Raw genomic sequence first — 50,450 nt, forward strand, 5'->3', positions numbered from 1 at the left:
CCAGCGAGCTGGGGGCTACCCGCGAAGCCACTTACCGTTATGACGGCCTAGGAAGACGCATCAGCAAAACCGTGCGCCACACCAACGGCACCACCGCCACCACCCACTACGGCTGGGACGGTGATCGTATCGTGCGCGAAGAAACGGACAATCAGCGCACCACCGTGGTCTACGAGCCGGGCAGTTTTGTGCCCATGATGCGCATCGACGACACCCAGCAAGGCCAAGTCCTCAGCGCCTACATCACCGACGCTCTCGGCACACCCATGCAGCTGGTCACCCCCAACGGCCAACCCCGCTGGCTGGCCGAACCCGACGACTGGGCCGCGGTCAAAAACCAGCGCGCCGTGCGCAACGTCACCCAGCCGATCCGGTTCCAGGGGCAATGGCACGATGAAGAGAGCGGGCTTTACTACAACCGCCACCGTTATTACGACCCGCAGCAGGGTAGGTACATCAATCAGGATCCGATTGGGTTAAGGGGTGGCACGAATTTATATGGCTATGTGACCAACCCAACGGGGATGGTGGATCCGCTGGGGCTAGTCGGTGAATGCAATTTAGAGGGCCCCGCTGATGAAGGTTTCATCGCAAAAATTTGGCGAAATTCAACAGCATGGCACTTTGAAGGCAGACATTGTAGAAATACGGATTTACCTTCTTTTAAATCGGCAAATTCTCGGAACTCAGATTGGATACTTTTGCCTGAATCCCAATCTATTTTCCATGATAATGGTATAGGAAAGCCTGAGCTCAAATTCATCCACCCTGATGGAAGAGAGGCGGTTTTTGATGGAGACACCCACGAATTAATTACTGATCCTCGTTATATGGGGACATATAACTACGTAAATCCCTCAAAGACTCCCGAAGAATGGACTGATTTCAGGGGCTGGGGAGATTGGGCTATTAAGGGCGTAGGGCATGGTGTATTAGACGTCTTGCCTTATATTCCTGGCCGTAATAATGTGCGTGGGCCAAACTAACATATAACCGGAATTTCAAAAATGAATCTAAGAGAGCGTTTCATCGCCAGCATCATTGCAATCCTTTCACCACTAATCTCCGGGTGTGAAACTGCTGAGATTGCTCGATTTTATCATCAGCCTTCTGATACTTTTTATGAAAATATGAATTTTGACATACCAGCCCTAGATAAATTCAAAGACAATAGGATTCTTTTCACTATTTCCGTAAAACAAGCTACATATGAAAATTATTATGTCTGGCTTGGATTATATGCAACATCTTCGCGAAGCACTCCCATAAAAATCATTCATGCAACGCTAATAGGTAATGAATGGAAAAAAGATTATTTTATTAATACAGAAATAGATCTTACTGAAAGAAGCGGGGATGAGGAGCTACTAACTGGCGAGGCTTTGATAGAAGTAAATGGAGATTTTTTTAATCTCTTCAAGAACTCTCCAAATATAACGCTAGAAGTAGCATATTCTATAGATGGAGAGGAGAAAACAATGCAGTTTTTTATTGAGCGTCGAATTGAAAAATATACAGTCTATCCAACATAAATTTGAAGTATCTTGTGACCTTGGTTTTTTACGTAAAGTTGGCTCGCAAGCAACTGTCGATGCACGCGACGCATACCATCGCTCTGAAGCTACTGACTAACTTCTCATAGCGTGTGGTGATTCGGCGTAACTCTTTCAGCCAACCAAAGCAGCTCTCTACCGCATTGCGTTGCCAATATTTATGTTTATCAAACCGCCGTGGTAATCGACGATATCCAACAAGGTAAGTTAGTCAGCACCTATATCACCGAAGCCTTGGCCCCCCCCATGCAATTGGTCACCCCCCCGCTGGCTGGCCGAACCCGACGACTGGGCAGCGGTCAACAACCAACACTCTGTGCGCGACGTCACCCAACAGATAAGGTGCCAATGGCAAGACGAAGAAAGCGGCCTCGACTAAAACCGCCACCACTATTATGACCTGCAGAAAGGCAGGTACGTCAGCCAGGATCCGATTGGCCTTAACGGCGGCACTAATTTTTAGGGCTATGTGAAGAATCCGACCGGCATGGTGGATCCGCTAGGGTTGTTAGTTTGCGGTGGATTGTGTATTGCCGGAGTAGCTCTTGGTGGAACTGCCGTAGTTAATTGGACAAGAAATTATTGGAATGAGCCTGTTTCAGATATTACTGATGTGCAGGATTGGACGGAGTTAACACCGGAAGAATCAATCTATCACCGCATGGGTGAAGGCAATGATGGCAATCGAAAATTTGTTTCCCCAAATGGCCGTAGTGAAGCAGTTTTTGATTGTAATGACGACCTTGTGACTGATCCAGCCAATGCGGGAACTTATAACTTTTTTGAGCCCCGTTTTATGGGCGGTATTCCACATAGTGTTACAGATGTACTACCATACTATATATTTGTAACTTCACCGTCAGGCATGTTTAATCCACAGCGTTTCACAACCACGTACAATCATTTAACACAGGAAAAATAGTCAATGGTAAGATTCAAAATAGTGATACTTCTTTTGATAACGATTTTTACTTGTTCAGGGTGTGGTATTAAAACACATAAAAACTATGGATTTACAGAGCCTGAGCTTCGTCTAAACACTGGTGCTATTCATGCAAAGTTGCGCGGCACAATGGAAAATATTGACAATAAAGCCAGCATACATCATGCCCCATATGAAATGTTGCTTTGGTTTTCTTCTTCAATCGAACAAAACAGTAGCTGTTTAGTAAATATAGATTCGATAACTTTAAAAAACTCTGAAACAGGTGAGTCTGTATTGGTTTCTGAAAACTCTGAGGCTGTATTTAGGGAAAGATCGAACGGTGTGTATACGGCAAGCTTTAATTATGAGAATTTAAATCTTCAACACACTGATCATGAATTAGAATTCATATACTCTTTTAGCAAGGATTGTGGATTGGGTCAGACATTGGTTCCCATTAGCATGTTTTTCAAAAAGCAGTATAGTGAAAGAAATATTTCTTTTTGGGATACGGTAATGGGCATTTGATGGAAGCTTCGTCCTTCGGCCATGTTTCGACGAGCATTAACGATACAACGTATATCTATGGCCCAGACGACATGTCTTCATTGCCAACTAGTGAGTATCTTTCGAAGAATGGCTTTCGCCTCGGAAGAGGAATACATCTAGATCTGGCCGAAGAAGAAGAGGCACCGTTGGAAAATTGTATGAGTAATCACAATTCGTCATACAGCACATTAACAAACAATTGTGATACCCCCGTTCAAGACTGCTTAAAGCAACTTAGTTATGATCTAGGCAGGAACATACTTCCGGTCTCTCTTGGTTTCTCCCCGCTAGACTCTGAATTGTTTTCGGGATCTGAGTTTTATCATCCAACGTGAGCAGCTGAGGAAAGCAACTCTATATGGCCTTTCGAGGAAAGCACCGCTCCATGGGCAAAATAATTCTGTATGTTATTGTTGGGGGGTTGGCGGCTTTATACGCTATGAATTTTTTTAGTAGCACGTCAAAATTTATTTTGATAGCTGAAGCACCCACAGCGGTTTATGAGGATTTCCCAGCTAGCGGCCTTCCCAGCGCACAGGTCATTGGCGTAATGAGCAAGGGAGAAGTCGCGCGAATATTCCATGCTGAATATTCAAAAGACTTTATGTACTACAAGGTTCAACTTCCCAATGGCGTGGAAGGTTATGTCCTCTGGACGGTAGATGTCACAGTCCAGCCTGCTAAGAAAAATTGAACCATTCTCTAAAACGCCACATTGGGTGAATAAATACAACACCCACCAACAGAGCTATCAATAAGACGCCCTGAGCCGGATGAGCTTCCACAGCCTGCAAGGCAATCAGGCCTCCAAGGTCGTCGCCTACAGCTACGACGCCGCCGGGCGCCTCATCGGCAGCCAGCACGGTGACCACGCCCATCGCTACTCAGTTGAAGGGTGATCTCCACCTAATAAATCAGCGCACCACAGCAAACCGCCATTTTTCTATGCCCTGTGCTCCTGATCAACTTCAGGCGGTGTCCAAATAGGCACATCCTGTCGTTGCGGCTCGGGCCAATCCTGCTGCATAGCGCTATTGAGCGCTTCTTCCAGCTTCATGAACAGCTCACCGTAGCGGGGGCTGAAGCTAATGCCCTCTTCAATCTCTTTCCAGGCGTCAAACAGCTCGTCTTCATGGGCATCTTCGTTCTGAACAAAGGCCCAGGTCATCTGCTTAGCTCGCATGGGGTGTACGCCCATGGCTGTTAGTGCGTGCCCGCCCAGTTCCAGCGCTGAATGATAGGTTTCACTGATAACGTCGTCGGCCCCTGCGTCACGTAGCTGATAGCCATGCCCACGGTCGAATGCACGGGCCAGCACCCACACTTGGGGGTAGGCATGCTTCACATGCTTAACCATCTGCACGGCACGCTCACGATCGTCTAACGCGATAACTAGTAACCTAGCGTGCTCAATCCCTGCGGTCTCAAGCAAGTCGGAGCGGCTGGCGTCACCAAAGTAGCTTTTGATATTAATTTTACGCAGGTTCTCGATCTGCTCAATCTCCAGATCCAGCGCCACGATGGGGATATTATTGGCGCGCAGCAAGCGGCAGATTATTTGTCCAAACCGCCCTACGCCCGCAACGATAACCGGTGCCTGCTCCTCGATTGTATCGGCCTCTCGGTCGTCATTTTTGGCCATTTGGTATCGCGGAAGTACTAAGCGGTCGTAGGCAATAAATAGCAACGGCGTTAAGAACATCGATAGCGCCACCACCAGTGAGAGAATCTGGGAGATATCAGTAGGAATCACGTTGTTTTGAACGCTATAGGTCAGCAGCACAAAGCCAAACTCACCGGCTTGGGCAAGGCTTAAAGTGAATAACCAGCCGTTACTACCATGCACCCGAAATAACAGCGCCAAGCCCAGCAAAATCAGACCTTTAACAACGATAACCGCCAAACCTAGCGATAGCACCGCGCCCCACTCCGCCGCCAGCACCGAGAAGTTGATGCCCGCTCCTACGGTAATAAAGAACAGTCCCAGTAATAGCCCTTTGAAGGGCTCAATATTGGCTTCCAGCTCGTGCTTAAATTCACTGTTGGCGAGCACCACCCCCGCCAGGAAGGCACCCAGGGCGGGGGATAAATTGACCACACTCATCAGGGCGGCGATGCCAATCACCAGCATCAGCGCAGTAGCGGTAAATACTTCACGCAGGCCAGAGCCAATCACATAGCGAAACAGCAGCGGCATTAAGTAGTAGCCGCCGGCAATGACACTCACGATGGCACCCACGACCACTAAGGCGTGCGCCCAGCCCGGCAAGTGCGCTACCAGGCTTAAGCTGGCATGACCGTCATCACCGCCCGCCCCCATCAACTCAGGCAGCGCCAGAAGCGGGATCAGCGCCAGCATGGGGATCACCGCAATATCCTGAAACAACAGCACCGAGAAAGCGCTGCGCCCGCCCTCCGTTTTGGCGAGCCCCTTTTCATTCAGTGTTTGCAGCACAATCGCCGTGGAAGAGAGCGCAAAAATCAGTCCCACCGCCAAGGCGGTTTGCCACACGAGTCCCAGCCACCAGGCAATAGCGGTGCCAGCTGCGGCGGTTAGCACGACCTGAAGCCCACCCAGGCCGATCAGCCGAACCCGCATTGCCCACAGCCCTTTGGGGTCAAGCTCCATACCTACCAAAAACAGCATCATCACCACGCCAAACTCGGCAAAGTGCTGAATGGTAGTAGTTTCCTTCCCCACCAGCCCCAGAATTGGCCCAATCACTACCCCGGCGACCAAGTAACCCAGCACCGACCCCAGGCCAAAACGCTTGGCAAGAGGTACGGCGATCACCGCGGCAACAAGATAAATAAAGGCTTGAATGAAATAACTGGTCATCGGGGCTCCTTAAATTGACAAGCGCTACTTGACTTCCCAGAGCAATCAGGTAGCGTACTAGTACGTTAGTACATCACTAATTACTCGGTAGCGAACTATGCCTTCAAACGGTCACTATCAGGCTGAGCTAATCGACCACCTACTCTCCATTGATTCACCTGAAGCAATGGATCGAGCGCTGGCGAGCCTGCTAACGCCTGCAGAGTACCAAGAAATCAGTAAACGCCTACAAATTTTTAAGCTGCTGCGTGAAGGCGTGCCCCACCGCAAAATTGCCGAAACCCTGGGTGTGGGCATCGCTACGGTTTCACGGGGCTCCCGCGCGCTTACCACGTTACCCTCTTCAAGCCCTTCTTCACGGAATGATGCATCATGACCACTGCCAATACACATGCCTCACCAGGCCCGCAGCCTTTTACGCTGCCGCGCAAACCTCACTATGTGACCTTGGCGGCGGACTGCGACTTCTTTGCCCTGTTTCAGAAAATCGAGCGTCGGTTTGATACCTGCTACATGCTTGAGTCTCTGGGTGAAGATAGCCATATGGCGCGCCACTCGATTATCGGCTTCGACCCCGAGTACACGCTCTACGCCAACGGCAACACACTGACCATTGAAGAACGTGGCGGCAATGCCAACCACTACACTAGCGACAACCCCTACGAACTGCTGCGCAGCCTGATCCCGCAGAATATTATTTCCCGCAAGTACGCCGGAGGGTTAAGCGGTTACCTTGGTTACGATGCCATGCAGTATTTCGAGCCATCGCTTACGTTAAAAGCCAACGATGATTTCGACACCTTCCGCTTCGGACTTTACAAAGATGGCCTGATCCTCGACAAGATGACCGGGGAAGTCACCTACTTCTATTACGACAATAGCCGCTACGAATTTCTACAGACGTTAATTGATGCAGACGATGAGCCGGCAGGCCCGCTGAAAATCACCGCCTTAGGCGACACCATGAGTCAGGCAGAACACGCCGAGGCGGTGGCCAAGGTGAAACGGGATATTATCGACGGCAAAGTGTTCCAGTGCGAAGTCGGCTTTAAAAAACGCTTTAGTATTAAAGGCGACGCTCTGGCGCTGTATGACCAGCTGCGCACCATCAACCCGTCGCCGCAAATGTACTACGTCAAATTCGGCGAGCAGAAGCTGATCGGCGCAAGCCCAGAGCTTTTGTTCCGGCTGCGCCAGGGCGAGATGGAAACCTTTCCGCTGGCGGGTACCACCACCCGAGGTCAAACGCCCCAAGAAGATACCCAGCTCGCCCGCGCGCTGCTTAACGATCCCAAAGAGATCGCCGAGCACAATATGATAGTGGATCTACACCGCAACGATATTGGCCGGGTAGCGCAGTTTGGCACGGTCAAAGTGCGCAGCTTGATGGATATCAAGCGCTTTAGCCACGTGCAGCATATCTCCAGCGAGATCGTCGGCATTATCGCCGAAGGCGAAGATATGTTTACCGCGCTGGCCAGCAACTTCCCCGCGGGCACCCTCACCGGCGCACCCAAAATCGAGGCGATGAAAATCATCGATGATTTGGAAACCGATGGGCGCGGCCCCTACGGCGGCGCCGTGGGTCAGTTCTCGTTTAACGGCGACTGCACCTTTGCGATTCCGATTCGCACCGTGTTTGTGAACGGCGAGCGTGCCTACGTGCAAACCTGCGGTGGCAATGTGTTTGATAGCAATGCCGCCGATGAGTATGAGGAGATCCGCCGCAAGTTTGCCGGTACTCGCAAAGCCCTTACCCCCTTTATGGAGACGGACATGGAGAGCCCAGCATGAAGGTACTTATCATCGATAATTACGACTCCTTCACCTATAACCTCTACCAGTTTATTGGTGAGATTCTAACCACAGAGAAGAATCGCGGCGGGCTGGCCAATTTTGAGATTATCGTTAAGCGCAACAATCAGATCGATTACGGCGCCATCGAAGCCATGGCCCCGGATCGTATTATCATCTCCCCCGGCCCCGGCTCGCCGGATGACCCGCGCTACTTTGGTGTATGCGCTGAAGTGATCGAGAAACTGGGCAAGACCACCCCGCTGCTGGGAGTATGCCTGGGCATGCAGGGCATCGTGCACGTGTTTGGCGGCAAGGTAGTCAAAGCACCGCTGCCGATGCATGGCAAGATCAGCCCGATCAACCACAATAACGCATCGGTGTTTAACGGCGTACCCGACCAGCTTGAGGTAATGCGCTACCACTCGCTAATTGCCGATGCGACCACCCTGCCCGAGTGCCTGGAGGTGACCGCCACCGTGGGCGCACTGGCAGCCGATAGCTTTGAGCAGCGCAGCCGTTGGCTGGCACTGGGTGAATTCGACCTGATGGGGGTTAAACATCGGGAGTACCCGATTCACGGCATCCAGTTTCACCCAGAATCGTTTGCCACCGAAGGCGGCAAAGAGCTGATCGCTAATTTTCTTTTCGCGCACGGCAATCACGCCAGAGCGTAGGCACCAAGTATAGGGTGGCTAAACGGGTGGCTAAATGAGACTCAATGAAACCGTTAGCCACCCTAGACAGGCCAGATTTACGACAACCGTCAGCCAGAACGTAACTTGAAAGGCGGTTTTCTGGGTTTTATGCCTCAGTTGCTGTTGGGCCAGTAGCGCACCCGGCCAGCCACCCACTACCCCAAGCAGATGTAGCGACTTTTCACTCACCCGACGGCGGTTTTTAATAGCCGCCTTTTTGTCGATAGCGTAAGTGATATAAGCGATAACGCTCACTACAGCGTAAAAGGCGACGATTGGGATCACAGTGAAGACTCTTGAATGATGGGGAGTTACTTGCGCCGCTGGGAAGGCTTTCCGACCGCCGCTGGCTTACCGCGGCCTTTACCAACGGGCCTACCTTTAGCTCCAGGCTTGCTTTTAGCACCAAGCTTGCCGGGGGCTTTGCTGCCCTTGGAGTGCGGCTTGCCTAACGTACTGCCTTTCGGGCCGGTACCTGTTTTTCCACTGACTTTTCCGCTGGCGGCTTTTTTACCCTTGACGGGTGGTTTAGCCCCGGCGGCTTTGGCACCAGCCGCCTTCGCGCCTGCTTTGGCCGGGCGCCCTTTTGCGGAAGGCGGTTTTGCCTTTCCTGCGCCTGAGCTGTAGTTGGGCCTTTCCGGTTTAGCTTTACTTTTCTTTTCTGGTGCCGCCTCTGAGCGTTCGGTCAGCGCGATAATGGTATCGATCTCTTTGGCAGTGAGATCGCGCCAGTCGCCCAGGGCTAAGCCTTTTAGCGGCACATTCATAATGCGCGTGCGAATAAGCTGGGTAACCTCGTAGCCGAAGTATTCACACATACGACGAATTTGCCGATTGAGCCCCTGCACCAAGGTAATAGTGAACACAAAGGTGGACTCTTTTTGTACCTTGCAGCGCTTGGTCACCTTGCCAAGAATCGGCACGCCACTCTGCATGCCGTCAATGAACTCGTCGGTGATCGGTTTGTTCACCGTCACCTGGTACTCTTTTTCGTGGTTGTTATTGGTGCGCAGAATCTTATTAACCAGATCGCCGTTATTGGTTAAAAAAATCAGCCCCTGGGAGTCTTTATCGAGCCGCCCAATGGGAAAAATACGCACGCCATGCTTCACAAACTCAACGATATTATCCTTTTCGCTGGACTCGGTGGTGCTGACAATGCCCACCGGTTTGTTCAGCGCGATCAGCACCAGATCCTCCTCTTCCTGAGGCTCGATCTCCTGACCGTTTACTTTAACCAAGTCACCCGCCACCACTTGATCACCGGTGGTCGCGCGGCGACCGTTTATCCACACGTTGCCCTGCTCCACAAAGCGGTCGGCTTCACGGCGAGAGCACATCCCGCTCTCGCTAATATATTTATTGATACGGGTAGATTTTCGAAACGACATAAAACGCCATGTGGCTATAAGAGGATAAGCAAACAGTTAAAAAGAGGAGCCGGGCTCCTTTAAGAAGGCCAACTCCTCGTCGGTAGAGCCCCGCCCCAACAGTGCGTTGCGGTGCGGGTAGCGCCCAAAACGATCAATAATCGCCTTGTGGCGCACTTCAAAGTCGTAGTTATTCTCTAACCCCGGCTGGTCAAACAGCTGCATCGCCAGCTCATGAATGGCCGCGGATTCGCTATGCATATAGGGCATATACAAAAACGCACGCTGCTCGCTGGTTAGTTCTGCGTCTGCCCCAGCGGCTACCGCCTCTTGAGCTAGCGCCAGCGCTAAGGGATCAGTGGCAAAGGCGCGAGCGTCATCGCGATAGATATTGCGCGAGAACTGATCCAGCACAATGATCTCCGCAAGCCGCCCTTGCGGCGTTTGACGCCATGCGTAACATTCACACCGCGCGGTTTGGGCATGCAGCGCGCCAAACCGCTGCGAGATTGTACGATCCAACTCAGTGTCTTTTTTAAACCACTGAGCAGGCGTCAACTCCTCAAACCAAAAGTCGAGTACCGCTTGAGCATCTGAGGACATTGACGCCTCCCTGTTGTAGTAGAACGTTGTAGTAAAACGTTACGGTTAAAAATCACGGTAAAAAATCGTGTTAAAACAGCCTAGCCGGTGTTGCGCAGACCTGCCGCTATGCCCGCCATAGTGACCATCAACGCCCGGGAAAGATCGGCGCTGATCGCCCCATCGGCGTCGCGATTACGCTGCAGCAACTCCGCCTGCAAACCGTGCAGCGGATCGATGTAGGGGTTGCGAACATCGATCGCCTGGCGAATCAGCGGCGTGTTTTCCAATAGCTTCTCTTGCTGAAGAATATCCAGCACTGCTTCTTCCAACGACGCGAAGCGCTGGCGTAACTTTTTACCCAACGCCTTCAGCGAGGGCTCGTCGACCAAGCGGTGCTCGTAGTAAGCGGCAATGGCGACATCGGCTTTGGCCAGCAGCATCTCCAGCATGTCCAGATAGGTGCCAAAGAAAGGCCACTCGTTGCGCATCTCCTGTAGCACATCGCGTCCACCGGGCTGCTCTAAGCGCCGCGCAAAGGCTTCGCCGCTACCCAGCCACGCGGGTAGCATCAGGCGAATCTGTGTCCAGGCGAAAATCCATGGAATGGCGCGCAGGGTTTCGACCCCACCATCCTGACGCCGCTTGGTGGGGCGTGAGCCCAACGGCAGCCTACCCAAGGCGCCTTCCGGTGTGACCGCGCGGAAATAGGGCACGAAGTCTGGGTCTTCACGCACGACGCCCACATAGGCACCATGCGCTACCTTGGCGAGCTGATCCATCTCTTCACGCCAGTGCGGTTCCGGTGCACGCGGTGGCAACAGCGTGGCTTCCAGCACTGCACAGGCATATATCTCCATGGAGCGCAGGGCAATATCAGGCTGACCAAACTTGAAGCGAATCATCTCGCCCTGCTCAGTCACCCGCAGACTGCCGTTTACCGAGCCTGGAGGCTGGGAGAGTATCGCCGCATGGGCCGGGCCGCCACCACGACCAACGGTGCCGCCACGGCCGTGGAACAGGGTTAAATCGACGCCGTGCCGGTTACACACATTCACCAGCGACTCTTGAGCGCGGTACTGCGCCCAGGCAGCAGCCAACTGACCGGCATCTTTTGCCGAATCAGAGTAGCCAATCATGACCTCCTGACGGTCATCGATCAGCGAACGGTAGCCCGGTATCGCCAGCAGTTGATCCACCACATCACCTGCGTGATCCAGGTCGTTAAGGGTTTCAAACAGCGGTGCAATAGGTAGCGTTACCTGCCCCCCGACCTCTTTCATCAGCAGTGCTACGGTGAGCACGTCCGAGGGTTCAGCGGCCATGGAAATGATGTAAGTTCCCAGCGCTTCGGAGTGCTCCTGGGCGATAACTTTGAAGGTATCCAGCACTTCGCGGGACTCGGCGGAGCACTCCCAGCGGCGCGGAATCAGCGGGCGACGTGAGGCCAGCTCCTCAAGCAGAAATTCCTGACGTTTGGCTTCGTCCCACTCCTGGTAGTGACCCAGGCCAAGGGAGCTTGTTAGCTCTTCAATGACCTGGGCATGGCGACTGGCTTCCTGACGTAGGTCAAGCTTGGTCAGCGTAACGCCAAACACCGCTACTCGGCGCAGCGTATCCAGCAGCGCGCCGTTAGCGATGGTGTCGAGGCCCACATCACACAGCGAGCGGTAACAGGCGAGCAGCGGTGAGTAGAGCTGATCGCGGGTTTCAATAATCGGCCCGCCATCATAGTTATTTCCCTCCAGCTCGGCCTTGGCCCAATCGCGGGTTGATTCCATCTTCGCCAGCAGGCGTTTCAACACTTCGCGGTACGGCTCGGCTACATCACCCGCCTCGGCTTTGAGCGCGCTATTGGCCTTCCACATGGAGAGTTCGGTTTTGAGCTGTTCAAGATCGCGCAAATAGAGGTCGGCGGCCATCCAGCGGCCAAGCAGCAACACTTCACGGGTCACTCGGGCGGTCACGTTGGGATTGCCGTCGCGGTCGCCGCCCATCCAGGAGGCGTAGCGTATCGGCGCGGCGTCCAGGGGCAGGCGCTCACCGGCGGTATCCAGCAGCAGGTTATCCAAATCTCTATGGAAATCTGGCACTGCCTGCCACAGGGAGTTTTCAATTACCGCAAAGCCCCACTTGGCTTCATCCACCGGGGTGGGCCGCTCGTGGCGAATCTCGTCGGTGTGCCACGCCTGGCTAATCAGCTCCTCCAGGCGGCCCTGGGCACGGGTTCCACGCTCTGGGTAATCTTCGGAGCTCTCAATGGCGGTTAAGCACTCATCGATGGCATCATATTTTTGAATCAAGGTTCGGCGGATAACTTCGGTGGGGTGCGCGGTGAGTACCAGCTCAACGCGCATATTGGCGAGGGTCTCGACCAGTTTACGCGGTGAGTTGCCCGCCTGCTCGGCACGCGCAAGCAGTTCCCCGAGCACCGGCTGGGAGCCGGGCTTGTAGTCCTCTACCCGGCGAAAGCGCGCCCGATAGTGCTGTTCGGCAATGTTCGCGAGGTTTAAGAACTGGTTAAACGCCCGGGTGACCGGCAGCAGATCCTGCTCGGGAAGCTCACGCAGGTACTCGATCAGTTCGCGCTGCTGCAGTGAATCGCCCTGGCGCCCGCGCTTGGCGTGGGCGCGAATGGTTTCAATTTTATCGACAAATGCTTGGCCCAAATCGTCGGCAATGGTTCGCCCCAGGCTGTCGCCCAGAATACGCACATTATCGCGCAGAGATTCGTGTAGGTCGTGACTCATTGGCATGGCCTCCTTGCAGGGGTCGCGTCATTATTAGATCAGGAATGGGTAGATTGTTTTTCTTCTGCTTTGGCTGCCTGCCAGTGGGCTTCCATCTCGTCTAGGGAAGCCTCTATTAATGGCCGCTGGGCAGCGCTAAGCTCGCGCTCGACAAAACGAAAGCGGCGCTCGAACTTGGCATTGGTAGCGCGCAGGCACTGCTCTGGATCGGCATTCAGCGTGCGGGCAAGATTGGTCACTGCAAACAGCAAATCGCCGACTTCTTCCTGGGCGTGCTGTTGATCACCGGCGGCGAGCGCCTCTTCTACTTCCGCCAGCTCTTCACGAATTTTAGCCACCACGCCGCGCGCATCGGGCCAGTCGAAGCCTACTCGCGCGGCGCGCTTGGACAGCTTGGCAGCGCGGCTAAGGGCGGGCAGCGTGCGCGGCACATCGTCTAGCACAGAGGGCCGCTCAACGGCTCTCTCGGCACGCTCCTCGGCCTTCAATGACTCCCAGCGGCTGTTGACCTGCTGAGTTTGCACCTCTTCGGCACTCACTCCTGGCGGGCGGCGGGAGGCCAGCGTGCCCTCCGGAAACACGTGCGGATGGCGGCGCAGCATTTTGGCGGTCAGCGTATCGACGATATCGGCAAAGTCGAAGCGCTGCTCTTCCGCGCCAAATTGAGCGTAGTAGACCACTTGAAAGAGCAGATCGCCCAGCTCGCCGGGCAGTTCGTCAAAAGCGCGTCGCTCGATGGCATCGGCGACCTCGTAGGCCTCTTCCAGGGTATGGGGCACAATGCTCTCCCAATCCTGCTGGAGATCCCAGGGGCAGCCCTGTTCCCGGTCGCGCAGCACCTGCATCAGGGTCAGCAGATCATCGATACCATGGCGCATTATGCCCCTCCCTTGCGAATTTGTTGTTCCGGGTCGGCGTTGCGCAAACGGCGCACTTCGGTAACGTTGGGTAACTGCTGAATGCGCGAGAACAACCGCCCCAGGGATTCAAGGCCATCGACTTCCAGGGTAATACGCAGCCGGGCAATGCCTTCATCGGTGTCCGTTAGCGTGTTCACGGCAAGCACGTTGACTTTTTCATTACCGAGCAGGCCCGTGACATCGCGCAGCAGCCCGGAGCGATCCCAGGCCTGAATCTCGATGGTCACCGGGTAGCGGGTCTGGGCGCGTTCGCCCCACTCCACTTCGATAATGCGCTGGGGTTCGTCCAGCCGCAATTGCAGAATATTACTGCAGTCCTGGCGGTGAACGGTGACGCCGCGCCCCTGGGTAATAAAGCCGATAATCGGTTCGCCAGGCACCGGACGGCAGCAGTTGGCCATACTGGTTTTAAGGTTGCCGACGCCGAGCACCGTGATATCGCTTTTGGTGGCTTTGCTGGATTGGCGCTTAGGTTTGGCGAGCAGGCGATCGAGCTGCTCTTGGTCGTCGGTTTCACCAAACAGTTGCTGAGCCTGGTGCAGCACCTGACCGATACGCAGGTCACCAGCGCCGATGGCCGCGTACATGTCCTCGGCGTTTTGGTAGTTGACCGCCTTGGCCAGCTTGGGCAGATCGAGACCTTCCACATCCAGGCGGCGCATTTCACGGTCAAACAGCACGCGCCCCTCGTCCAGGTTTTGATCCCGTGCCTGATGTTTGAACCACGCCTGAATTTTGGCCCGCGCCCGGGAAGTGCGCACATAGCCCAAACTGGGGTTTAGCCAGTCGCGGCTTGGGCCACCTTTAGTGGCGGTAAGAATTTCTATCTGCTGGCCGGTTTTTAACTTGTAGGTGAGCGGCACAATGCGCCCATTAATCTTGGCGCCTCGGCAGCGGTGGCCAATTTCGGTATGCACCCGGTAGGCGAAATCGATCGGTGTGGCAATCCGCGGCAGGTCAATCACGTGACCGTCGGGAGTGAAAACGTAAATGCGGTCAGGGGCCACATCGCTGGAGAGCCCTTCGCGCAAATCGCCAAAGCCGCCCACCTCGTCCTGCCACTCCAGTACCTGACGCAGCCAGGCAATTTTCTCTTCGTAGCTACGGCTTTTGGCGTTGGTATCGTGGCCTTTGTAACGCCAGTGGGCGCAAACGCCCAGCTCCGCTTCGTCGTGCATGGCGAAGGTGCGAATCTGGATTTCGAGCACCTTGTTTTCCGGCCCCATCACGGCGGTATGCAGCGACTGATAGCCGTTCTTTTTGGGGTTGGCGATATAGTCGTCAAACTCGTTGGGCACGTGGTGCCAGCGCGAGTGAATAATCCCCAGCACGGTGTAGCAGTCCGCCACTTCCGGCACCAGAATACGCACCGCACGCACGTCATGAACTTGCGAAAAATCGATCCGCTTACGCTTCATTTTGCGCCAGATCGAGTAGATATGCTTAGCTCGCCCATCCACGTCGTAGCGGTGGATGTGCTGAGCTTCCATCAAGCCTTTGATGGTTTCGACCACATCGTGAATATAGCGGTCGCGGTCAAGGCGTTTCTCCGCCAACAGCTTGGCAATCGCCTTGTACTCATCTTCGTGCAGGTAGCGAAACGATAGATCTTCCAGTTCCCACTTAAGCTGACCGATGCCCAGGCGGTGGGCCAGCGGCGCATAAATATCGGCGACTTCACGAGCCACCAGTAAACTTTTTTCCCGGGGAGCGTCTTTTACCTGGCGTAGTGCGCAGGTGCGTTCGGCAATCTTAATGAGTGCCACGCGCACATCACCGACCATATTGACCAGCATCTTACGCAGGTTTTCCTGCTGATTGTGTTGGCCCATGCCATGGTCAGGCGCCAACGGGTAGCTAATAGCGGCCATTTGCAGCACGCCATCAATCAGACTGGCCACTTCTTCGCCAAAGCGTTTTGTCACGGACTCAAGGCTCAGCAGCCCTTCCCGCACTGCACGGTAGAGAACGGCGGCCTCAAGCGTGGCTTGGTCTAGCTTTAACTCACCAAGGATATCGGCCATTTCCAGGCCCATGCGAAAACTAGAGCCTGGCGATAGCCATACGCGATGGGTGCGCGGGGCTTCAAGCTCCAGTTGTTCGGCGAGTTCACAGGCGCCGACTAGACGCTCAGGCTCAGGTAGGCGCACATCCTCCTGCAGGCGCGTTAACCACTGCTGTATATCCACCTTTCCGCCCGCGGTTAGCGGCTGGTCTTCACGCACTTTCACCATGACAATTACTCATCCTTTCAGGGAGACGGTCTCTGCACGACCGCCACCGTGGCTTGATGCGATGGGGAAACGTCTAGTCCCCGTATTCGAACAGCATCAGCGTTTCCATATGCGCAGTGTGAAGGAACATATCCGCCACTGCTACTTGCTTGACCCGGTAACCCGCATGCACAAGATGTGCCGCATCCCGAGCAAGCGTCGCCGGATCACAGGAAATATAGACCACCCTGGGCACCGGGTGATGCGCCAGCGCCTGACAAATAACTTCGGCGCCGCTTCGCGGCGGATCGAGCACAAGCGCATCGCTACCGCCATGAACGGTCAACAGTTCCTTAACGCTGGCAGCGCTGTTTAAATCAGCCTGCTGACCGCTGACCATCAGTTGGTTACGCTTCGCGTTAATCGCAATACGCGCCACCATGGCGGGGTTACCTTCCACCGCATAAACCTCAGCACCCGCTGCCGCTATAGGTAGGCTGAAATTACCGATACCAGCGAACAGATCGAGTAATTTTTGCCCTGGTTTAGGCGCTAACCACTGGATGACCTGGGCGACCATTTGCTGGTTAACCGGGGCGTTGACCTGTAAAAAATCGCCCGGTGCAAAACTTAAGCTAAGCGGTGGTTGGCCGGTAACGGTTAGCGACTCTTCAAGCGCCGGCGCTGCGCCATGCCAGTGCAGTGTGGGTGTTTCACGCCCCAACCAAGTGCCCAGCGCCACTCCCTGCTGCTGCGCAAAGGCTTGCCAGCGTTCGGCGTCCCCGGTGTGCTCTTTTAACTGACGTACTAACACGACCTGCGTGGTCGCCGTCGCCAATAACTCAATGTGCCCTACCTGGCGCGGCGCCTCTAACGTACCCAGCAGCTCACGCAGAGGTGTTAATAGGCGCTGTAAGGGATCGACCAACACCGGGCAGCGTTCAATATCCACCAGGCGATGGCTATGGGCGGCACGAAAGCCCAGGCGCGTAGTGCCTTGGCTGTCGACTTTGACCCCCAGCCGTGCGCGGCGCCGATAGCCCTGATCGCTGCCTTGAATCGAGCCGATCTCACTTAGCGTTATACCCTGGCGAGAAAACAGATCGCGCACTACTTCTCGTTTATGGTCACGCTGGGCGTCGACACTTAGGTGCTGCAGATCACAACCGCCACAGTGGCCAAAATGCGGACAAGGCGGCTTGACGCGCAGCTCGGAGGTGGTCAGCAGCGATTTGATATGCGCTTCGTCAAAACGTTTGCGGGTGGTATGAATTGCCACGTCCACTTTTTCACCTGGCAGCGCCTGATCAACAAACACGGTTTTACCGTTGGCTGAATGGGCCACGCCACGCCCATCATGAGCCAAACGCTCAATGACCAGCGGCGATGCGTCCTCTACAGCGGTATACGGAGCCTTGCCGCCCGGCGAACGCGCTAGCCCAGAATGACCTGAAGCGGGCCTGGGCGGCCGCCGTTTTCCCAACATGGCCATGGTTATACTCCTGGGGCAAATAGGCCAGTGGAGAGATAACGATCACCACGGTCGCAGACGATAAACACAATCACCGCATTTTCGGTTTGCTCCGCGATACGTAGCGCGCCCGCGAGACTGCCACCCGATGAGACCCCGGCCAGAATGCCCTCTTCACGGGCCAGACGGCGCATATGCTCTTCGGCCTCTTGTTGGCCAATATCAAGGGTGACATCCACCCGCAGCGCTTCAAAAATAGCCGGCAGGTACGCTTGTGGCCAGCGACGAATGCCGGGAATACTGGCGCCATCGGCGGGCTGCAAACCGACAATCTGAATAGCCGGGTTTTGCTCTTTCAAATAGCGCGACACCCCCATAATGGTGCCCGTGGTGCCCATCGAGCTGACGAAATGCGTCACCTCGCCCCCGGTTTGCTCCCATACTTCGGGACCGGTGGTACGATAGTGGGCCAGCGGGTTATCAGTGTTGGCGAACTGGTTTAGCGGCTTGCCTTCGCCCCTGGCGATCATGCCATCCGCAATATCCCGAGCCTCTTCCATACCGCCCGCTTTGCTGGCGGAAATTAATTTAGCGCCATAGGCCGCCATTGCCTGCTTACGCTCCTCAGAGGCGTTTTCCGGCATAACCAGCACCATCTGGTAGCCCTTAATCGCGGCCGCCATGGCTAGCGCAATACCGGTATTACCTGAGGTCGCCTCAATCAGCGTATCACCGGGGGCTATATCACCTCGGGCTTCTGCTTCATTGATCATTGAGAGCGCGGGGCGGTCTTTAACCGACCCAGCGGGATTATTGCCTTCAAGCTTGGCCAACAGGGTATTGTTACGCCCCGCGCTAATGCGCTTAAGGCGTACCAGGGGCGTGTTGCCAACCACATCTTCTATTGTGGGATAGCCCTTAAGATCGTTCATGAATGTTCCTTATCGTCACCGTTATGCTGCATTATATCGGTGCTGCCTTAGGCTGGACAGGCAACCTCATTGAATCAGCGAGCTTCTTTTCATGTCTTTGAATACCCGACTGCTGTTTGCGTTACTCGGTTTCCCGCTCCTGGTGTACGCCATGATGGCCGTACTGCTGGTTATACAGAGTGATACGCAAGCTCGCGAGGCACACCAAACGCGGTTAGAAAGCGTCGGCGAGCTGCTCGCCCCGAACCTTGCTGCGGCGGTCGCAACGGGTGATGAGCAACGTCTGGAAGCCCTGTCGCGTCAACTCATCGCTATGAAAGGACTGCGAGCGGTTGCGCTATTTGATGCCCAGGGCGACCGTCTATTATTACTCGGGCAATCCAACCTACCACCGCTAAACGCCCCAGATGATCAGCAATTGATTAAGCAGCAGGATGCATGGCGACTGCGCTTGCCACTGAACCCTCCTCAAACAAGTGTCAGCCAAGCTGGGGACAGCCGCGTTGGCTGGCTAGATATCGAAATGGATACCCGTACGCTAACCCTTGGTCGCTATAAGTTGATTGCCAGCCTTAGCTTGGGTGGCATGCTGCTTGGCCTGCTGCTGTTTTTAGTCGCTTTTGCGATCAGTCGCTATACCACCCGCCCGCTGGAAGAAGCCAACCAAGCCCTTTATCGGCTATCCCGCGGCGACTATCGGCTACATCTGGCGCCCTCTAATGCCACAGAACTCCATCACCTGAGTAGCTATATTAACGCCCTAGCCGAGCACTTTCAGCAAGCCCAGCGGGATATGCAAACGCAAATCGAGCAGGCCACCAGCGAGCTGCAAGAATCCATGGAAACCATTGAAGAGCAGAATATCAAGCTCGATTTGGCCCACCGCAGCGCGCTGCGGGCTAATGCCGTGAAGTCTGAATTTCTGGCCAATATGAGCCATGAGATCCGCACACCGCTAAACGGGATTATCGGTTTTTGCCGGTTACTGGGACGCTCATCACTGGATACGCGCCAGCGGGAGTGGCTGCAGCACGTACACCGCGCTTGCGACAACCTGCTTATGCTGGTTAACGACGTGCTCGACTTCTCCAAACTTGAAGCGAATCGCCTCACCCTGGAAGAGACAGATATCGACATTGTCGCACTGGTCGACGAAGTGGTCGGGCTACACGCCCCTGAAGCCCAGCGCAAGCAACTGCACTTGGTAGCCATGGTATATGACGATGTGCCTACCCCGCTAACCGGTGATCCGCTGCGTATTCATCAGGTATTGAATAACTTGATAGGCAATGCGCTTAAATTCACCCAGCACGGCGAGGTGATCGTGCGTGTCATGTTGGATAATTTAGAAGGCCAGCATGTGGTGCTTAATCTGAGCGTCAGTGACACGGGCATTGGCCTCAGCGACGCCCACCAGGAGGCCCTCTTCAGCGCCTTTTCCCAAGCAGAACCAAGCCACTCACGGCAATTTGGTGGCAGCGGCCTTGGGCTTACTATCTGCCGCCAGTTGATTGAACGCATGGGCGGCGAGATTGGCGTGGAAAGCTCGCTGGGCAAAGGAACCACTTTCTTCTTTACACTGCCTATGCTGGCTCATAAAGCGGCCGAGCGACCTCCAGAAATTAGCTTGGCCAACCCGACCATTCGCTTATATGAAACTCATGCTCCAACCCGCCATGTACTGGAGCACTTGCTAGAGCGCTGGGAAGCACAACCCATCGCCTTTGATGTCTCGGAGCCAGCGAAATTGCTGATATTGGGGCTTGAGCACAGCGACTTTAGCCCCGAATGGCACGCGCACTGGCAAGCAGTGATTGATCAAACCCCCTGCCCCACATTGATTTTAGCCAATGGCAATAGTTTTGATCTGCCGCCACTGCACTTAACCCATGGCGGCGAGACACTCTACAAACCTTTTTCCCGCGCGCAGTTGGTAACGACGCTCAAGCAGCTACTGCTATCTACGCACATGCCGAATAAGAGCGAACAGGAACTCCCCGCGTTACCAGCGGCGTCTCAGCCACTCAAACTACTGATTGTCGATGACAATGCACCCAATCGTGAGCTGCTCAAAAACATACTTGAAGACCCTGCCCTCCATGTTTCTACGGTGGAAAGCGGCCACCAAGCGCTAGAATTCGCCCGTGCCAGTAACGTCGACATGGTGTTAATGGATATTCGTATGCCGGGGATGGATGGCGTACAAACCACCCAAGCATTGCGCCGGTTGAGTAGTACCTGGGCCCGCTGCCCCATTATTGCCGTTACCGCCCACGTGCTCAGCAATGAACGCCAGCAGTGGCTCGCGGAAGGTCTGGATGACGTGCTGGTAAAACCCATTGACGAAACACAGCTAGCGCAGTTGCTCAACCGCTTTTTGGGGGTGACTCATCGGCTGACCGCCAGCATTGCAGAGCCGCCCTATCCACAGCACGACATTAACGCCACCCAGAGGACACGGGTTAGCCATGCGGCACCGGCCACGCTACCCATCATTGATCTGGAGATTGGCGCACGTTTAGCGGGGGGTAAGGAGCATCTGGCACGAGAACAGCTAAAACGTCTGATCGACAGCTTGGATGAGAGTGAACAGCATATGCGCGCCGCTTTTGGTCAACAGCATTTGCCCACGCTGCTCGATTGGGTACATGGTCTCAATGGCGCTAGCCGCTACTGCGGTGCGCCCGAGTTGGCCTTACTGGTAGAGACCCTGGAAACTCGCCTACGCACCAGCGGTTTAGACCATGTTGAGGGGCTATTGGAAGACCTTTACCGGGCAATGGCCCGGCTGCGAGCACTGCGCCCGCAGCTGGTTAGGCATTGATTGAACAGGCTTCAAGACGCTGCCCATTAGATACTTGGAATAAATGACATGACCCCAGCATTGGCTGATCTGGCGGCGAGCTGTTAACGCTCTAACACCACAAAAGCTACCGCATACTCGGCTTCATCGCTCAGGGTAACGTGGCTAGCGGTGACACCCGCCGCTTGCAATAGCCGCTCGGCTTCGCCATTAAGCAGGAGATAGGGCTTACCCAAGGCATCGTTCAACACCTGAATGTCCCCCCACTGCAGTCCTTGGCGCAGGCCTAAACCCAGCGCTTTTACAAATGCCTCTTTGGCAGCAAAACGCTTAGCCAGAAACGCCGCAGGTTGGGCTTTGTGTAGCCAAAGCGCCTGCTCATCGGGGCCTAAAATCCGCTCAGCAAAGCGTGGCCCGTGCCGTTTCATGGCCCGTGTAAAACGCTCCACACGGGCAATATCCGAGCCAATTCCCACAATCATCGCCTTAAAAACCTCTGAATAGACAACCTCTGATCAGTGCCCGCAGCAGCCATTATGAACATGCTCAGAGTGGTTTTCATGCTCATGATCGTGAGCATCGAGAGCCGCCATTAAGCCCGCCTCTTGGCCAGCGATGATCAAGCGCTTCATCTCCTGAACGGCCTCTTTGAGGCCCACAAACAGCGCACGGGCAATAATGGCATGGCCGATATTGAGCTCGTTAACGCCCGGCAGAGCCGCAATCGCTTCAACGTTATGGTAATGCAAGCCGTGACCGGCATTGACCACTAAACCCAGCGAGATAGCGTGAGTCGCTGCAGTCGTTAAGCGATGATACTCTGCATTCGCTGCATCGCTGCCGGGACGCGCTTCTGCGTAAGCGCCCGTGTGCAGTTCAATCGTCGGTGCACCGGCGCGCTGAGCAGCCTCAATCTGCTCCACGTCAGGGTCGATAAACAGGGATACATCGCAACCCGCCGCACTTAGCCGTTGGCAAGCGCTGGCAATGGCATCAAAGCCGCCGACAACGTCAAGACCGCCTTCGGTGGTCAGCTCTTCGCGCTTCTCAGGCACTAAACAGACATGGGCGGGGCGCACTTCTTCGGCCAGCGCCAGCATCTCTTCAGTAACAGCCATTTCCAGGTTCATGCGCGTATTAAGCATTTCGGCCAGAATGCGTACATCGCGGGGCTGAATATGACGCCGGTCTTCACGCAAATGCACCGTAATGCCATCGGCACCCGCCTCTTCCGCAACTAATGCCGCCTGCACGGGGTCAGGATAGCGAGTACCTCGGGCTTGGCGAAGTGTCGCAATGTGATCGATATTGACGCCTAACAGTATCCGTGGGGGGTGCATAGTGCCTCCAGCGCAACAATAAGGTAAGAGTTTGTGAACAGGGAATTCAAAAAATCAGGGACGATAGCGACGCCGAGCTAAATCGAGCATCAGTTCTCGCGAACGCAAAACGGTGGTGCCAAGATGGGGTGCCAGCGCCGCTCGCATTACCGCCTTTAATGCATTGGCAAGGCCTTCATGTTGCCAATCACCCTGCTCAATGTAACGTAACGTCCTGCCGTCGAGGCCACGCTCAGCAGGTATGAATGCCCGGCTGGCGGTGTCAAAACGGTAGCGGAGCTGAGGATCCAAAACGCTACCTTCTGGTGTCGCAAACTGCGGCGTGGCCTCGAGCGCCTCTAACAGCGCCCACTCATAGCGGCGGAGCGCTAATGCGCGCTCCGCTGGCGCTGGCAGTGCTTCTAGTAGCGCGGTATAAAACGCGAAAACGTCAGGCGCCGGCAGTTCTAACGGCAGCAGCCGGGTGGCGATCTCATTGGCGTAAAGCCCGCACAGCAACCCCTCCCCGGCCAACAGCGCCGTCTGGCCGCGAGACTCCATCAACGTTAGCCGCTTTAAATCGCGGCTGCCCTGCCAGGTCACGAACAGCGGCGTAAACGGCTGCAGGCGTTGGCGCGATTTAGAACCGGGCCTTTGCCCGCCATGGGCCACAGCACGCACTCTGCCGTGATCAAGCGTTAATAGATCCACCAGCGCACTGGTTTCACGATATGGCCGACGGTGGAGTAAAAAAGCCGGCTCTGGCGACATCGCTACCTTCAATCGAGGTCGTAACCCAAGCTTTTCAAGGCGCGCTCGTCATCCGACCAGCCGCGTTTTACTTTCACCCATAAATTGAGCATCACTTTGGTACCCAGGGCGCGCTCCATATCCAGGCGCGCTTCACGACCAATGCTCTTGAGACGATCGCCGTTTTCACCAATTAAAATGACTTTTTGGCCTTGGCGCTCAACGAGAATAAGCGCGCTGATATGCGTTACACGCTCTGTCTCGCGGAACTCTTCAATTTCAACGGTCATCTGGTAAGGCAGCTCATCGCCCAGCTGGCGCATCACTTTTTCACGCACCAGCTCAGCGGCCATAAAGCGCAGGCTTTTATCGGTAATCTGGTCTTCAGGGAAGAAGTGGACACTTTCAGGCAGGTGTTTGGCCACTTCCTCTTCCAGAGTATCGACCTGAGTGCCATGCTTGGCTGAAATCGGCACGATAGCGGCGAAGTCGCGGCGAGCACCGACATCCGCCAGCCAAGGCAGCAAATCGCCCTTTTCGCCCAGACGATCGACTTTATTAACCGCCAAAATCACCGGCGCTTTTACGTGCTCCAGGCGCTTCAACACCGCCTGGTCTTCTTCCGTCCAGCGGGTGCGGTCGATAATAAATACTACGCAGTCCACATCACGCAGGGCCTGGGTAGCCGCCTGGTTCATAAAGCGGTTGATCGCTTTATTACGATCCTTGGACATGATGTGCATGCCCGGCGTATCAACATAGATGAACTGCGTCTCATCAACCGTTTTAATACCCATGACCTGGTGGCGCGTGGTTTGTGGTCGCCGTGAGGTAATCGATATTTTCTGCCCCAGAATACGGTTCATGAGGGTCGATTTGCCCACGTTGGGTCGGCCGACGATGGCAACGAATCCGCAGGTTTGGCTCATGATTTATCTCCAGGGCTTTTTTCGAGGTACGACAGCGCTTCTTCTGCCGCCTGCTGTTCAGCATGACGGCGGCTTGGGCCTTTACCAGTGGTATGCTCAGCCAACAGGTCAATGTAGCACTCCACGGTAAAGGTCTGGGCATGCGCCTCGCCCTTTACGCAGACAACTTCATAGCGCGGCAACGCGGCTTGACGCGACTGCAAAAACTCCTGCAACCGTGTTTTGGGATCTTTTTGGGTATCTTGTAAAGAGATATTACCCAGCCTTTCCGCGTACCAGTCCAACACCCGGTTGCGCACCACATCCATCCCAGCATCCAGATAGATAGCGCCAATAATGGCTTCGACCGCATCCGCCAAGATCGATTCACGACGATGCCCGCCACTTTTCATCTCGCCGGAACCTAGCCGCAAGCATTCACCGAACTCCATTTCTCGGGCCAGTTCCGCCAGGGTTTGTCCTTTCACCAGTCGCGCGCGCAGGCGCGAAAGCTGTCCTTCACGGGCCTGAGGAAAGCGCTGAAACAGCGCCTCGGCGATGACAAAGTTGACGATGGAGTCACCTAGAAACTCCAGGCGCTCATTGTTACGACCACCGAAGCTGCGGTGGGTCAAGGCCAATTCCAGTAGCGTATCGTCGCCAAAGGTATGACCGATTCGTCGGCAAAAAGCGTTCAAGGAATTACTCACAGCTCTCCTACGTCATTGACGTTAACTAAAGTGACATAACTGACTAAATTCAGCACACGCAGCGTCTTCATTCAATGCGCCGCACGCTGGTAAAACTTGGCAACCCGCCATCCCAGTGCATCCACACCGCAAAGGCGCGGCCCACAATGTTCTCTTCCGGCACGAAGCCCCAATAGCGGCTGTCGTTGGAGTGGTCACGGTTGTCCCCCATCATGAAATAGTGCCCTTCAGGAACCTCCACTTCACGCATTTGCGGGCCAGGGTCTCGCGGGTTGTTATAAATAAAGTGCTCGGTGTCGCCAAGGCGCTCTTCTAACAATAGCTGCTGGGGCGAACCATCGGGCCCATCCTCGATCAGCTCTTTGGCCACCGGTTCGCCGTTAACGTAAAGCTGCTTTCCCTCATAGCGGATATGATCCCCTGGCATACCGACCACCCGCTTGATGAAGTTCACCGAAGGCTCGTCGGGGAAACGAAACACCATCACATCGCCACGCTCAGGATCATCGACTTCGAGAAAGCGGGTGTTGACTACCGGTAAGCGTAAGCCGTAGGCAAATTTGTTGACCAGAATAAAGTCGCCCACTTCAAGCGTAGGCCGCATTGAGCCAGAGGGGATCTGAAAAGGCTCAATGATAAAACTACGCACCACCAGCACCACCAGCAGCACCGGGAAAAATGAACGGGCGTAGTCAACCGGCCACGGCTCTTTAAGTAGCTTTTCGCTGGTAACTGGATCCAGCCCTTCCTGGGTATTGGCCTCTGCGGCGGCGAAGCGTTGGCGGCGCTTGGGCTTTAATAGCCACACGTCCAACAGGTAAATAACGCCCGAAAGCGCAACGGCAAGTACCAGCAGTAATGAAAAATCCATGAGTGGTGTTCTTTCCTAGTCGTTAACCTTGAGCACAGCAAGGAAGGCATCCTGGGGAATTTCCACACGCCCCACCTGTTTCATGCGTTTCTTACCCGCTTTCTGTTTCTCGAGCAGTTTCTTCTTACGGCTGACATCGCCGCCGTAACACTTGGCCGTCACGTTTTTGCGCAGCGCTTTCACGGTGGAACGTGCCACCACTTGACCACCAATAGCCGCCTGAATCGCCACATCAAACATCTGCCGTGGAATCAGCTCTTTCATTTTTTCCACTAACAAACGACCACGATGGTGGGCGTGATCACGGTGGATAATCACCGCTAGCGCGTCAACTTTGTCGCCATTAATAAGTACGTCAAGACGCACCAACTTGGCCATTTCAAAACGCTCGAAGTTGTACTCTAGCGAAGCGTACCCCTTGGAGATCGATTTCAGGCGGTCAAAGAAGTCCATGACCACCTCAGACATGGGCAATTCATAGGCCAACTGGATTTGGTTACCCAGAAACTGCATATCCAGTTGCGTGCCTCGGCGCTGCTCACACTCGGTGATCACGTTACCCACATACTCCTGGGGAACCAGAATGCTGGCGCGCACCACTGGCTCACGCATTTCATCCACGTCAGCCATATCGGGAAGCTTTGAGGGGTTGGAGACGTAGGTGATGTCGCCATTTTTCATCACTAGTTCATAGACAACCGTGGGAGCGGTAGTGAGCAGATCGATATTATACTCACGCTCCAGACGCTCCTGGACGATTTCCATGTGCAGCGTGCCCAGAAACCCCACCCGGAAGCCAAAGCCAAGGGCATCAGAATTTTCCGGTTCATAGGCAAGTGAGGCATCGTTAAGCGCCAGCTTCTCTAGCGCATCACGAAAGTCTTCATAATCATCCGCACTGACCGGGAACATACCGGCATACACCTGCGGTTTTACTTTTTGGAAGCCAGGCAGACGCGCGACATCTGGCGTCTTGGTGTGGGTAATGGTATCGCCCACCGGTGCGCCGTGGATTTCTTTGATACCCGCGACAATAAAGCCGACTTCCCCGGCACGCAGAATCCCGGTCTGCTTGCGCTGGGGGGTGAAGATCCCTACTTCCGTGGTACCCCAGTCGCGGCCCGTCGATTTAATACGGATCTTATCGCCTTTGCGCAGCGTGCCATCAAACAGACGAACCAGCGAAACTACCCCAAGGTAGTTATCAAACCAGGAGTCGATAATGAGCGCTTGCAGCGGCGCTTCCGGGTCGCCCTTGGGCGGCGGAATATCGCGCACCAAGCGCTCTAGCAAGGCATCAATGCCCAAGCCACTTTTGGCCGAGACCTGGCAGGCGTCGGTGGCATCCAGGCCGATAATCTCTTCAATCTCCTGGGAAACCTTGTCGCAATCCGCCTGAGGCAAATCGATTTTGTTGAGTACCGGCAGAACTTCTAGTCCCTGTTCGATAGCGGTATAACAGTTGGCCACCGATTGCGCCTCTACCCCTTGTGCGGCATCGACAACCAGCAACGCCCCTTCACAGGCGTAGAGCGAACGCGACACTTCATAAGAGAAGTCAACATGCCCAGGCGTATCGATAAAGTTCAACTGGTAAACCTGGCCATCGGCGGCGGTGTAATCCAGCGTGACCGACTGCGCCTTAATCGTGATGCCTCTCTCGCGCTCGATATCCATGGAGTCGAGCACTTGCTCTTTTAGCTCACGCTCGGTTAATCCTTCGCAGGTCTGAATCAAACGATCAGAGAGCGTCGATTTACCGTGGTCGATGTGGGCGATAATAGAGAAATTGCGTATGTGCTTAAGCTTTCCGTTGGGAACGTCTTGGGACATCGAGTCTGTTCTGCCTTAGTGGTACGCAAGCGGCCGCATAAACAGGCCGCTTCGAGAGTTCAAAGCTCGAAAACAGCTGCCGTTTAAAAATAAGGGCCATTTCCGACAAAAAGATATCCGCTATTGTAGCGATATGCGCAGGCTAGGAACAGCGGTCCGGCGAGAACCGCCGGACCAGGAGTGAAAATAGGCGGGTTATTCCAGACGCAGCGCTACAAACAGGGAACGTCCGTCGCGGAACAGACGGACTGGAATAGCGCGATCAGTCGGCAACGCCTCGACAATCTCTACCAGCTCAGCTGAGGAGGAAACGCTGCGGTGATCAATACTCACTAACACATCGCCTGGGCGAATGCCGGCCTCAGCAGCCACGCTGCCAGACTCAACCTGACGAACGATCACACCGCCGGGAACATTCAGTTGCTCGCGCATGGTGTCATCAATTTCAGCGACCATTACGCCAAGACGCGCTTGGTTATTGCTGCCTGCCTGTGCCGACTGCTGCTCAGTGTCTGGCCAACTACCTAACTCGACAGACTCGGTCAGTTCTTCACCGTCACGCATCAAGGTGAGTTCCACCTCGGTGCCTGGTGCGCCTTTACCGATCAGTCGCGGCAGCGAGCTTGAGCGCTCAACCTCTTCACCATTGACCTTAAGAATGACATCGCCCGCCTGGAGTCCACCCTGGGCCGCTGGGCCTTCTGGATCAAGATCGGCAATCAAGGCGCCAATCGCATTCTCCATACCGAACGACTCGGCCAGATCATCAGACACAGGCTGAATCATGACGCCCAACCAACCACGGTCTACCCGACCGCCTTCACGCAGTTGCTCGGCCACATCCATGGCAACGTTAATGGGAATGGCAAACGAGACGCCCATAAAGCCGCCGCTACGGGTAAATATTTGCGAGTTGATTCCCACAACTTCGCCGTCTAAGTTGAACAGCGGGCCACCGGAGTTGCCGGGATTGATTGCCACATCGGTTTGAATAAAGGGCACATATGCATCCCGCGGCAAGGTGCGATTAATCGCACTGACGATACCCGCAGTGACCGAGTGGTCGAAACCGAAAGGAGAGCCAATCGCGGCAACCCACTCACCTACTTTTAGCTCGTCAGAGTCACCTAGATTGAGCGTAGGCAGATCATTGGCATCAATTTTGAGTACTGCCACGTCGGTTTGTGGGTCGCTACCAACCACTTCTGCTCTCAATTCGCGGCGATCATTGAGCCGCACAAGGATCTCATCGGCATCTTGCACCACGTGCGCGTTGGTCATTACATAACCATCTTCACTGATGACGAACCCCGAGCCTAGAGACTGTCGCTCTTCTGTACGTCCCTGACCATTACTGGGGGGCGCTGGAAAGCTATCCCCAAAGAAATGGCGGAAAATCTCGGGGATTTCCTGACCACCGAACCCGCCAAAATCGGGCGCGCTGCTGCGCTGAACCGTTCGACTGGTTGAGATGTTCACCACCCCTGGGGCAGCGTCTTCAACTAATGCGGTGAAATCAGGCAAATTCTGAGCGCTGGCGGCTTGGCCAAACGTCAGCAATGCCACCACACAAACCCAAAGCGTGGAAGGGAGAATCAAGCGCTTCATGCAAGAGCTCCTACTTAATGTGATAGTAAGCGAAGGTATATAAACAACTCACGGCGAGACACCGGAGAACTCATTAACAAACTAATTGACCAAGCGTGGGCGAAAGCGTTCCCCACGCCCGCGCATTAGACATTTAATACTTAGCGCACCGGCCATCAAAGCAATAAAAAAGCCCAGGGGCGCCAGCCAAATCGTAGTACTAACGAGCGCGACCAGTCCGGATAGCAACAGCGCAAGCAGTAGCGGCAACCCATAAACACAAAAAGCCAGCAACGTGACAGAGGCACGCGGCAGGCTGATAATGACTTGGCTTCCTAACGGATAGTTGCGCTCGGCGTTATCTGTTTTGGAGGGAACCGCTACGGCAATGCGTTGGCTGCGCTGGCGCGCCAGCAATCCGACCCCGCACCCTCTCCCTTGAGCACACTGCTCGCAGTTCTGCTGGGCGGCAATTTCTACGATTACTCCCTGAGAGGTGTAATCGACAACCGTGCCAGTACGAAGCAGAGAAGTGCCAAGTAAAGAGCCACAGGGCGCGGAGGTCGTCATTTTATCTACTCACCTCATCGACGCTTTCTTGAGATTGGTTTTCTAGCAGGTCGAAAGTGATTGAGCGAACAATACGCTGCAGCGTTGCTACGGGCAGCTCACCAATGGCCACCAACTGCCAGCGCCCTTCAGCGGTGATGGTGTGCTCAATGGCGACGGCCGAGACACCCAACTGCTGCACACCTTCCTGCAAGGCAATGGTTGCTTCAGATGCAAGAGGCTCCACAAAGATACTCACGGTGGCCAAACCATCACTGTAAACACGCTGATGCACATCGTCGCCGGCAAAAGTAACCGGTTGCGCAACAAAGCCGTCGGGTAACCAAGTGGTATGCCAAGGCGTGTTGAGGATAACGGTGGGCGAGCCCACTCGTACGCGGCCGGTATATTTTTGGGGCGATTGGAGCTGGGTAATTTGGAAGGTTTCAATGATCCTACCTTGCTGATCACTGAGTACATGCTTAAGGAGTAGGCCGGTATCTCGATCTAACCACCACTGATGGGAAAAACGCCATTGATCCCGAGGCTCGAAAATAAGTTTAACGGCATCGCGACCGGCTACCCGAGCATCATCCTCAAGCTCAATAGCGTAATATTTCTCAAGATGAGCCGCCCACCCTGCAGGAGTAGGCATCTCCCCATTACTATGCTCTTCAGTCCAAGCCAGTCGACCCACCGGCGAGCGCCGCTCAATACTCACGGAAGGACCGTCTAGGTACTGAACCACCTGCTGCCGAATGCCATTCTGGATGCGATGCGACAGCGCCAGCGTGCGAACATCAATAGCATCAATCGCCACCGCCCTGGCTTGGAAGGCATAACAGTGGCTAGCCCACAAACCACGCTCAAGCCACTGCGTGGCATTACTGGGCTGCCCTTCGGATTCCGCCGCGCACTCGTAGCCAGCATGACGAACCGGTTGGCTAACGTCGGACGAGCTATTGGCGTTTTCTGCATGCACTTGAAAAGAGAGCGTACCAACTACTGCTGCCAGTACCCAGGCACGCTTTAATCGCCAGGGCACGATCATGTCGCGCACTCCCATCCCGCGCACTCCCTACTCACTTAACAGGCTTCGTCAAAAAGAACGTCATTCAGCTTAGCGCTGACCTAATGGTTCAGTCACTGCAGATGAACGCATTAATGGCATCCAACTATCACCACTGCCGTAAGCAGCGCTCTGAGTATGCTGCTCTAAATAAGATTGCAGCAAGCCAATCTGATCTACATCAATATTGGTTCCCTGGGAAGCAGTCACTCCCTGAGGCGTCTGCGCTGAAAACCCAGTTTCACTAATATTCATCAGACCGCCCTGACCCGACTGACCGCTAAGCCGAAACGGCGTAGGCTCAAACATGGGCATATCAGCACGTGAGGCTACTGCCGACTGAGAGGCCAAATTGACGGGCTGTACCTGATTAGCGCCAGGTGCGGTCGTTGCCATGTCACCACTGCCCTGGCCAACGGGTGAGTCGTTGCCAAAGAACTGAACGCCGGTGATCACCATCAGTGACACTGCAGCAGCAACGCCAGCGCCGCGGGCGAACGAAATACCACCCGTACGGTGAGCTACAGGCTCGGCACCTTGTGTCATTGGAGCAGGCTCTTCGCGCAGTCTGGCCATAATGCCAGCGGAGAGATCAACGCTTACATCAACGCCCTGCTCCCGCTGCATCATGCTGCGGGCAAGGTGATATCGGCGCCATGTATCTGCGGCATCGTCATCATTAGGCAGTGCCTTCAACACTCGGCGAAGCTCAAGCTCATCACTCTCGCCATCCATTAACACCGAAAGTGATTCCCGTGTGTTTTGACTCATACTTCACACCCTCACACTGTTTAAAAGAAGTACTGGGGTGATGGCTTGCGTTATACGCACCACCACTCCGACGACTTCCAAGGCCAAGACTCAGTTCAGGCTAATTAAATGAGCAAAACTCATTAGCCTGCGACGCTAAGCTCATGACACTTTGCACATTGATATATCAGCGATTGACACACCAGCGTGCTCATCAAGATAGTCAGGCTTTATGACGCCTTACATGCCAGACAGTTCACAAAAAATAAAACCTTTATTTTTAAGGCTGACATCCTATAACGCTCATATCGCCTCCCCCACTACGACCACTACCCTTCGCGACTGTTCCGCGCGGTCGATACTAATGGGCGGATATGTTCATCAACCGCCTCGCGGGCGCGGAAAATTCGTGAACGCACGGTTCCCACAGGGCACTGCATGACCTGAGCAATATCTTCATAAGCAAGACCATCCAGTTCACGCAGGGTGATCGCCGTGCGCAGATCATCCGGCAAATTTTCGATTGCCTGATAAACCGCGGCTTCGAGCTGGTCTCTGGCAATCGCCGCTTCCGGCGACTCGGAATCTGCCAGTCGACCGCTTTGATCAATGATTTCAGCGTCGACAATATCCATATCACTTCCCGGCGGGCGCCTTCCCCGCGAGACCAGATAGTTTTTCGCCGTGTTAATCGCGATGCGATACATCCAGGTGTAAAACGCACTTTCTGAGCGAAATTTACCCAAGGCGCGATACGCCTTAATAAATGCCTCCTGGGCTACATCCTGAACTTCAGAGTGATCATGAACATAACGACCAATCAGGCCGATAATTTTGTGCTGGTACTTCTTCACCAGCAGATCGAAAGCGCGCGTATCACCTTTTTGGGCACGTTCAACAAGCTGTTGGTCTGTTTCCCGAGTGCCCATTCACACGCTCCTCCAGCTCGTACGGCATGCGCCGAGCCCAATTCCTATTAGCCCTGACAAATGGGCGTTCACAGCAAGCAGCATAGCGTCCCTTGGGCATTGATTAATAATAGAGTGAATAAAAGAGCGAATACGTCGCCCGAGTAAATTGCTGCATTATTATAACGGTACTAAATTTTAACGACAGGGCTCCCAGTGTTGCGCGTTCCGCGCAACGCATCAAGCGCTTACCGCCTTTCGCAAAAACCGTGCGGCTGACACTTTTAATGCCGCTATAGTTCCGCAGCAATTGATTTTTACCTGCCCGGCGAGCGATAGTATGTGCCACTTTTATCGCCCCCTTACTTTTTCAGTCATTACGCAAAGCACAGGTAGCAAGATGCCAGAACAGCAGGTTAATAACCTTAACGTCCTCGCTCAAGACGTTCTCACCACGCCAGAAGCGCTCAAGAATGCCGTGCCGTTAACGGAGGCGGCAGAGCGCACCGTGATCGAAGGTCGCCAAACCATTCAGAACATCCTGGATGGCAATGACCCGCGACTGTTGGTAGTGGTCGGCCCATGCTCAATCCACGATGTGGAAGCCGCCCTCGACTATGCCCGCCGCCTTCGTGAGCTGGCTGACCAGGTCAGCGATAGCCTGTATATCGTGATGCGTGTCTATTTTGAAAAACCGCGCACAACGGTCGGCTGGAAAGGCCTGATCAACGACCCGCACCTCAACGACTCCTTTGAGATCGATGAGGGTCTGCATATCGCCCGTAAATTGCTGGTCGATCTGGCCGAAATGGGCTTACCGCTAGCCACAGAAGCACTGGATCCCATTTCTCCCCAATACCTGCAGGACTGCATCAGCTGGTCAGCGATTGGCGCCCGTACCACCGAGTCCCAGACCCACCGGGAAATGGCTTCCGGCCTTTCCTGCCCGGTCGGCTTTAAAAACGGTACCGACGGCAGCCTGGACGTGGCGATTAACGCGCTTCAGTCCGTGGCCAGCCCGCACAATTTCCTGGGCATTAACCAAGCGGGCCAGGTAGCCATTATTCGCACCCGCGGCAACGCCTACGGCCACGTCGTTCTACGCGGTGGCAACGGCAAGCCCAACTACGACAGTGTAAGCGTTGCCCTGGCGGAGAAAGAGCTCGAAAAAGCCAAGCTCTCACCCAACATAATGATCGACTGCTCCCACGCCAACTCCAACAAAGACGCTGCGCTACAGCCATTGGTGCTGGAGAACGTCACCAACCAGATTTTGGAAGGCAACACTTCCATTATCGGCCTGATGGTTGAATCCAACATTGGCTGGGGTAATCAAAAACTTACCCAGGACCTTAGCCAACTGCAGTATGGTGTCTCCATTACCGATGCCTGCATCGACTGGGATACCACGGTGGAGACCTTCAGCCGCATGAACGATAAACTTGCCGCCGCACTGGCCAAGCGCATCGTCAAGTAAGTCAACAACCCCGCTACGGCGGGGTTTTTCATGACGTTCTAGCGACTAATCTCACGCCGAAATGGCGGCAGTGCATCCAGCAGTGCTTGTCCGTAGCGGCGGGTAATCACCCGCTTATCCAGCAAGGTGATCGTCCCACGATCGCTCTCTTTGCGAATCAAGCGCCCACAGGCTTGCACCAGCTTAATAGACGCATCGGGCACGCTAATGCGCATAAACGCATTACCGCCCTGGCTTTCTATCCACTCCGCTAACGTAGCACCCACTGGGTCGTCGGGTACCGCAAAGGGTAACCGCGTAATCACCACGTGCGTCAAATAGTCGCCGGGAAGATCGATACCCTCAGCAAAGCTCGCCAAGCCAAAGATGATACTGCCCTCGCCCCTATCCACCGCTGCCCGATGGCGCTCGATAAGCTCTCGCTTAGGCAGCGCATCCTGAGCGAGCACGCGCTCCTTCACACTCGCGGGCAACGCTTTATCCACCGCACGCAGCTGGGCGCGGGAAGAGAACAGCACCAGCGCCGCCTCTTGGTCGGCCAACTGCGAGACAAACGTCACAATCGCCCGTTCATGGGCCTCCCTATCGCCAGGGTCAGTGGCCTCTTTAGGCACGCGCAGCACGGCATTGGCGTAATCAAAGGGGCTCGGTAGCGCCTGATAGCGGTAGCGATTCGCCAAGCCTGCACGCTCTTGCAGGCGTTCAAAGCGCCCCAGCGCAGTCAACGTTGCCGAGGTGACCACCGCCCCATGGCAACGCCCCCATAAATGCTTGGCCAGGGTATGTGCGGCTGAAACGGGGCTAGCCGAAAACTCAACTTCCGGCTCCCCCGCTACACGGCTTAGGGTAATCCAGCGAGCGCTGGGCGCCTCATTAGCAACATCCTGCTCACTGAATGCCTGCCACAAGGCATGCGCCTCTAACGCCCGCCCATGAAGCAACGCAACGAGCGGCAGCCAGGTTTCTGCCTGCTCACGATCGAGGCCGGTCTGTTTATCGGGATCAAGGCTTTCACGCAGAATATCGCTGATACTCTCGAGGCAGCGCGACAGTGAAGCAAACATCACCAATAGCTGCTGCGCCTGTTCCCGCAGGGCATCGGGCACTTGGCCCTTCTCAAAACGCGATTGATGGGTGGCCTCTTCGTCAGCCAAACCGTTTGGCCGCTCCGCCAACTGATGCCCCATACTAAACACGTCGCCCAGTGCGGGCTCCAGGTTATGAATCAGCTCTGGCAAGCTAACTAAAAGCCGCGACACCGTTGGCTGAATAGCCAACGCTTGGTGAAGGTCGGTCAAACTGCTTCTCAGCGTTTTTAGCCAACGCAAGCAGCCGTGCACCGCAAAGCGGTGGGCAAAGTGGGAAAGCGCCTTCTCGGGCAGGTGGTGGCCTTCGTCGAAGACAAAGATGCAGTCCGCTGGGTCGGGCAGAATAGCGCCGCCGCCCAAGGCCAAGTCAGCCAGCACAAGGTCGTGGTTGGCGACGATAACGTCAGCATTCTCAAGCTCTCGGCGGGAACGAAAAAACGCGCAGGCACCGAAGTGCCCACAGCGCCTACCCGTGCACTGGCGATGATCCACCGTCAGCCGCCGCCAGTGGGCATCCTCAATCGCTTCTGGCCAATTATCACGATCCCCTTCCCATTCGCCCTGACCGTAAGCTTGCGCCATATCACTGGCAATCACGGTGAAGTCGCTACTTTGTGTTTGCAGCGACTGCTCAAACAGCGATAGCGTTGGGTTGGGTTCAGTACCTTCGAGCGCCTGATCCAGACGTGCCACGCACACATAGCGGCCACGCCCTTTGGCTAATGCGTAGCGAAACGCAATGCCGCTATGACTGGCCAGCGAGGGTAGATCCTGATTCAGCACCTGCTCCTGAAGAGCAACCGTGGCCGTGGAAATAATCAGCCGCTTGCCCCGCGCTTTCGCGATCGGCAAGGCGGCGATCAGATAGGCCAGTGTTTTGCCGGTACCAGTACCCGCTTCAAGCACACAGACATGGGTATCGCTGGTGCGCTTACCCTCGTCGTCGCTCTCTATATTACCCAGCGTCCGGGCGATTTCGGCGATCATCATGCGCTGACCGTAGCGTGGGGTCAGCTCAAGGGTGTCCACCACGCGACGGTAAGCGTCTTGAATCTCACTTTTGAGGGCTGTATCGAGCATGCGGCTTAGAGCATACCTTCCGGCGGATGCACGCAGGGCAGCTTGTCGTTGATATAGCGTTCGATTTCCGGCAGCGAGAAGGCATCCTCTTCACCGACGAAGCTAATCGACACACCCTTAGCGCCAGCTCGACCAGTACGACCGATACGGTGTACGTAGTCTTCCGGATCTTCCGGCAGGGTGTAGTTGATGACGTGACTAACGTCTTCAATATGGATCCCACGGCCTGCAACGTCAGTGGCGACCAATACCTGAATCTCGCCTTCGCGGAAGCTTTCCAGGGTTTTGATACGCTGATTCTGAGGCACATCGCCCGACAGCATCGCCGCACTGACACCGGCTTTTTTGAGCAGGTCGTCAAGCTTGCGAACTAAATCGCGACGGTTACCAAAGACCATCACACGCTCGAAGCTCTCTTGCTGAAGCAAATTAACCAGCAAGCGCTGCTTGTCGTCATCAGACACCAAATACACACGCTGATCGATGTCCGCCTGATTCTCAACGGTGACTTCGATCTCAACGTGGGCAGGATCAAGCGTCCATTGACTGGCGAGATTCAAGATGTCGTCGGTAAAGGTGGCCGAGAAGAGGAAGGTCTGGCGCTCCTCTTTTTTCGGCGTGTAGCGAATAATCCGCTTCACATCGGGGATAAAGCCCATCGACAACATGCGGTCGGCTTCATCTAACACCAAAACTTCGACTTCATTGAGGTCGATATCGCGCTTCTGATGGAAATCCAACAGACGACCAGGTGTTGCCACCAGAATATCGATCTTGCTGCCCAGGCTGTCACGCTGTTTTTGGTAGTCCATACCGCCGACCACACTCGCCACATTGAGCTGCGTGAAACGCGCTAACGCTTTAGCATCCTTTTCAATCTGCAGTGCCAGCTCGCGGGTGGGCGCAATAATCAAGGCTCGCGGAGCCCCCGGCTTTTGACCATTGGGTGTTGGCTCTTCCAGGAAGTAGGCCATCACAGAGATCAAAAAGGCTGCGGTTTTTCCGGTTCCCGTTTGCGCTTTGCCGACAATGTCGCCACCTAATAGCGTCTGGCGCAGGGCCTCCGCTTGAATAGGTGTGCAGTACTCAAACCCTTGAGCATGAATAGCGCGCATTAAGGGCAGCGGCAGATCAAAGTCATGAAAGCGCCACTTACCGGCCACGGCGGGCACCTGAAACTGACGAAGATCCCAGTTCGACTGGCGACGACGCGGTTTACGGCGGCGACGTTTTGGCTTGCGATTCTGGGCCGGGGCTGTGGTCTGTTCCGACTCGCTCATAGGCTGTCTATCTGTCCATTGCTGTGGAAGTTGGCATCACGAAGTGCGCATTGTACCAGGGCTTGGCGATAAGAGCGCGTCCTGCTGTCGAAGGAGTCCCCAGGCCTGTTAGAATAGCCGTCAAATCGACGTAAGGAGCGCGACATGACGCGTAAGAAAAAAACTCGTTCACTGGCCGATAAGGTGACAATTCGTACCGGCCGGCGGAAAGATTATAAAAAATGGCGCCACGACAATCCCGACCAAGTGGCCCCTTCGCGCCGTTTTGTAGCGAAAAAGCAGCAGCAGCGCAAACTGCAGGCGGTGAGAAAACTCGCTCGCCAGCAGAGCGGGCAGGATATTGCTATACACCCTGACAAATCGAGCAGCGACGCTAGCAAACCTAAGGGGGACGACTCGTAATGCGCTTGGTCTCGTTCAACATTAATGGCATTCGAGCACGACTTCACCAGTTACAGGCGTTGATCGACACTCAGCAGCCGGACGTAATTGGGCTGCAGGAAACCAAGGTACAGGACAGCGAGTTCCCGCTTGCCGACGTGGAAGCCATGGGCTACCACGTTTTTTATCACGGCCAAAAAGGCCATTACGGCGTCGCTTTAATGTGCCGTCAGGCGCCCAAAGAGATTTTTTACGGTTTCCCCGATGATGAGGAAGACGCTCAGCGACGCATGATCGGCGTTCGCCTGATCGCAGAGGACGGAGAAGCCGTGACGGTATGGAACGGCTATTTTCCTCAGGGCGAAAACGTTACTCACCCGACCAAATTCCCCCATAAAGAGCGCTTTTATGGCCAACTAGCGCGATTGCTCAACGAACAGCACCGTCCCGACGAGCGGCTGGCGATCATGGGCGACTTTAATATCTCGCCGGAAGATCAGGACATTGGCATTGGCGACGCTAACCGCAAGCGCTGGCTGCGCGAAGGCAAAACCAGCTTTCAACCCATTGAGCGCGAATGGCTCGAAGGCATTAAAGCCTGGGGACTTACCGACAGCTATCGCCTCTGCTATCCACAAAGCGATGACCGCTTTAGCTGGTTTGATTACCGCTCAAAAGGGTTTAACCAGGAGCCCAAGCGCGGCCTGCGTATCGACTATATTCTAGTCACCAAGGCGCTAGCCGATCAGGTTACTGCCGCTGGCATCGACTATGACCTGCGTGGTATGGAACGCCCCTCTGATCACGCGCCTACCTGGAGCGACTTCGCTCTCACGCTTAAGGCGTAGTTTTCTACGCAGTCTTTTCTAGTTAAAGCTGGCCAGCCATTGCTCCGCCTCATCGTCACCTAGCGACGAGGCGCGGGCAAAAGCTTGTTTCGCTTGCCCATCCTCACCCCAGGCGTAAGCGAGTTGACCATAGGCTCGCCAGTCGGCGGCAGCTTGCGTATGCAGCGCTAAGGTGTGCCAGGCATTCAGGGCCTTCTCAACGTCTTTAGCCTGCCGCCAAGCGTTGGCAAGCAAACGCAGATGGGACTCATCGCGAACTATATCGCCCTCATTCAGCGCCCGCTCTAGGTGCTCTGCCGCTCTAGCAGGGGTTCCGCCGGCGAGATGAAGTTGAATCAACATCCAGAAATCTTCCTGCTCGGTCAACTTACCTAATTGCCACGCCGTCTCCCACAGGGCAGCGGCTACCCCTGACTGACCAGCCTGTTGAGCAAGCCCGGCGGCTTGGCGCCAATCGGCGGCGTCGCTTTGCGCATTCAAGCCATCCAGCAGCCAGCCCAATGCCTTATCGCCTTGCCCTGCATTGCGATACACAGCAAGCGCCAGAGTCTGCTGTGCTCCGCTTAACTCTGGCGTCTCATTAAGCGCCTGCTCTAGCCAGTCGGCGGCGTCTTGCCAACGCTCCTGTTGCGCCAGCAGGCGGATTAACTGCCAGGTAGTATCAATATCCTGCTGATTGGCTAGCCACTCACTGAGTAACTCAATGGCCTGATCACGCTGACCGGCAGCACGGCGCAGTGAGGCCTCCTCACGTAGCCAACGGGCTGCTTGGACACTATCCACACCGTTTAAGCCACGGGCAATCGCCAGCCGATCCGCTGCCGCAGCGTGCTGATCCTGACGCGCCAAGGCACCTGCCGCCAACTGCTGATAGAGCGCACTGGCCCACTGATCCGATTGGTTGCCGGATGCCAACCGCTCAGCCTGGGCCGTTGCCCGCTCAACGACCTGAGGCAACGCGCCCTCTTTTAACTGGCTTTGCAGCGCATTGAGGTCAGCAATCACATCACCTTGTAGCGCAGGGCTGGCCTGTGATGAGAGAGGCCAAACGCTGAGTAATAGAATGCATAAAAGACGCTTCATACGGCTACCTCAACTCAAACTCGATCCGCTGGGTGGCATTGCGTAACCGATCACTGGGTTCAAATTGCCACTTGGCAATCGCCTCCCGCGCGGCATCATCAAACACCCGACGCGGCTGCGCGCTGGTAACCCGTATAGAAGAGCTGTCGACACTGCCATCACGCCGAATCGTAAAAGCCACCTCTACAAAGCCTTCCATACCTCGGCGCTGGGCACGGGGTGGGTAATTTGGACCAACTTGGTTCGTCGGTGTCACTTGGCCCACATTCACCGGCTCATTAGAGGGCGCTGGTTGAGCTTCCGGGGCAGCTTCGCGCACGGCGGGTGCAGAATCCACTGACGCAGGGGCTGCTCTAGGAGCTGCCTCGACAGGTTGCTGTTGCGGGGTCGGCTCTGGTCTCGGCTCAGGAGTAGGTTCGGGCCGGGGTTCCGGTTTAACTTCCGTTAGCTCCGGGAGTTCGCTGTCCATTTCAACCGGCTCGACGGGCTCATCTGGCAGCTCCACTTCAGGCAGACTAATAGTGCTTTCCGTTACCGGGGGCGGCTCGGGTGCAGGCATGGGCGGCGGCGTTTGCTGGGGTGCCGCTTCAACAGGCTGAGGCGTGGGCGCCTCCTGCTCAGGGGCCACCTCCGGCGCTTCAATCATGGTCATCGCCATGCTCATGGTCAGCTCTTCGGGCTCCCGCTCAGGGGGAGCCACTAGCTGGGCAAGTAGCCAGAACAAGCCCACCGCCAGCACGACGCCTCCCAATAATGACAGCAGGTGGCGCATCATGACCCACTCCGACTCGCCGCCACCGCCACTTGGTCAACGCCCGCCTCACGTAGGCGATCCATCACCTCGATCAGCAAGCCCGTGGTGGATTCGCGATCCGCCTGAATAACCACCGAGCCATCATCACTTAGCATATCGGCTACCTGCTGGCCGACCCGATGGGCATCCACGGGACTGCCATCTACCCAGACTGCACCCTCGGGGGAAATCGCCACGAGCACCTGGGCATCCGGGCGCGGGGTGGCGGCGCTGGATTCCGGCCGCTCAATCTCGACACCGCTCTCTTTGACAAAGCTGGTAGTCACAATAAAGAAAATCAGCATGATAAATACCACGTCGAGCATGGGGGTAAGATTCACCTCATTGCTCTCAGCAGTCGCATCTATGGAACGACGTCTACGCATCACTCTCCTCCAGTGCCCGCGCCAGGCGATCATGCAGCCGCTGGTCTTCGCGACGGATGACGTGCTCTAAACGACTAATAAATAGCAGCCCTACTACGGCAATGGCCATGCCGGTCAAGGTCGGCAGTGTCGCCCGGGCAACCCCATCTGCCATAGCGCGGGCTTGATGGGTCTCGCTCAGCGAAAGGCTATCGAACACGCTAATCATGCCCGTCACGGTGCCTAACAAGCCTAGTAACGGACATAGCGCGACTAACAGTTTTAACCATGGCAAGGGTTTGCGCAGCCTGGCGACCAGCGCCTCGGCCCACACCTGACGCAGTGTCCGGGCACTCCAACTGGAGTGGTCACTACGTGCCGCCCAGCGGCGTAACAATTGACGCCGTGCTATACGCCAAGTAATCCGGTAGTACCACCAGCGCTCCATAGCCATGGCAAACACCAGTACGGCCACGACGGCCAAAACCACCAGTACCGCGCCACCCGCCTCTACTAAGCGCTCAACGGGTTCGAGCCAGAGAGGAAGAGTGGACATGTTAATTCACCACGGGCGTGTGAGATTCCAGATGATCTGCCAGTGTCGCGCTCGCCTGCCCTTCAATCACGTGGGTCAAGTAACGGCTGCGGCCTGCCAAAGCGGTCTGTACAAACAACAGCGGTACGGCGGTAATTAGACCTAGTACGGTGGTCACTAGTGCCTGACTGATGCCGCCCGCCATAAGTTGCGGGTCGCCGGTGCCAAACACGGTAATCGCCTGGAAAGTCACGATCATGCCGGTTACCGTGCCCAGCAAGCCGAGCAACGGTGCTATCGCGGCAAGCAGCTTCACCATCGGCTGGCTGCGTTCCAACCTGGGCAACTCGGCCAACACCGCTTCATCCAACCGCGCTTCCAGCGCCTCCGGAGTTTGATGTTTATCCATGCCTTCAAAGCGCAGTAGCACCCGCCCCAACGGGTTATTGTCCCGCAACTGATCGAGGGATTGCCGCTGACGCTTTACGCGCAGGCTAACCAGCACTAGATAGAGATACTGCCCCAGACCGATGATCATACCCAGAATACCCAGCGCCACGACAACGTAGCCGACATAGCCGCCCTGCTGGAAACGCTCCCATAGACTGGGTTGCTGGGCCAAGGCCTCCAGCACGCTGCCCTGGGTAGGATCAATGGCAAAGACGCTGCTCTCGCCTTGGTAGTAATCCGCCAGTACCCCGCCAATGGCATCGGGGGTACGCGGCAGAACCACTAGGTTGCCGTCATTTTCACCGCGCTCTAAAAGCTCGTTCTCGGTAAAGGCCGCAAAATCGCCCAACCGCACCAACTCGCGGGCGGCCACCTCGCCGTTAGCATCGGCTACTGGCATTGAAAGCCGTTCGGCACGGCCGGTGCGCGCGGTTAGCGTTGCCAAGCGATCCACCACGTTTTCCAACTGATGGCGCTCAAGCACTTCCACTTCATCCAACCGCGGCGGCAGCGAGCCCTCCTCAAGGGTTAGCAGACTCTGTTCGCCAAGCGTGTTGCGAATCTCTGAGCTATGTCGGGCAAGATTGGCCAGCAGACCCGAGAGCGCTTCGCCCTGCTCTGCCTGGCGCTCGCTCAGCTCGCTAGCTTGATCTGTTTGCTCTGCCTGCTGCGCCTGTAGTGCTTCATGCTGCTGCTGGACATCTTCGTGCTCCGCGCGCGCCTGCTCCAGCGCGGACTCTAGCGCCTGCTGGTCATCCAGAAAGCTCATTAGCCGCTGCTGGTCTCGCGTCTCAGCAGCCTCACGGGCTTCACGCAGAGAAGTAGCGCTTTCGGTTTGCGCCATTGATACACCACTTACCGCTACCAGTCCCAATACAACACAGACATAGCCAAGTTGACGGAGTGTTAGTCGACTCATGGTTGCTCTCCCTGCAGGTCATTGGCACTGATCGAGAGCGGCAAGGTTAATAGATCAGGGGCGCGCTGATCTTCCGCCATACGCAGCCCACTTCGCACTTCACGCAGGTACTCGTCATCCAGCGGCTGCCATGCGCCGTTCTCAGCACTCCAAACACCCCCCTCGCGGCCATCGGGGGTTAGGTAATAAAAGCCGATACGCCCGATGCGCAAGAAATCCACTTCGCGTTCGCGACCATCCTGACTTAAACGCCCCCGCCAGTTGTCCATCTCCTGACCATAATCGAGCTCAACGCGCCAGGCCTCTAACAGTCCATTAATACGCTCGATAGTGTTTTGACCTTGCTCGTCTGGCTGACGCTCAACCCGCGCCAACCGCTCTTCACGTAGAAACGGCAGGTCACGCTCAATCCAGCCGCTCAGTTGCTCGGCCATATTCTGTTCGATCACGGGCAGCGCTGCGCGGGTCTCTTCCAGCGTATCCAGCGCCGTCGCCAAACGCTGCTGACGCTCGGCCTCTTCCGCCAAGCGCCCGGACAGAGAGGCGTTATCAGCCTTCAACTGGCGGGTTTCGCGTTCCAAACGGCGCAACTCCTCCAACTGCTCCCGGGTCTGTTCATCGGCAGCATCAATCTGCTCCTGAAGCGCTGCCTGGGTTTGCTGGGCTTCGACACTTTCGGCCGCTTGAGCCACTGCTTGTTCACTTGCCATCAGCGTGCCACTGGCCAGCACTCCCGCTAGCCACCATCCACGCAAGGCAAAGAAAGGCCTGTTCAGCACGTCGACTCTCCGTCACTGAGTAGCGGGCGGCGAGCACCGCCCAACTAGAAACTAATTAGGTATTAGAACGATTTGCGTTTATCTTTTACGGGTCATAGCCTACCACTAATAGAATAAATGACAATATTTATCATTAACAATCAGCTGATTTCGCTTACCTAACACGCATAAAAAAGGCGCCCATCGGCGCCCTTTATCACAATATTCAAGCTTAATAGTTTACCACTGCGTACTCTTTTGTCAGCGGAGCCAGCGGAAGCTGCCAAGCCTCTTCACGGGTTACCCATCTTGCTTCGGCAATTTCAGCCGCCGCCTCGACAGGCTCATCGATAACAAGGCTAAACAGGTGCGCTTCGAGCATCATGCCCGGCTCATTGGCAGCGGGAGCGGAGTGTATGCCTAACGGCGAAAGCTGATCGCTATTCACGTTCAAGCCTAACTCCTCTTTCAGCTCACGGCACAGTGCCTCTAGCTCGGTTTCACCCGCATCGATCTTGCCGCCGGGCTGCATAAAGAAGGACGTATTGTGCTTACGCACGAGTAGCAAACGACCATCTGGATCGCTCACCATTGCTGCGGCAATTTTCAATACGTTAGCGGGGTTGTCTGGCATACCTCCTCCTTTATGCGCCTTTATCTATACCACCAGCTTATCTACTACCCACTCATACGGCCATTAAAACGCCCAGTCGTCGTCTTCGGTGGCGACGGCTTTGCCGATCACGTAGGAGGAGCCGGAGCCGGAGAAGAAATCGTGGTTCTCGTCGGCGTTGGGTGACAGCGCCGCCATGATGGTTGGATCTACATCGGTGACGCTGCTGGGGAATAGGGGCTCAAAGCCAAGATTCATCAGCGCTTTATTGGCGTTGTAGTGAAGGAATTTTTTCACATCTTCGCTTAGACCTACCTCGTCATACAGTGACTCGGTGTAGCGCACTTCGTTGTCGTAGAGCTCCAGCAGCAGCTCGTAGGCGTAATCTTTGACTTCCTGCTGACGCGCTGGCGTCGCTTCCGCCATTGCCTGCTGGAATTTATAGCCGATGTAGTAGCCGTGTACCGCTTCGTCGCGAATGATCAAACGAATAAGGTCGGCGGTGTTGGTCAACTTGGCATGGCTTGACCAGTACATCGGCAGGTAGAAGCCGGAGTAGAACAGAAATGACTCAAGGAACACGCTGGCGACTTTGCGCATCAGCGGATCATCCGAGCGGTAGCGCTCTAAAATCAGCTCAGATTTCGCCTGCAGCGTGGGATTCTCTTCACTCCAGCGAAAGGCATCGTCCACATCGCGAGTGGTGCAGAGCGTCGAGAAAATCGAGCTGTAGGAGCGCGCATGCACTGATTCCATAAAGGCGATGTTGGTGTAAACCGCCTCTTCATGGGGAGTGCGAGCATCTTCCATTAATACCGGCGCACCCACGCTGCTTTGGATGGTGTCCAGCAGTGTCAGGCCCGTGAAAACGCGGATCGTCAGTTGCTTTTCTTTCTCGGTCAGCGTATTCCACGACTGAATATCGTTAGACAGCGGGACTTTTTCCGGCAGCCAAAAATTACTGGTCAAGCGGTTCCACACTTCCAGGTCTTTATCGTCTTGAAGCCGGTTCCAGTTAATCGCATCAACCCGCGATAAACGTTGCATGGTATTCATATCACTCTCTCGAAGCCCGGCTGTGACAGCCGGGCTAGCAAAGCTTATTTATAAAAATTGGTTATAAAAAGCTTGTTTAAAAATGAATCTCAATAATAGATACAAGGCGTATCGGCAGAAATCAGTACCATTACAGCGTGCAGGAAACGCAGCCTTCTACCTCAGTACCTTCTAACGCGCTCTGGCGCAGGCGAATGTAGTAAAGCGTTTTGATGCCTTTGCGCCAGGCGTAAATCTGCGCCTTATTGATATCGCGCGTGCTTGCGGTGTCCGGGAAGAACAGCGTTAGCGATAAGCCCTGGTCGACGTGCTGCGAGGCTTCCGCGTAGGTATCGATGATCTTTTCCGGGCCGATTTCGTAGGCGTCCTGGAAGTAGTCAAAATTAGCTTCATCCAGGAAAGGTGCCGGGTAGTAAACACGCCCCAATTTGCCCTCTTTACGAATCTCGATTCTCGCAGCCACCGGGTGAATACTGGAGGTGGAGTTATTGATGTAGGAGATCGACCCCGTGGGCGGTACTGCCTGCAGGTTACGGTTATACAAACCGTGGGCCATGACCGAGGCTTTCAGCTCCTGCCAATCGTCCTGGGTCGGCAGCGCGATACCGCTGCGCTCAAACAGCCCACGTACTTTATCAGTCCGCGGCAACCACGCCTGGTCGGTGTACTTATCGAAGAAAGTACCCGAGGCGTAGGTAGAGTCTGCAAAGCCCGCAAACGACTCTTTGTGCTCAATCGCCAAACGGTTCGACGCACGAATCGCATGGAAGGCAACGCAGTAGAAGTAGAGATTGGTAAAATCCAAACCTTCGTCAGAGCCGTAGTAGATGTGCTCCCGTGCCAGATAGCCGTGTAGATTCATCTGGCCCAAGCCAATCGCCCGCGACTTGGCATTACCTTCGGCAATAGAGGGCACGCTGCGCAGGTTACTCATCTCTGATACGGCGGTGAGGCCACGAATGGCGATTTCCACACTGGTACCGATATCGCCTGCGTCCATCACCTTGGCAATGTTCATGGAGCCCAGGTTACAGGAGATGTCCTGACCGATTTGGCGATAACCCAGGTCATCGTCATACTCGGTAGGCGTATTGACCTGAAGAATTTCCGAGCAAAGGTTGCTCATGTTGATACGGCCAGCAATCGGGTTGGCGCGATTAACCGTGTCTTCGAACATGATGTACGGGTAGCCCGACTCGAACTGCAGCTCGGCTAGAGTTTGGAAGAAGGCCCGTGCATTGATCTTATGCTTACGAATGCGCGCATCCGCAACCATCTCTTGGTACTTCTCGGTAACGCTGATGTCGCCAAAGGGCACGCCGTAAACACGCTCTACATCGTAGGGCGAGAACAGGTACATGTCGTCGTTGCGCTTGGCAAGTTCAAAGGTAATATCCGGAATCGTCACGCCCAGGGAGAGCGTTTTGATACGAATTTTCTCGTCGGCATTTTCCCGCTTGGTATCCAAAAAGCGCAGGATATCCGGGTGGTGAGCGTTAAGATACACCGCCCCTGCCCCCTGACGAGCCCCCAGCTGGTTAGCATAGGAGAAGGCGTCTTCCAGCAGTTTCATAATCGGGATGATGCCCGATGACTGGTTTTCAATACGCTTGATGGGCGCACCCGACTCACGAATATTACTGAGCAGAAACGCCACGCCGCCGCCGCGTTTGGAGAGCTGGAGGGCCGAGTTAATCGAACGGCCAATCGACTCCATATTGTCTTCGATACGCAGTAGGAAGCATGACACCAGCTCGCCGCGCTGCTGCTTGCCACAGTTCAAAAAGGTGGGGGTCGCCGGCTGAAAGCGGCCGCTAATGATTTCATCCACCAGCGACTTCGCCAGCGTTTCGTCGCCCCGCGCCAGGGTTAGCGCGACCATGCAGACGCGGTCTTCGTAACGCTCTAGATAGCGCTTGCCGTCGAACGTCTTCAGCGTGTAGCTGGTGTAGTACTTAAAGGCGCCCAAAAAGCTAGGGAAGCGAAACTTATATGCATAGGCCTGCTCGAACAGCGCCTTGATAAAGGCGAAGCTGTACTGGGCCAGCATCTCGGCTTCGTAATACTGCTCTTCGACCAGGTAATCGAGTTTCTCCTCTAACGAGTGGAAAAACACCGTGTTCTGGTTAACGTGCTGCAAAAAGTACTGGCGTGCCGCTTCACGATCTTTATCCAGCTGCAGCTCGCCATTGGCACCGTACAGGTTGAGCATGGCGTTAAGAGCGTGATAGTCCAGCGTGCGAGCTTCTGTCTTCGCCGCTGGCCGCTTGGCCTCACCGTTTTTAGTGGATACGTCGTTCGAGACTGAGTCTTTCGGCGCTGAGTCTTTCAGGGCTAGGTTTGTCGTTTCCAAAACTCTTCTACTCCTTGACGGACATTGGCCACGTCATCGTCGGTGCCAAATAATTCGAATCGATACAGCAGCGGCACTTGGCATTTTTTCGCAATAATGCGGCCAGCAAGGCCATACGCTTCGCCAAAATTTGTATTTCCCGCTGCAATCACCCCCCGCAGGAGGCTTCGATTATGTGTGTCGTTAAGAAAATGGATCACCTGCTTGGGCACCGCACCCTGCTCGCTTCCCCCACCATAAGTGGGGGTAATTAAAATATACGGCTGGGTGACTCGTGGAACAGGCTCATCTCGATTCAACGGCAGTCGCTTTGCGGCAAAACCAAGTTTTTCTACAAATCGATGGGTATTGCCTGATTTTGTAGAGAAGTAAACCAAACTGCCGGCGATAGGTGAAGGTGAGCAACTTGCCAGCATTGGGATGACTTAAGCCAGCGCTTGAATGCGGTCTGGGCGGAAACCCGACCAGTGATCCTCGCCGACGACTACGACAGGAAGCTGGCGATAGCCGAGAGCTTCGACTTCTTCTTGGGCACCGGATTCGGCGGTAATATCGATAACAGTGTAATCAAGCCCCTGCTTGTCGAGCGCGCGGTAAGTCGCGGTGCATTGAACACAAGCGGGCTTGCTATAAATTTGGATTTCCATGGCTATTTTCCTTTTCATAGCGGCATTTTTCGGGTAGGGCACATCTAGTGCCTGCCCTCTCTAAAAGATACGACGCATACTATATATAGACCAATGAAAAATCAATTCAAGCATATGTGGTATTTTTCATCCACAGGATATTGACAGCTAATGCCCAACCCTGCCCCTAAAACACTGTCCCAGGCAATAAAAAACCGCCCACTAAAAAGTGGACGGTTTTTAACAGCGCCGTGAACCGGCGCAGTTAGCGGCTCATAGCAATATTAGCTAATCGCAGCTTGATAACGACGCTCAACGTCTTCCCAGTTAACTACGTTAAAGAACGCAGCAATGTAGTCAGGACGCTTGTTTTGATACTTCAGGTAGTAGGCATGCTCCCAAACATCCAGCCCGAGCAGCGGCGTGTTGCCGTGCATCAACGGGCTGTCTTGGTTCAGGGTATTCTCTACCACCAATTTCTTTTCAGGAGTAATGGAGAGCCAAGCCCAACCACTGCCGAAACGGCCAAGGGCGGCTTTTTTGAATTCTTCTTTAAAGGCTTCCAGGCCACCCAGCTCAGCGTCAATCGCTTTTGCGACATCACCCTGGGGATTACCACCGCCGTTAGGCGACATCATTTGCCAAAACATGGAGTGGTTGGCATGACCGCCACCGTTATTGATAACGGCTTGACGCTTGGCTTCTGGAACGCGATCCAGATTAGCGACCAGCTCTTCGACAGGTATATCTTCAAGACCTGTGCCTTCCAGCGTGGCGTTCAGGTTGTTGATGTAGGTTTGATGGTGACGAGAATGGTGAATTTCCATCGTCATCGCATCGATGTTTGGTTCGAGAGCGTCATATGCGTACGGCAATTCGGGTAGTGTATGTGCCATATCATCATCTCCTTGAGTGGCTTTCGTTGCTTTCACTTATCTATGTGCGGTCAGCCCGCAGCTTTTTCAACCACCGGGGTGGTTTTTCTTACCTTTTGCCCCAGTACTTTAGTCAACTATTGCCAGTTTACCTAATACACCCGCCAAAAAAAAAGCCGACTTCTGGCGAAGTCGGCCCACCGCTATTGAATCACGGTATTGCTTACAGCTTGCTCTCAAGTTCCGGCAGGATCTCAAATAGATCCCCCACCAGGCCGTAATCCGCCACCTGGAAAATCGGTGCTTCGTCGTCTTTGTTGATCGCGACGATCACTTTGGAGTCTTTCATGCCCGCCAGGTGCTGGATGGCACCGGAAATGCCCACGGCGATATACAGATCCGGGGCAACGATCTTGCCGGTCTGGCCAACCTGCATATCGTTGGGCACAAAGCCTGCGTCGACGGCGGCCCGGGAAGCACCAATGGCAGCGCCCAGCTTGTCGGCGATGCCGTCGAGCAGTTTGAAGTTCTCGCCGTTGCCCATACCACGGCCACCGGAAATCACCACCTTGGCACCGCCCAGTTCAGGACGATCCGACTGCGCCAGTTCCTCCTTCACAAAGCTGGACTGGCTGTTGTCCACCACTACGTCGACGGTTTCAATCGTCGCGCTGCCGCTGGTGCCGACCGCATCAAAGCCGGTGGAACGCACGGTGATGACCTTGAGCACATCGTCGCTTTTCACCGTCGCAATGGCGTTACCGGCGTAGATAGGACGCTTGAAGGTATCGGCACTGTCCACGGCGATAACGTCCGACAGCTGGCTAACATCTTTTAGCGCCGCTAAACGCGGCAGTACGTTTTTGCCGGTGGTGGAGGCGCTGGCCAGTACGTGGGTGTAGCCATCGGCCAGTTCGACCAGCAGCGCGCCCATTGGCTCGGCCAGCTGGTGGGCGTAAACGGCGTTATCCGCGACGCGTACTTTGCTTACGCCGTCGAGTTTGGCGGCAGCTTCCGCGGCGGCCTGAACCCCTTCACCGGCCACCAGCACGTCAATATCGCCACCGATGGCTTGGGCGGCCGCCACGACGTGGGCGGTGGCGCCGGCCAGTTGGCCTTCGTGTAGATCCGCAAGTACCAGAATGCTCATGGCATCAACTCCTTTCAAAGCTCTTTTCTTAAAGTACGGTTTTCAAAGCACTTATCTTAAAGAGCTT

General features: G+C 55.1%; 49 protein-coding genes and 1 pseudogene. 12 read left to right on the plus strand and 38 right to left on the minus strand.

Annotated features, from left to right (window positions below):
• Nucleotides 1-986, plus strand: a 986-nt coding sequence (locus tag E0L35_RS26490; RefSeq protein WP_283241550.1) for an RHS repeat-associated core domain-containing protein, incomplete at its 5' end; no start/stop codon positions are given.
• 21 nt (nucleotides 987-1,007) lie between these two features.
• Complete coding sequence (locus tag E0L35_RS22700; RefSeq protein WP_009286453.1) at nucleotides 1,008-1,532, plus strand: hypothetical protein; 525 nt, start codon at nucleotides 1,008-1,010, stop codon at nucleotides 1,530-1,532.
• Nucleotides 1,533-1,560: 28 nt separating this feature from the next.
• Here E0L35_RS22700 and E0L35_RS22705 read toward each other — a convergent pair.
• Nucleotides 1,561-1,737 (minus strand): annotated as a pseudogene (locus E0L35_RS22705) (transposase); the annotation flags it as partial.
• 303 nt (nucleotides 1,738-2,040) lie between these two features.
• Between E0L35_RS22705 and E0L35_RS22710 the strand changes: the two are divergent.
• From E0L35_RS22710 to E0L35_RS22720, 3 genes are all read left to right on the plus strand, one after another.
• Nucleotides 2,041-2,475: a hypothetical protein gene (locus E0L35_RS22710; protein WP_138801496.1), complete on the plus strand. Its 435-nt coding sequence runs from the start codon at nucleotides 2,041-2,043 to the stop codon at nucleotides 2,473-2,475.
• Between the two features lie 3 nt (nucleotides 2,476-2,478).
• Entirely contained in the window at nucleotides 2,479-3,006 is a 528-nt protein-coding gene (locus E0L35_RS22715) for a hypothetical protein (protein WP_009286451.1), read from the plus strand.
• Nucleotides 3,007-3,412: 406 nt separating this feature from the next.
• Nucleotides 3,413-3,721 (plus strand): SH3 domain-containing protein, encoded by a 309-nt coding sequence (locus E0L35_RS22720; RefSeq protein ID WP_138801497.1) that lies wholly within the window; start codon nucleotides 3,413-3,415, stop codon nucleotides 3,719-3,721.
• Here E0L35_RS22720 and E0L35_RS26735 read toward each other — a convergent pair.
• Together E0L35_RS26735 and E0L35_RS22730 are read right to left on the minus strand one after the other, a co-directional pair.
• Nucleotides 3,708-3,905 (minus strand): hypothetical protein, encoded by a 198-nt coding sequence (locus E0L35_RS26735; protein WP_039858230.1) that lies wholly within the window; start codon nucleotides 3,903-3,905, stop codon nucleotides 3,708-3,710. The genes E0L35_RS22720 and E0L35_RS26735 overlap by 14 nt on opposite strands.
• A 65-nt stretch (nucleotides 3,906-3,970) precedes the next feature.
• On the minus strand, nucleotides 3,971-5,866 hold the full coding sequence (locus E0L35_RS22730; protein WP_138801499.1) for a monovalent cation:proton antiporter-2 (CPA2) family protein: 1,896 nt from the start codon (nucleotides 5,864-5,866) through the stop codon (nucleotides 3,971-3,973).
• Between the two features lie 97 nt (nucleotides 5,867-5,963).
• Between E0L35_RS22730 and E0L35_RS22735 the strand changes: the two genes are divergently transcribed.
• The 3 genes from E0L35_RS22735 to E0L35_RS22745 are packed head-to-tail and all read left to right on the plus strand — an operon-like array spanning nucleotide 5,964 to nucleotide 8,337.
• Nucleotides 5,964-6,242 carry a Trp family transcriptional regulator gene (locus tag E0L35_RS22735; protein ID WP_027959142.1) on the plus strand — a complete coding sequence of 93 codons (279 nt, stop codon included), beginning with the start codon at nucleotides 5,964-5,966 and terminating at the stop codon, nucleotides 6,240-6,242.
• A complete protein-coding gene (locus E0L35_RS22740; RefSeq protein WP_138801500.1) occupies nucleotides 6,239-7,660 on the plus strand; it encodes an anthranilate synthase component I family protein in 1,422 nt (473 codons plus the stop codon). The genes E0L35_RS22735 and E0L35_RS22740 overlap by 4 nt, the downstream gene beginning before the upstream one ends.
• Nucleotides 7,657-8,337, plus strand: coding sequence for an aminodeoxychorismate/anthranilate synthase component II (locus E0L35_RS22745; protein ID WP_138801501.1), 681 nt, complete (start codon nucleotides 7,657-7,659; stop codon nucleotides 8,335-8,337). Before E0L35_RS22740 ends, E0L35_RS22745 begins: the two co-directional genes overlap by 4 nt.
• Before the next feature lie 30 nt (nucleotides 8,338-8,367).
• On the opposite strand, the gene E0L35_RS22750 is transcribed toward E0L35_RS22745, so the two are convergent.
• The 8 genes from E0L35_RS22750 to cysM form a co-directional block, all read right to left on the minus strand.
• Nucleotides 8,368-8,643, minus strand: coding sequence for a DUF1294 domain-containing protein (locus E0L35_RS22750; RefSeq protein WP_022523829.1), 276 nt, complete (start codon nucleotides 8,641-8,643; stop codon nucleotides 8,368-8,370).
• Between the two features lie 26 nt (nucleotides 8,644-8,669).
• Nucleotides 8,670-9,749 carry a 23S rRNA pseudouridine(2604) synthase RluF gene (gene rluF, locus E0L35_RS22755; protein ID WP_138801502.1) on the minus strand — a complete coding sequence of 360 codons (1,080 nt, stop codon included), beginning with the start codon at nucleotides 9,747-9,749 and terminating at the stop codon, nucleotides 8,670-8,672.
• A gap of 36 nt (nucleotides 9,750-9,785) precedes the next feature.
• A complete protein-coding gene (locus E0L35_RS22760; protein ID WP_138801503.1) occupies nucleotides 9,786-10,331 on the minus strand; it encodes a DUF924 family protein in 546 nt (181 codons plus the stop codon).
• 80 nt (nucleotides 10,332-10,411) lie between these two features.
• Entirely contained in the window at nucleotides 10,412-13,060 is a 2,649-nt protein-coding gene (gene ppc, locus E0L35_RS22765) for a phosphoenolpyruvate carboxylase (RefSeq protein ID WP_138801504.1), read from the minus strand.
• 38 nt (nucleotides 13,061-13,098) lie between these two features.
• Nucleotides 13,099-13,938, minus strand: a complete 840-nt coding sequence (gene mazG, locus E0L35_RS22770) for a nucleoside triphosphate pyrophosphohydrolase (protein WP_138801505.1) — start codon at nucleotides 13,936-13,938, stop codon at nucleotides 13,099-13,101.
• Nucleotides 13,938-16,214 carry a GTP diphosphokinase gene (gene relA, locus E0L35_RS22775; RefSeq protein ID WP_027959135.1) on the minus strand — a complete coding sequence of 759 codons (2,277 nt, stop codon included), beginning with the start codon at nucleotides 16,212-16,214 and terminating at the stop codon, nucleotides 13,938-13,940. The genes mazG and relA overlap by 1 nt, the downstream gene beginning before the upstream one ends.
• A 73-nt stretch (nucleotides 16,215-16,287) precedes the next feature.
• Nucleotides 16,288-17,685, minus strand: a complete 1,398-nt coding sequence (locus E0L35_RS22780; protein ID WP_138801506.1) for a TRAM domain-containing protein — start codon at nucleotides 17,683-17,685, stop codon at nucleotides 16,288-16,290.
• A gap of 2 nt (nucleotides 17,686-17,687) precedes the next feature.
• A complete protein-coding gene (cysM, locus tag E0L35_RS22785; RefSeq protein WP_138801507.1) occupies nucleotides 17,688-18,596 on the minus strand; it encodes a cysteine synthase CysM in 909 nt (302 codons plus the stop codon).
• Nucleotides 18,597-18,687: 91 nt separating this feature from the next.
• On the opposite strand from cysM, the gene E0L35_RS22790 reads away from it, so the two are divergent.
• Nucleotides 18,688-21,420 carry a response regulator gene (locus tag E0L35_RS22790; protein ID WP_138801508.1) on the plus strand — a complete coding sequence of 911 codons (2,733 nt, stop codon included), beginning with the start codon at nucleotides 18,688-18,690 and terminating at the stop codon, nucleotides 21,418-21,420.
• 83 nt (nucleotides 21,421-21,503) lie between these two features.
• Here the strand turns inward: E0L35_RS22790 and acpS are convergent, their stop codons facing one another.
• The 12 genes from acpS to rpoE all read right to left on the minus strand — a co-directional run bounded on the left by acpS (nucleotide 21,504) and on the right by rpoE (nucleotide 32,674).
• Nucleotides 21,504-21,881, minus strand: a complete 378-nt coding sequence (acpS, locus tag E0L35_RS22795) for a holo-ACP synthase (RefSeq protein WP_138801509.1) — start codon at nucleotides 21,879-21,881, stop codon at nucleotides 21,504-21,506.
• A 33-nt stretch (nucleotides 21,882-21,914) separates the two neighbouring features.
• The gene (pdxJ, locus tag E0L35_RS22800; RefSeq protein WP_027959132.1) at nucleotides 21,915-22,739 is read right to left on the minus strand and encodes a pyridoxine 5'-phosphate synthase; all 825 of its coding nucleotides are present in this window, start codon (nucleotides 22,737-22,739) and stop codon (nucleotides 21,915-21,917) included.
• A 54-nt stretch (nucleotides 22,740-22,793) separates the two neighbouring features.
• A complete protein-coding gene (recO, locus tag E0L35_RS22805) occupies nucleotides 22,794-23,489 on the minus strand; it encodes a DNA repair protein RecO (protein ID WP_041158333.1) in 696 nt (231 codons plus the stop codon).
• 8 nt (nucleotides 23,490-23,497) lie between these two features.
• Nucleotides 23,498-24,397, minus strand: coding sequence for a GTPase Era (gene era, locus E0L35_RS22810; protein WP_009286442.1), 900 nt, complete (start codon nucleotides 24,395-24,397; stop codon nucleotides 23,498-23,500).
• Nucleotides 24,394-25,086, minus strand: a complete 693-nt coding sequence (rnc, locus tag E0L35_RS22815) for a ribonuclease III (RefSeq protein ID WP_009286441.1) — start codon at nucleotides 25,084-25,086, stop codon at nucleotides 24,394-24,396. The genes era and rnc overlap by 4 nt, the downstream gene beginning before the upstream one ends.
• A 67-nt stretch (nucleotides 25,087-25,153) precedes the next feature.
• Nucleotides 25,154-25,957, minus strand: coding sequence for a signal peptidase I (gene lepB, locus E0L35_RS22820; RefSeq protein ID WP_009286440.1), 804 nt, complete (start codon nucleotides 25,955-25,957; stop codon nucleotides 25,154-25,156).
• A gap of 15 nt (nucleotides 25,958-25,972) precedes the next feature.
• Nucleotides 25,973-27,790, minus strand: coding sequence for a translation elongation factor 4 (gene lepA / locus E0L35_RS22825; RefSeq protein ID WP_138801510.1), 1,818 nt, complete (start codon nucleotides 27,788-27,790; stop codon nucleotides 25,973-25,975).
• 195 nt (nucleotides 27,791-27,985) lie between these two features.
• Nucleotides 27,986-29,398, minus strand: coding sequence for a DegQ family serine endoprotease (locus E0L35_RS22830; RefSeq protein WP_138801511.1), 1,413 nt, complete (start codon nucleotides 29,396-29,398; stop codon nucleotides 27,986-27,988).
• An 81-nt stretch (nucleotides 29,399-29,479) separates the two neighbouring features.
• Nucleotides 29,480-29,947, minus strand: a complete 468-nt coding sequence (locus tag E0L35_RS22835) for a SoxR reducing system RseC family protein (RefSeq protein WP_022523842.1) — start codon at nucleotides 29,945-29,947, stop codon at nucleotides 29,480-29,482.
• 1 nt (nucleotide 29,948) lies between these two features.
• Nucleotides 29,949-30,992, minus strand: coding sequence for a MucB/RseB C-terminal domain-containing protein (locus tag E0L35_RS22840; protein ID WP_138801512.1), 1,044 nt, complete (start codon nucleotides 30,990-30,992; stop codon nucleotides 29,949-29,951).
• A 54-nt stretch (nucleotides 30,993-31,046) separates the two neighbouring features.
• Nucleotides 31,047-31,766 carry a sigma-E factor negative regulatory protein gene (locus E0L35_RS22845; protein ID WP_022523844.1) on the minus strand — a complete coding sequence of 240 codons (720 nt, stop codon included), beginning with the start codon at nucleotides 31,764-31,766 and terminating at the stop codon, nucleotides 31,047-31,049.
• A gap of 308 nt (nucleotides 31,767-32,074) precedes the next feature.
• Entirely contained in the window at nucleotides 32,075-32,674 is a 600-nt protein-coding gene (gene rpoE, locus E0L35_RS22850) for an RNA polymerase sigma factor RpoE (protein WP_009286436.1), read from the minus strand.
• 379 nt (nucleotides 32,675-33,053) lie between these two features.
• Between rpoE and E0L35_RS22855 the strand changes: the two genes are divergently transcribed.
• Complete coding sequence (locus E0L35_RS22855; protein WP_039858206.1) at nucleotides 33,054-34,130, plus strand: 3-deoxy-7-phosphoheptulonate synthase; 1,077 nt, start codon at nucleotides 33,054-33,056, stop codon at nucleotides 34,128-34,130.
• A gap of 38 nt (nucleotides 34,131-34,168) precedes the next feature.
• Here the strand turns inward: E0L35_RS22855 and dinG are convergent, their stop codons facing one another.
• Nucleotides 34,169-36,298: an ATP-dependent DNA helicase DinG gene (dinG, locus tag E0L35_RS22860; RefSeq protein ID WP_022523846.1), complete on the minus strand. Its 2,130-nt coding sequence runs from the start codon at nucleotides 36,296-36,298 to the stop codon at nucleotides 34,169-34,171.
• A 5-nt stretch (nucleotides 36,299-36,303) separates the two neighbouring features.
• Nucleotides 36,304-37,578 (minus strand): ATP-dependent RNA helicase RhlB, encoded by a 1,275-nt coding sequence (rhlB, locus tag E0L35_RS22865; RefSeq protein ID WP_022523847.1) that lies wholly within the window; start codon nucleotides 37,576-37,578, stop codon nucleotides 36,304-36,306.
• Nucleotides 37,579-37,722: 144 nt separating this feature from the next.
• Between rhlB and E0L35_RS22870 the strand changes: the two genes are divergently transcribed.
• Both E0L35_RS22870 and xthA read left to right on the plus strand, forming a co-directional pair.
• The gene (locus E0L35_RS22870; protein WP_022523848.1) at nucleotides 37,723-37,980 is read left to right on the plus strand and encodes a hypothetical protein; all 258 of its coding nucleotides are present in this window, start codon (nucleotides 37,723-37,725) and stop codon (nucleotides 37,978-37,980) included.
• A complete protein-coding gene (gene xthA / locus E0L35_RS22875) occupies nucleotides 37,980-38,807 on the plus strand; it encodes an exodeoxyribonuclease III (protein ID WP_027959127.1) in 828 nt (275 codons plus the stop codon). The genes E0L35_RS22870 and xthA overlap by 1 nt, the downstream gene beginning before the upstream one ends.
• A gap of 18 nt (nucleotides 38,808-38,825) precedes the next feature.
• Here the strand turns inward: xthA and E0L35_RS22880 are convergent, their stop codons facing one another.
• From E0L35_RS22880 to E0L35_RS22940, 13 genes are all read right to left on the minus strand, one after another.
• Nucleotides 38,826-39,890, minus strand: coding sequence for a hypothetical protein (locus E0L35_RS22880; protein ID WP_138801513.1), 1,065 nt, complete (start codon nucleotides 39,888-39,890; stop codon nucleotides 38,826-38,828).
• Between the two features lie 4 nt (nucleotides 39,891-39,894).
• Nucleotides 39,895-40,665 carry an energy transducer TonB gene (locus tag E0L35_RS22885; protein ID WP_138801514.1) on the minus strand — a complete coding sequence of 257 codons (771 nt, stop codon included), beginning with the start codon at nucleotides 40,663-40,665 and terminating at the stop codon, nucleotides 39,895-39,897.
• Nucleotides 40,662-41,069 carry a biopolymer transporter ExbD gene (locus E0L35_RS22890; RefSeq protein WP_022523852.1) on the minus strand — a complete coding sequence of 136 codons (408 nt, stop codon included), beginning with the start codon at nucleotides 41,067-41,069 and terminating at the stop codon, nucleotides 40,662-40,664. The genes E0L35_RS22885 and E0L35_RS22890 overlap by 4 nt, the downstream gene beginning before the upstream one ends.
• Nucleotides 41,062-41,604: a MotA/TolQ/ExbB proton channel family protein gene (locus E0L35_RS22895; RefSeq protein ID WP_022523853.1), complete on the minus strand. Its 543-nt coding sequence runs from the start codon at nucleotides 41,602-41,604 to the stop codon at nucleotides 41,062-41,064. Before E0L35_RS22895 ends, E0L35_RS22890 begins: the two co-directional genes overlap by 8 nt.
• Before the next feature lies 1 nt (nucleotide 41,605).
• Nucleotides 41,606-42,952 carry a MotA/TolQ/ExbB proton channel family protein gene (locus E0L35_RS22900; RefSeq protein ID WP_138801515.1) on the minus strand — a complete coding sequence of 449 codons (1,347 nt, stop codon included), beginning with the start codon at nucleotides 42,950-42,952 and terminating at the stop codon, nucleotides 41,606-41,608.
• Complete coding sequence (locus tag E0L35_RS22905) at nucleotides 42,949-43,731, minus strand: DUF3450 domain-containing protein (protein WP_138801516.1); 783 nt, start codon at nucleotides 43,729-43,731, stop codon at nucleotides 42,949-42,951. The genes E0L35_RS22900 and E0L35_RS22905 overlap by 4 nt, the downstream gene beginning before the upstream one ends.
• A gap of 211 nt (nucleotides 43,732-43,942) precedes the next feature.
• The gene (locus E0L35_RS22910; RefSeq protein ID WP_138801517.1) at nucleotides 43,943-44,344 is read right to left on the minus strand and encodes an NUDIX domain-containing protein; all 402 of its coding nucleotides are present in this window, start codon (nucleotides 44,342-44,344) and stop codon (nucleotides 43,943-43,945) included.
• 63 nt (nucleotides 44,345-44,407) lie between these two features.
• Complete coding sequence (gene nrdF / locus E0L35_RS22915; RefSeq protein ID WP_009286429.1) at nucleotides 44,408-45,379, minus strand: class 1b ribonucleoside-diphosphate reductase subunit beta; 972 nt, start codon at nucleotides 45,377-45,379, stop codon at nucleotides 44,408-44,410.
• Between the two features lie 130 nt (nucleotides 45,380-45,509).
• Entirely contained in the window at nucleotides 45,510-47,615 is a 2,106-nt protein-coding gene (gene nrdE, locus E0L35_RS22920) for a class 1b ribonucleoside-diphosphate reductase subunit alpha (RefSeq protein ID WP_206478118.1), read from the minus strand.
• 98 nt (nucleotides 47,616-47,713) lie between these two features.
• Nucleotides 47,714-48,148, minus strand: a complete 435-nt coding sequence (gene nrdI, locus E0L35_RS22925) for a class Ib ribonucleoside-diphosphate reductase assembly flavoprotein NrdI (protein WP_009286427.1) — start codon at nucleotides 48,146-48,148, stop codon at nucleotides 47,714-47,716.
• Between the two features lie 9 nt (nucleotides 48,149-48,157).
• A complete protein-coding gene (gene nrdH / locus E0L35_RS22930; protein ID WP_008956787.1) occupies nucleotides 48,158-48,379 on the minus strand; it encodes a glutaredoxin-like protein NrdH in 222 nt (73 codons plus the stop codon).
• 263 nt (nucleotides 48,380-48,642) lie between these two features.
• On the minus strand, nucleotides 48,643-49,254 hold the full coding sequence (locus E0L35_RS22935) for a superoxide dismutase (RefSeq protein WP_138801518.1): 612 nt from the start codon (nucleotides 49,252-49,254) through the stop codon (nucleotides 48,643-48,645).
• A 202-nt stretch (nucleotides 49,255-49,456) separates the two neighbouring features.
• Nucleotides 49,457-50,383 (minus strand): FAD-binding protein, encoded by a 927-nt coding sequence (locus E0L35_RS22940; protein ID WP_089690688.1) that lies wholly within the window; start codon nucleotides 50,381-50,383, stop codon nucleotides 49,457-49,459.
• Nucleotides 50,384-50,450 lie beyond the last annotated feature (67 nt).

It is taken from the genome of Halomonas sp. ATBC28 (assembly GCF_005937175.1).
GTDB classification, from domain to species: Bacteria; Pseudomonadota; Gammaproteobacteria; order Pseudomonadales; family Halomonadaceae; genus Vreelandella; species Vreelandella titanicae.

Coding starts and splice junctions, on each gene's coding strand:
- E0L35_RS26735 (WP_039858230.1), bottom strand. CDS start 3,905: ATGGGCGTGGTCACCGTGCTGGCTGCCGATGAGGCGCCCGGCGGCGTC.
- rhlB (WP_022523847.1), bottom strand. CDS start 37,578: ATGAGCGAGTCGGAACAGACCACAGCCCCGGCCCAGAATCGCAAGCCA.
- E0L35_RS22840 (WP_138801512.1), bottom strand. CDS start 30,992: ATGGGAGTGCGCGACATGATCGTGCCCTGGCGATTAAAGCGTGCCTGG.
- E0L35_RS22900 (WP_138801515.1), bottom strand. CDS start 42,952: ATGAGTCGACTAACACTCCGTCAACTTGGCTATGTCTGTGTTGTATTG.
- E0L35_RS22710 (WP_138801496.1), top strand. CDS start 2,041: ATGGTGGATCCGCTAGGGTTGTTAGTTTGCGGTGGATTGTGTATTGCC.
- lepB (WP_009286440.1), bottom strand. CDS start 25,957: ATGGATTTTTCATTACTGCTGGTACTTGCCGTTGCGCTTTCGGGCGTT.
- mazG (WP_138801505.1), bottom strand. CDS start 13,938: ATGCGCCATGGTATCGATGATCTGCTGACCCTGATGCAGGTGCTGCGC.
- nrdI (WP_009286427.1), bottom strand. CDS start 48,148: ATGCTGGCAAGTTGCTCACCTTCACCTATCGCCGGCAGTTTGGTTTAC.
- E0L35_RS22855 (WP_039858206.1), top strand. CDS start 33,054: ATGCCAGAACAGCAGGTTAATAACCTTAACGTCCTCGCTCAAGACGTT.
- E0L35_RS22835 (WP_022523842.1), bottom strand. CDS start 29,947: ATGACGACCTCCGCGCCCTGTGGCTCTTTACTTGGCACTTCTCTGCTT.
- E0L35_RS22870 (WP_022523848.1), top strand. CDS start 37,723: ATGACGCGTAAGAAAAAAACTCGTTCACTGGCCGATAAGGTGACAATT.
- E0L35_RS22780 (WP_138801506.1), bottom strand. CDS start 17,685: ATGGCCATGTTGGGAAAACGGCGGCCGCCCAGGCCCGCTTCAGGTCAT.
- E0L35_RS22890 (WP_022523852.1), bottom strand. CDS start 41,069: ATGCGTAGACGTCGTTCCATAGATGCGACTGCTGAGAGCAATGAGGTG.
- rpoE (WP_009286436.1), bottom strand. CDS start 32,674: ATGGGCACTCGGGAAACAGACCAACAGCTTGTTGAACGTGCCCAAAAA.
- nrdF (WP_009286429.1), bottom strand. CDS start 45,379: ATGAATACCATGCAACGTTTATCGCGGGTTGATGCGATTAACTGGAAC.
- E0L35_RS22880 (WP_138801513.1), bottom strand. CDS start 39,890: ATGAAGCGTCTTTTATGCATTCTATTACTCAGCGTTTGGCCTCTCTCA.
- E0L35_RS22885 (WP_138801514.1), bottom strand. CDS start 40,665: ATGATGCGCCACCTGCTGTCATTATTGGGAGGCGTCGTGCTGGCGGTG.
- dinG (WP_022523846.1), bottom strand. CDS start 36,298: ATGCTCGATACAGCCCTCAAAAGTGAGATTCAAGACGCTTACCGTCGC.
- E0L35_RS22790 (WP_138801508.1), top strand. CDS start 18,688: ATGTCTTTGAATACCCGACTGCTGTTTGCGTTACTCGGTTTCCCGCTC.
- E0L35_RS22735 (WP_027959142.1), top strand. CDS start 5,964: ATGCCTTCAAACGGTCACTATCAGGCTGAGCTAATCGACCACCTACTC.
- E0L35_RS22720 (WP_138801497.1), top strand. CDS start 3,413: ATGGGCAAAATAATTCTGTATGTTATTGTTGGGGGGTTGGCGGCTTTA.
- E0L35_RS22730 (WP_138801499.1), bottom strand. CDS start 5,866: ATGACCAGTTATTTCATTCAAGCCTTTATTTATCTTGTTGCCGCGGTG.
- cysM (WP_138801507.1), bottom strand. CDS start 18,596: ATGAACGATCTTAAGGGCTATCCCACAATAGAAGATGTGGTTGGCAAC.
- ppc (WP_138801504.1), bottom strand. CDS start 13,060: ATGAGTCACGACCTACACGAATCTCTGCGCGATAATGTGCGTATTCTG.
- E0L35_RS22935 (WP_138801518.1), bottom strand. CDS start 49,254: ATGGCACATACACTACCCGAATTGCCGTACGCATATGACGCTCTCGAA.
- xthA (WP_027959127.1), top strand. CDS start 37,980: ATGCGCTTGGTCTCGTTCAACATTAATGGCATTCGAGCACGACTTCAC.
- E0L35_RS22700 (WP_009286453.1), top strand. CDS start 1,008: ATGAATCTAAGAGAGCGTTTCATCGCCAGCATCATTGCAATCCTTTCA.
- E0L35_RS22940 (WP_089690688.1), bottom strand. CDS start 50,383: ATGAGCATTCTGGTACTTGCGGATCTACACGAAGGCCAACTGGCCGGC.
- relA (WP_027959135.1), bottom strand. CDS start 16,214: ATGGTGAAAGTGCGTGAAGACCAGCCGCTAACCGCGGGCGGAAAGGTG.
- pdxJ (WP_027959132.1), bottom strand. CDS start 22,739: ATGCACCCCCCACGGATACTGTTAGGCGTCAATATCGATCACATTGCG.
- E0L35_RS22895 (WP_022523853.1), bottom strand. CDS start 41,604: ATGTCCACTCTTCCTCTCTGGCTCGAACCCGTTGAGCGCTTAGTAGAG.
- acpS (WP_138801509.1), bottom strand. CDS start 21,881: ATGATTGTGGGAATTGGCTCGGATATTGCCCGTGTGGAGCGTTTTACA.
- era (WP_009286442.1), bottom strand. CDS start 24,397: ATGAGCCAAACCTGCGGATTCGTTGCCATCGTCGGCCGACCCAACGTG.
- E0L35_RS22910 (WP_138801517.1), bottom strand. CDS start 44,344: ATGCCAGACAACCCCGCTAACGTATTGAAAATTGCCGCAGCAATGGTG.
- nrdH (WP_008956787.1), bottom strand. CDS start 48,379: ATGGAAATCCAAATTTATAGCAAGCCCGCTTGTGTTCAATGCACCGCG.
- E0L35_RS22740 (WP_138801500.1), top strand. CDS start 6,239: ATGACCACTGCCAATACACATGCCTCACCAGGCCCGCAGCCTTTTACG.
- E0L35_RS22745 (WP_138801501.1), top strand. CDS start 7,657: ATGAAGGTACTTATCATCGATAATTACGACTCCTTCACCTATAACCTC.
- E0L35_RS22760 (WP_138801503.1), bottom strand. CDS start 10,331: ATGTCCTCAGATGCTCAAGCGGTACTCGACTTTTGGTTTGAGGAGTTG.
- E0L35_RS22830 (WP_138801511.1), bottom strand. CDS start 29,398: ATGAAGCGCTTGATTCTCCCTTCCACGCTTTGGGTTTGTGTGGTGGCA.
- rluF (WP_138801502.1), bottom strand. CDS start 9,749: ATGTCGTTTCGAAAATCTACCCGTATCAATAAATATATTAGCGAGAGC.
- E0L35_RS22845 (WP_022523844.1), bottom strand. CDS start 31,766: ATGAGTCAAAACACACGGGAATCACTTTCGGTGTTAATGGATGGCGAG.
- E0L35_RS22715 (WP_009286451.1), top strand. CDS start 2,479: ATGGTAAGATTCAAAATAGTGATACTTCTTTTGATAACGATTTTTACT.
- recO (WP_041158333.1), bottom strand. CDS start 23,489: ATGTCGCCAGAGCCGGCTTTTTTACTCCACCGTCGGCCATATCGTGAA.
- lepA (WP_138801510.1), bottom strand. CDS start 27,790: ATGTCCCAAGACGTTCCCAACGGAAAGCTTAAGCACATACGCAATTTC.